This window comes from Paenibacillus barcinonensis (assembly GCF_003217495.1).
Taxonomy (GTDB): domain Bacteria; phylum Bacillota; class Bacilli; order Paenibacillales; family Paenibacillaceae; genus Paenibacillus; species Paenibacillus barcinonensis.
In genome coordinates this window covers 402,856-460,526 of sequence record NZ_QJSW01000001.1, presented here as the reverse complement: position 1 = coordinate 460,526, position 57,671 = coordinate 402,856, and the positions used below count along the sequence as shown (strand labels likewise).

Sequence of the window (57,671 nt, the reverse complement as noted above, 5' to 3'; positions counted from 1 at the left end):
CACGCTTGCGGATGTTGCCTTGTTGCTAGCTGAGAATTATAGCCGGACTACAGTTTTCTATCATACTGATATTTCAAATTATCCAGAGGCGGCATTAATTGGCCGGGTTGGTTCTGCTCCTGTTGGATCAGTGACATGGAAATTCAAATACTTGCAAGGCATTACGCCACTTGACATCACAGACACGGAGCTGCGCGAGATCCATACTGCGGGAGCTATTACGTATGTGACCAAAGCCGGGCAGAATCAAACGTCAGAGGGTAAAACCTTGTCTGGTGAATGGATCGACGTCATACACTCCAAGGATTACATCCGATTCAATATCGAATATGCCATTCAAAGGCTATTTGCCAAGACGAAAAAAGTCAGCTTTACGGATACGGGTATTGCTCAGTTGGAAAGCGAAACACGAACCGTTCTTCAGCAGGGATTCAATCAGGGCATCATTGCCGCTGACGAGAACGATCAACCGATGTACGGAACAACGTTCCAAACCCGTGCCCAAACTGATCCAGCTGATCGGGCGAAACGGATCTACAACGGCGGGTCATTTTGGTTCGATCTGGCTGGAGCGATTCACGAAACTACCATTCGCGGTCTAATCCGCAAGTAAGGAGGGATAATTCACTATGGCAGCAACAACATACGATTCCAAGGCCGTCAGCGTTATCGTTGGCGGTGTTTATCTTACCGGATTTTCGGAGGATATGGTTGAGGTTGAGAAGGACGAGGATAATTTCGAGGTTAAGGTTGGCGCTCAAGGCGATACCGTCCGGACGAAGGTGAATAATCCTCTCGGTACAGCTACCGTAACATTGCAGCAGACAAGCCCACAGGTAGCGTATTTGGATGGTCTTGCAAATAGTGGTCAGCTGGTTCCGGTGACTATCATCAATGCAGGACCACCAAAAGAGACCATCACCGTAACAGAAGCATTCATCAAAAAGCCTGCTTCTCGGACTTATGGCAATGAGGCAGAGGATCGGGAGTATGAATTTGTATTGATGGACATGTTGTTCAGCTAATTAAAAACCAAAATAGAAAAGGATGATATTTCATGGCAAACTTTGCACAAAAACAATTTACTTCTAAAGCAGGAAACGACTATACATTTCAGTTCCCAGGTGTTCGTCAGGTTACCAAAATTACAGACCGCATTAAAAACAAATTTGGCGGTGCTTCAGATGAGAAGCTTTCCGAAGAAATGTTATCTCATGTCGTAGTTGAACCTAAACAAAAGATGGATGATTTCAAGGGTCCGAGTGGTTACAAAGAGCTTGGTGAGGTTGTAGGCGCAGCATATGCATTCATTACAGGTAACGATGAGAAAGACGAATCTGAGGAAGATTCCAAAGATGCTGAGTAAATCAGAAGCACGAGAACGCGCCACAAACAATTGGCCGTTATGGCGTCTGTTGTTGTCTGACATGTCGATCACATATAGCGATTTGGACAACATGGACCCGGATGATATTGCCGAAGCCAATGCAGCACTTGATATTCATATTGAACAACAAAAGAAGAATGAAAAACGGAAATAGGCGTCCATTACGGGCGTCTTTTCTGTTTTAAGGGGGCGGTTTGAGGTGGCAGGAGGCATTATAGGCAACCTCATGTTTGCCGTTGGTTTTAAATTAAACACTCGCGGTTTAGACGAAGGCAACAAGAAAATATCCACTCTGACCAAAGGTGTTGTTGGATTGGGTGCCGCTGGCGTAGCTGCAATGGCTGGATTGGGAATTGCGGGGATAGCAGCTGCAACCGAGTTCGAAAGATCCATGTCTGACATCCAGAGCGCAACGGGTATGGCTGCTGATCAGATGGAGGCGACAAGAGACGTTGCCAAAAATTTATATTCGCAGAACTTTGGTGAGGATTGGGCCGATTTAGGCAGTGCCATTGCAACTGTTCAGCAAGTAACCGGACAGACTGGAGATGAGTTGGAGAACACAACTCAAAGTGCGTTATTACTACGGGACGCCTTCGGATATGAAATCAACGAGTCTATTAAATCAGTAGACACGATGATGAAACAGTTCGGCATTACGTCTGAACAGGCTTATGACTTGTTGGCGCAAGGTACACAAAAGGGTTTGAACAAGTCGGACGAACTCATGGACAGTGCTAACGAATACGCCAACCAATTTAAGTCTCTCGGATTCTCGGCTGAAGAAATGTTCGACGTCTTCGCAGCCGGTTCTGCAGAAGGTGTTTTCCAGCTCGATAAAGTTGGGGACGCGGTTAAGGAATTTAACATACGTTCCAAGGATGGTAGCAAGGCTTCCATAGAAGCGTTTGAAATGTTGGGACTTAATGCAGATACGATGATGCATACGTTCGCCAAAGGTGGACCTGAGGCAAAGTCGGCATTTAGCCAGATTATTCAAATGATATCTGACGTTGAAGATCCTGTTCTCAAAAACCAAATTGGTGTATCGCTTCTGGGTACTCAATTCGAGGATCTGGAGGCAGATGTAGTTGCGGGGATGGGCAGGGCCACAAGCCAGTTCAATTCCACAGGTGAAGCCATGGCTGAGCTGAACAAGATTAAGTTTGATAAGCCGGGCGAAGCCTTCCAGATGTTCGGCAGACAGATTGAAACCAGTATCCTGATTCCTATAGGTGAGAAGCTTCTTCCGTATTTCAACCAGTTCGGACAATGGATGGCGGATCACAAACCACAGATCGAGGCGGTTGGTAATGCTATCGGTGATGGATTGGGTGCGGCACTGGATTGGGCAGGGAATGCAGTTTCCTTTGTGTATGACAAGTTCAATGAATTCATCCCTAAAATTCTCGAATTCAAGGATCAGGCCGTTTCCACATTTCAGGATTTCAAAAAAACATTAGAGGATAACCAGGGCACGATTGGAGCAGTGGTCGGGATTATCACAACATTGTTGCTCCCGGCATTCGTCCAGACGGGCATACAGGCTATGGTTGCAGGTGCGAGAATGACAGGAGCGTTCTTGTTGTCAAAGGCGCAAATGGTAGCCAATGCCGCTGTAATGACTGGTCAGATGGTCCTCTCGATGGTCCGATATGTAATCCAAGGTTGGGCGGTTGTAACATCAATTACAGCGACCATTATTGCTTGGACTGCTCAAAAGGCAGTTATGATTATTTCAACTGCTGCTTCTTGGGCTATGACAGCAGCTCAATGGGCCATGAATGCGGCGTTTCTTGCGAACCCGATCACATGGGTTGTACTTGCTATCATAGCGGTAATTGTTATAGCTATTGCTGTATTCAAGAACTGGGGAGCCATTAAGGATTGGTTAGTTTCCAAATGGCAGGCACTCAAAAGCGGGACGATATCAATATTCCAATCGATTGGGAATTTCATCAAGAATATGTTCGCGGGGTTGGTCACGTCAGTAACCACCAGAGCAACAGCCATTTGGGATGGAATCAAGTCGATATGGGATCGGATCACCGGGTTCCTGTCAGGGATCAACCTGTTCGACATCGGAAAAAACATCATTGAAGGTATGATCAACGGGATCGGCAGCATGGCGAACGCTGTAGTCGATAAGGTGAAAGAAATCGGTAACGGCATCACTGATAAGATCAAGGGCATTTTGGGTATTCACTCACCATCACGTGTCATGATGGAGGTTGGTTTCTTCACGGGTGAAGGTTTGGCCCGAGGTATTGAAGGTACTCAGGATCGTGTTTCCGGCGCTTCAGCTGATGTCACGGAAGAGATTATGCCTGATATGAACGGCAAGTCTGCCATGGCTCCAGCAAGAGCGCTTGCTCCTGCAACTGCTTCAACTGCTGGCGTGGCAGCAAGTTCCAGTATGAATGTTAGCGTAAATATCGATATCCGTGCGGATGCTTCCACGGCAAACGTTGCAACCGATATCGGCGCAGAGGTTAGACGACAACTGCAATTGGCATTGGAAGAAACGTTCAGACGGATGGGGCTACAGGTTCCTGAAATGGAGGGAGCTTAATGGCAAAGATTGACGGTCATTACATCTTGGTGGAACAGGAAAGTCCGACCTTTGATGTGGATATCACCACGCAGCCTGTGGAAAAAGATATCGACATGATGGACCATGTTCAGCGCAAAGCACGGACAATGGGTATTACAGGCGTGGTGGCCGGATCGGATGCATCCAAGATACTCGCGTATCTCAAAAAAGCATCCGATTCAGGCCAGATTGTGAAATATGTCGGACGTATGGCTTTCACGGGGATCATCTCCGGTCTGGCGACAGGTCATACAAACCAGATTGCCAATGGATACTCGATATCCTTTACGATGACTGAGGTACGTATTGCCACATCGTCGTATTCAGCAAAACTACCTACGCCTGTCAAAGCGCAGACAGTCAAGATTGTTAACTCAGGAACGAAGCAGACCAAGGAGAGCAAAAAATCCAAGTCGAAGAGTTCCAAGGATAAGGATAAGTCGAAGCCGAGTAAGTCCAAAAAGACTAAGTCAAAGAAAGAAAAGGAGCCTGTGAAAAAGGTGAAGTTTAAGCCTGGTAGCCCTTGGGCGTAAGGAGGTTTTATGGACTACATCGATATTGAAAAGGATTTAATACCGTACAGGTTTGATATCTCGCTTGATGATGAGATGTTTACTTTTGAAGTGCATTACAATGAACAATTCGATTACTTTACCGTGGATCTGGAGAAGGACGAAGAAGTCCTGGTCACAGGTGAAAAATTGGTCTACGGGACGACTCTTTTCTATGACGTGGTAGACAAACGTTTCCCGAGGGTGCCGATCGTTCCATACGATCAATCCGAGACGGAACATACAGTGAACTGGCGGACGCTCTCAGAGAGCGTCTTTTTATATTTGATCGAAGGTGATGAGGATGAAGAATAACTTTGGCCGTGTGGTCGAAGTCATGACCGAGGGCATGAAATTCAGCATGGACAAGTACAACATCGAGGGCGTGATTCCATTTGATAATGACCCGTTACCAAATGAGGCAGAAATCAAGATCTGGAACCTCTCGAATACAACGTTGAATAATATCAAAGCCGGAAAAGTCTTGATGGTCAATGCCGGATACAAAGGCGATATCGGGGTTATCTTGCATGGCTATATATCTGATGTACGTACAGCTTGGTCAGGCGTGGACAAGATTACAACGATTCGTGTCCTTGACGGTGTGGATCTGTCCAAACGTGTGGTCAAGGAAATAGCATATGCGAAGAACACGCTGGGTAGTGCGATCATCAAACAAATGGCAACGTACATTGGCCTGCCTATTGCTCAAATGGATCTGAATCAGGATTACAGATACCAGGACGGATACAGCGCCAAGGGTGCGGTTACAGAGATCATATCTAAAGTGTGTAAGGATTGCGGTACAAGCTGCTATATCAACAAAGGCAAGCTGTATATCCGGAGCCTTCGTCGTGGGGCAGATGAATTGTTCAAGCTCAATTCAGACACTGGACTAATCGGTTCTCCTGCTGCTTTTGAACAGAGTGGTTCCAAAGGATACAATCTTTCGTCTCAGCTTCAGTACCGGATTACAACTGCTTCGGCTATTGATTTAAAAAGCCGTGTCTTCTCTGGCCGTCTTCATGTACGGAGCGGGTCCCATACCTTCACACGAACCGGTGATTATAAAACGGAAATGGAGGCGGTCATATGAGTAAAGTAGATCCGGCAGCGGCGATGGCGAAGTTGTTGCAATCGCTGATTGACAAGGCTATGGCGGATATCCATTGTGGCACGCCGTGTAAAGTAATCAAGTTTGATGAGGGTACATGTACAGCGGATGTACAGCCTTTGATTCGGACGACTTCGGATGATCCGGCCATGATTCTTAACGTTCAGGCGTTGGGCCATAGATACAAGGTTGATGGCGTGGAAAAGGAATATAAGCCATCTCTTCATCCGGGGGATGTTGTTATGGTGCAATTTGCTGATAATGAAATCCGGAACGCTATGACAGGTTCGGTTGCTTCTCCGGATACAGCCCGAACGCATGACCGTAATGATGCTGTTATTGTGGGGGTGTTTGGATGCAGTCTCTCAAGCTAATCGATGGGGATATCCAGTTTGATGATTTAGGCGAGTTACTGTTGGTGGAAGAAACCGAAGAGTTGGCCCAGTGCTGTGAAATATCCTTGGGAACCAGGACAGGAGAATGGTTCCTGAATCCGGACTTGGGGATTGATTTTGATCTATTCACCGGAAAAACTGTGAATGAAGAGGAAATGCGGGATGAGTTGAACCGTGCACTCCTGGATGATGATCGTATTGAGAGCGTGGAGGAAATCACGTTCAGCATTGACCTGAAGGCTAGGGTTATGACGGTTTCGTTTTTAGCTATCGGAACCAACGGCGAAGTTGTAGAGCAGGAGGGGGTGGAAATCGGTGTTGGATGAAACGGGATTTAAGCGCAAGCGCTTTGCTGATCTGTTCGAGGAAATGGAGGACAAAGCGAAGGAAGCATGGGGCGAAAAAGTGAATACGTCTGAGAAATCGCCGCTGGGTATTATCCTGCGGCTTTTTGCTTGGTTCTTATCTATCGTCCATGCCCTTGCTGAAAAAGTGTATTACAGCGGATACGTAAACACGGCTGAAGGTAACAGTTTGGACCGTCTGGGGCCATATGTGGGCGTTTCTCGGGTGCTGGACCAATACGCTACAGGTACCGTGACATTGACAGGAACGCCGGGATACACACAGACGGAAGGCTTCCTAATTGCTACAGAGGGAGATGTCCAGTTTGAGACACTTGATCCTGCTGTGTTTGACTCTACAGGCAAAGCGATTGTAGCCATTGAAGCGTTAGAGTCAGGCACAGGTAGCAACGTGGCTGCGGGACTCATTTCCGTTATCGTCAATCCCAACCCAGATGTCACGGCAGTAACCAACGTAGTGGCCACATCTGGTGGACGAGCCAAGCAAACCGACCCAGAGTTTCGGGAACTGTTCGGGCTGTCTGTTGCTGGTGGTGGATCAGCTACAGGCGATAGCATAAGAGGGGCTATCCTGCGTGTGGCTGGTGTACGTGCTGCGGCTGTCATTATTAATAGTTCCAAGGATGTTGATTCAGCCGGAAGGCCTCCGAAGTCCTATCAGTCCTATGTACTTGGCGGTGAAGATGTTGATATTGCAACGGCCATTCATGGTGTGGGATCAGCCGGAATAGAGTCCTATGGTGATACAACCGTAGTTTTAAAGGATCTGAGCGGGAACGAACAACCAGTTTCATTTTCCCGTGCTGAGGTGGTACCGATCCATATCAAGGTCCATATCTATAAAACGGCATCTTACCCGGCTGACGGTAACGCACAGGTGGTTTCGGCTCTCGCGCAGTTCATAGGCGGGACAGATTCAGACGGGACCGTGTACGCGGGGCTGAGCATGAACGATGACGTTATCTTGATGCGCCTTGTGTCAACCATTTACAAGATTGCTGGGGTCGAGGATGTATCCTTGGAACTGTCTCAGGATGGAACGACATTCACGGCGGCAAATATCCCTATCGAAGTATTCCAGGTGGCACAAACTGCAGCTGATTGGATCGAGGTGGTCACAAATGATTTCAGCAGCTGATTTAATCCGTAAATTGACCGATGTATACGTAAAAAATCCAGACAGCAACATTGGTAAGTTGCTACGGATCGTAAGTGAGCCAATCAATGATTTAAAACAGGGATTCGAAAAGATTGAGCAGTGGCGTGACATTGACCAAGCGAAGGGAACAACGCTGGATCTGATCGGTGGAAACGTGGGCCAGAAGCGAGGCGCGGCTTCAGACGATGTGTACCGGATCATGATCAAATCCAAAATAGCCCGGAACCTAAGTAAAGGTGATGTTAATACGATTATTCGAGTTATCGCCTTGGCCGTGGGTGCCAGTTACTCGGATATCAAAATTACTCAGAAGTTCCATGACCCACTTGATCCGGAACCGGCAGCAATATCCTTGATGCGTCTTCCGCTTGAGCGTTTGGCTTCTTCCGGAATAGAACTGAACCAATTCGTTCAGATCATATCCAAGACGGTAGCGGCCGGGGTTAGTGTCCAGAGCATCGAGTTACAGGGAACGTTTGAATTCGGAGGGCTTCCGGAATCCTTTGACTCGGCGGCGGGATTCGGTGATATCAACGATGATACAATTGGTGGTGGTCTTGGGGCCGTATACCAAGCAGGCACGGATACAGATCTGCCAATATAGAAAGGGGGCCACACCGTGGCATTTGAAAGGAAATTGCCCGAATGGCACGCTACTGGCGTTGAGCCATCGGAAACACAAAAGCAGACAGGTTTTCTTCCCGGTATGAAACCACCAGCCCAATGGTTCAACTGGTTTATGAACTGGATGTACCTTGCCCTGAAGGAGTTTCAAGAGAAGGCAGTAGAAAAAAGTTATGTCGATTCCATTGCCGAGGAATTGCGTGAGGAAATTGGTGAGGCGGACATACCGGATGCATCCCTTATAGTAAAAGGTAAGGTCCAACTATCAAACAAGATTGACGGAGAATCTGAAGAACTAGCGGTTACGGAAAAGGCGCTCAATGACGTAAGAAAAACAATTTCAAAACGAAACATTTGGGGGTCGATTGAATAATGACCATTAAACTTATTGAAGCGGCGTCGACTACAAGTGCAAGCTATCCTTACGAAGTTCCAACAGGAAAATATTCATTGATTAAGTCATTGGTTATTTGTAACTTGTCGGGAACCGAGAATTCGACCGTTTCAGTGCACTTAGGTGGTACTTACCTAGTGTATTCCTATGCATTGAAAGGAGGAGATTCTTTAATTATTGAAGACTTAGAATTGTTCTTGTTGGCAGGAGAGAGGATACTAATACAACATAACGGGGTTACTTCGTTTCGAATTTCAGTCACCGTAGAAGAAAAGGACTATGACGCAAGTAATTTTCCGTATAAGAAAGTTAACGGGCTTGCAACAGGCGGATCACCTTTTGTAATTCAAGATGACGGATCTGATTGGATAATCAAGGCTATGTACATTATAAACCCTAATCCAACTGACTTACTTTTTGCGTTTTATGGTCAATTCGTTTTGATTAATAATAAAAAGTTAGGACCTAGTAAATCTTTAATTATTCCTAAGTCTAATATCATGATGACAAAGGGAAGAACTTATACTTTCTCGGGAAATAAAAATTGTTATATCGGCTTGATTTTAGAAAAGGTGGTGCAATAATTTATGTTAATCGGAAGTAAGGTATATTACGCATTAAGTTCAGGCAATGTAATTCAAATCACGCCAGAATTTGCTGGTAACGTTACTGAAACGACAAAGGAACAAGATTTCGAATTGTATAAAGCGTTGGCTGAGACAATTCCTGCAAGCGTAGGCATGATCCAACTTGAATACGGGGCATTTACCTTTGATCGATTCAAAGGCGGCCAAATTGTCAGTATTGACCTTGATACAAAGGAACCATTATGGAAATATCCAGTAGAACCAGGAACGGAAACAAGCCCTCCAACGGTTTCATTGGAAAGCCAAATCAATAATTTGAATCAAAGGCTGGCAGAATCAGACGCGCGTAATGAAAAGCTGGCAGAAGAAAACACACTCAATCAAATTGCGCTGATGGAGCTGCATGCTTTATTCCTGTCAACGCTCCCGGATGAAGGCAATGCGGAATAAGTTTGCTTGGATGCTGATCCGGCTGGCAAGCAAACTTATGAAGGGGGGTGAAAATATGTTGGCTGTATACGTGGCTATGATTCATAAAGGTGTAATCACAATTGACGATGTACCTATTGCTGGCGGCAATCGTGACAAAGTGAAAGCGGCTCTCGAAGCTACTGGAATGGACCAAAACGGCAATATTGCGTAACAAGCGTTCCGGAATCGGAGCGCTATTTTTATGCCCTCTGATCAACTGGAGGGCATTATTTAATCCAGTTGAAATGTGGTGAACGCATGCCTTTACTTGATAGTTATTTATTAGACAATTACTTGATTGACGGACCTAATCCGGATAAACCTTGGGAATTGATTGCTTCGGGAACTGTTACTTCTACAACTGGTACAGGGACTCCCGTTTTTAACTTTGACACTCAAGTTCAATTTGGAACTGCTTATAGAGTGTTCGTTGTTTACTCATTTGGAAAAGTTCCAAAATCGATACTTTTGAAGCGAAACGGTAACACAGAAGGAGTGTTTTCTTCGTTTATACGTAATCCTTACGGAAGTCCATTAGTTACAATGAAGAGCACTTATTGCATTGCTACCGGGGATTGGTATGTAAGGGACTCTGGATTCCTATTACCTGTCCTCGACGCGTTCGGGTCTTATACTTGGGAAGCTTACGGATAAAAATATTATGCAGCATATTTATTTATGCCCTCTGGAGTGGTCAGGGGGCTTTTTCATATTACAGAGAGAAGAGGGAACGGCATGAACGAGGGGATAGCTAATGTCATTAAAATGGTGTCCGCAGCTTTGGGGGCTGGCGCGGGATACCTCTTTGGAGGATGGGATATTTTGATACATTTACTTTTGATTTTGGTTGTTGTGGATTGGTTAACGGGATGGGCAGCGGCTTGGATTAAACATGAGCTGCGTAGCCGGGTTGGTTTTGAAGGTATTGCAAGAAAGGCAGCTATCTTCTTGATAGTAACGATTTCCCATTATATTGATGCTGCATGGGGAAGTACCGGATACATCCAGGATGCAGTAGTGTTTTTCTATATTGCTAATGAGCTATTGTCTGTTATTGAGAATGCTGGCCGTATGGGGTTGCCTATGCCGGATGCGTTGCGAAATGCTGTGAAGATATTTGAATCGAAGTCTTCTGTGCCAGTTAATCCAAATCTACCAGATCCACCGCAGGATGATACAACAACACAAAACCCAGCAGTTTAATGAAAAATGAGAGGAATGACGACTAATGTATAAAGTGTGGATAGATGCAGGCCATGGCGGTAAAGACCCTGGAGCTGTGGCGAACGGCATTCAGGAAAAGGATATTGCACTGAAGGTATCTCTCGGTATCAAGGATCGTTTGGAAGCGGACTATGAGAATGTTCAGGTGCTATTTTCCAGATCCGCGGACGTATTCTTGGAATTGAAGGACCGGACAAGCAAAGCCAATGCTGCTGGTGCTGACATCCTGGTATCCATCCATTGCAATGCTGGCGGGGGCAAGGGCGGCTTCGAGACGTTCAGGTATACATCTGCATCCCAAGGTAGTATCAAGCTACAGGAAGCCTTACACAAGGCGATCATGGGCAAGGTGGGCGGAATCGACCGAGGTCAGAAGGCGCAGAACTTGCACATGGTCCGTGAATCCAAGATGCCTGCCGTATTGACGGAAAATCTGTTTGTTGATGTTGCGGCCGATGCGAATCGTCTCAAACAAACCAGTGTGATCAATGCAATCATTGATGGTCACGTACAGGGGATTGCTTCATACCTGGGACTGAAAAAGATAACAAAGGAGGACAAGCCAGTGACACAGGAGAGAGACATTAATCAACCAAGCAAGTGGGCTGAGTCGGCATGGACTGATTTAACATCCAAAGGATACTTCGATGGCAGCAGACCGGGAGCGCCAATTACGCGCGAGGAAATGGCGATAGTCCTGAATCGTTTGCTTAACAACATTGCTCAGAAATAATTCCCAACTTGTTGGGAAACAAATAAAGACCCTATCAGCACGCAACTGGTAGGGTCCTAAGTTATTTGAACAGCTTCTTTATAACTGAGAAGATATCGAATGTCGTTTTTCTATAAACCTTGTTATATACTGCTTTCTTCGGGTTCCGGAGCCATCCATAACCGCGAGGCATTTTCAGTCCGGATCGGTGTATGATTTGTCGTTTAATACTGGTCCTGGCTGATAGCCGCTTCTTAATGCTGGGCTTCCGGAATCCGAATTTCATTTTAGTGTACCTCCAATTATTTTCCGTTTATTGCATTGGTCATTTGTTCCTCATTTGACTTCACGCTTTCGCTATCTGGGGTTTCTGCTCCACGATAGACATACTTTGTATTCTGATAGAAATCTTGAGCATACTTTTTCATTGCCTGAGCTTCGTCTGCTTGACGCTCTACTACAACTGATTGAAAGATATTGCTTAACATATACTCAGCGTTTGTGCTGTCTTTCAAGTATTCGCCTGATGTGAACGCTTCGATAATATGAGTCTGAAAGTTCTTCAATTCCTCAGAAGAGGGTTTATATGCTCTGGCTAACACTTCCGCAGCATCTGCTTTTTCAGTTTCGGATTGATCAGTAGCCGCTAAATCCTTAATGGATGATTCCCAATTAACAGCGGGTTGTTCTGCTTTTTCCTCAGCAGAAACTTCAGTGCTGTTTTGATCGGCACTTTCAGTTCCACACGCAGTTAGGGTGGTTGCCAACAATAGCGAGGATAACAATAAAACAACTTTCTTCAAGGTGATTCCTCCAATATATGTATGATAAAACTAGTCTATCAGACCTAGGAAAATGTTGCTATATCTAATTCCATAATTTCCTGATATTTCAGTTGCTTAAAGAACACTTGTTCGCATATAATACAAACAAACATACGTTCTTATCAATTGGAGGGATATTCTATGGGTAAACGACTTGAAGGCAATGGGATCTATGAAAGTTCACGTATGATTATGCCTGAGCACAGAGAGGCAATGTTACAACAAGAGAAGGAACAACAACGTAAAGGAAAACCAATTTTGGATGAGCAAGCTATCGAAGAAATCGTTCGTACTTTAGCTGAATCTTACCATGAAAAAACGACGGTGGATCTGGTTGTGTTTAGCCCGTTTGACGACGAACATTATAGTGGAGTTGTAATTGGTATTAATCAAAGCAGAGGTAAAGTCAACCTGTTGTTAGAAGATGGCGAAAAGGAAATTACGATTGCGGAAATAATCTCTGCAAACCTCTAAATTTGTATGTTTTTGGCTATGTAATTGCCACTTCTTCCAGTATAATTAAAGTATAACTTTAATTGATCTGTGAAGGAGAAATGCACCATGTGGGAGCCAACGAGGTTCTTACTTTTTTCAACACTTGAGACAATGTCCGCTTTCGCTCTAATGCTTGCTATCTTTAGAATAAAGGTCAGAAAATACATATGGCCTGGATTATTTATGAGTCTACTCATAAACTTTCAAAGTTATTTGATGCGTGAAGAGGCTTCTATGTCCGCCTTGGCTCCTGCACTAAGCACAATCCTTTTTATACTACTTATCACTACTGTGGTAAAAGTTCCTGTAATGTGGTCTTCGATAATCGCTATCGTAGGTACATTCAGTTACACCGTAGTACAAACTGTTATTCTATTTTCATTCTTTAGAGGCGTAGATACCTCAACATTAGCTACTTCTGTTGAAGGGGCTGCTCTCCAAGCAGCAACGAGTGTTGTGGCTATAGGGGTAACGTATTTCCTGTTGAAATTCAAAATTGGATTTACAGCTGACTTCGAAAAATTCAGATTTAAATGGGAACATATCGGAGTGGCCGCATTTATTGTTTTTTCATTGATGGCTTCCACGGTCATGTTTTATCTAGATAATATGTTGCTGGTGATCGCTCATATGGCTTTGGCTGTTGGGTTGTTTCTTTACTATGCTATACGGAAAGAGAGAGATGAATATTGATAGAGGCTGCCGCTTGGCGGATCGCCAAACATATTAAGGCTGTTGTCCCGAACCACCCAGCTCCAATTGAGAATTTGAACCACTCGCTTATTATTTCAATAAACTTCTTTACCGTAATAGGACTAGCTGTACTCGGCGCATTATTTACTGGTCACGGAAAAGATGCGGCTGTAATGTTGTTGGCCTTTGCTGTGTTACGACAACTTACTGGTGGTTTGCATTTGGAATCAAGTACATGGTGTGCGGTCGCCACTGCCGGCACGGCAACATTGTTGTCCTTGGTGACTTTAGATCAATTAACTACAACTGTATTAACTGTAATCGGTCTATTATGTGTGATGGTTTTTGCCCCAGCAGGAATTGAGGATCAAACTATAATTCCTGAGCGATATTATCCGATATTAAAAGTAGTGGGGATGTTTATAATTGCTTCTAATTTCTGGGTAGGATCTTCGTTCGCAGCCATCGCTTACTTCGCTCAAGGAATTATGCTTGCAGCATATGTATTATTTAAAGGGGGTGAAAAACTAAAATGAAAACTAAAATCTACTCTGCTGTAGCAACCGCACTTTCTGCTTTGGCTGTGATCTCTGTAATGCCAGCAAGCTTGGCGTGGGTATCCAATCCGAAACCCCCAAAAAATTTGCTTAATAAATAGGAGTGGTGAAATGTTATCTGTAACAACCAGCCAGGACGGTGGGAAAATTGAAGACATCCATATCGAGAACATATTCTATATGGCATGGGAGGGAACGATTGATCGTTCAATTATTTATTCCACCGAAGGCACCTATTATCTACCAGGACCAGTGAAGTACTGGTTGAATGCAATCAACAACATGGGGTATAAATTTCTTCACGTAGACAGAGCGACTATTATTAACACGGAAAATGTGGTCTCCGTGAACTCAATATATAAAGAAGCATACTTTGAAAGTGAAATTACCAAGCGCTCAGTTCGTTGCGAAATAGTCAACCATAGATATAAAAGTTTTATGGAGGAGCTTACCGTGATGAATCCGAGAGTTGTGTTGACATAAGGGCCGCTAACGCGGTTCTTTTTTTACGACAAATGCAGGTGAAACGTGTCGAATATTGTTGAATCGTAGGACGAACTCGGAGATACCAATTATGGTTTACAAGAGGCTAATAATGGGATTTAATAGAGGTAGGGGGAGTGAGAATAACTGGATTTATAGAGAGGTTGTTGGATAATCTTTACCTAGGGTAAACTTTCTACCGGGGAGGGGCTTACGCCTCCGCCGTTCGCCTAGTCGTCCCATTCATGCAATTCCTCCATAGTACACCGGAGTATTCTTGCTGCATGGGCTGCATTTTGATACGAGAAGTACTTCTTTCCAGAAATAACCTGAGATATGAACCCTTCAGTCAGGTTCAGTTCTCTAGCAAGATCAGTCTGTTTGATCTTACGTTTGGCTAAGAGGTACGGCAAACGGCTTCTCCCCGGTACAGGGTTCATCCATTTACACCTCATATGCCTAAATTATTCCACTTGTTATTATAGGCGCTAAAATAATGAATGTACAATGGGTCACGCGAAATGTTTATTAGCTGCTCCATATTGTAAAAATAGGGATTATAACTTAAAATGAGAACATAAGTTCTTGTTCCGGACAACGAAGAGAAGGGGTGCGAAATATGTATGTGTTGAACGTGACTGCGGTTGATAAGAATACATTTAGTCTGTCAGAGGCGAGAGATAGAAAAGGGATGACTATTGCGGAAGCTTCAAACGCATTAAACATAAGTGCGGAGGAACTAGTTACATACGAACGGGACTCATCAGAAATGGGATTTAAATTGGCAATAAAAATGGGAGAGTTATACAGTCTTCCTCTACATAAAATGGACTTCTCTGAATAGTTCAATGATATTTCGCATAAAAAAAAGCAGGGAATTTCTCCTGCTTTTTTTCTTACGCAATTTCCCCACGCTTCACCCACAAAGAGGGTGATACAGCATGACACATATTGAAACACAATGATACATAAAAAAATTAAGAAACGCTGACGCATCAATAAAAATGAGACAATATGACACATTCTGAAACCGATTGCAACAGCCTATTGATTATCGCACCGATAAATATGTTTGATGTGCGAATGAACTCTCATCATGTTCACATAAACGACAAAATCCAGTATGATGATATAAGTAAATACCGATTGACAGATAATAAAACCGTATTTTGGAAACTTACGTCATTTTAAAAATGAAACGGTTTACAAAAGAGGTTAGGTGCACTTCGGCACTGATATGACTCTGAATGATTCTTGATTTCGCTTATTAAAGGAGAGATGTAATATGACAGCTACCAAAGGTCTGGAAGGCATCGTTGCAACAACCTCTTCGATCAGCTCTATTGTAGACGGTGTGCTTACGTACCGTGGATACAACATTGATGATTTGGCTGAACATGCGAGTTTTGAAGAAGTTGCTTATCTGCTGTGGTTTGGCAAATTGCCAACAGCTGATGAATTGAAGTCACTTCGTAAAAGCCTGAGCGATTACGCGCCAATTCCGAGCGAGTTAATTGCACAGATTAAATTGTATCCGAAAAACATCAGCACAATGGCAGCTCTTCGTTCTGCAGTATCTGCTCTCGCGCTCTATGATGAGCAAGCGGATGAGATGACAACGGAAGCAAACGAAAACAAAGCGGTCAAGCTGCAAGCGCAGTTGCCTACAATTGTGGCGGCAATCTCACGCATTCGTAAGGGACAAGAGCCTGTAGCGCCGAAAGAAGGCGCTTCCATTGCGGAGAATTTCTTATACATGATGACAGGGGAAGAGCCGTCAGAAACTGCGGTGAAAGCACTGGATCAGGCGCTCGTTCTGCATGCGGATCACGAGCTGAATGCTTCGACCTTTGCAGCTCGCGTTACGGTTGCAACTCTGTCTGACATCTATTCCGGCGTTACTTCTGCAATTGGTGCACTCAAAGGGCCGCTGCACGGAGGTGCGAACGAAGCGGTGATGAAAATGCTGAACGAAATCGGCACACCGGAGCGTCTGGAAGCGGCAATTCAGGAGAAGCTGAACAACCGCGAGAAAATTATGGGCTTCGGACACCGCGTCTATAAAAACGGTGACCCGCGTGCGAAACATCTCCAGAAGATGTCGAGAGAGCTCGGCGAGATGAACAACGATACACGCTTGTACGATATGTCTGTGAAGATTGAAGAAATCGTAACAGGTCAAAAGGGCTTGAAGCCTAATGTTGATTTCTATTCTGCTTCGGTCTATACCCAGTTGAAGATTGATCAGGAATTGTTCACACCAATCTTTGCAATCAGCCGTGTGTCTGGTTGGACAGCGCACATCCTTGAACAGCTTGCGGACAACCGTATCATTCGTCCGCGTGCAGAGTACACAGGCCCGACAGATCAAAAGTACGTGGCTATTGATCTTCGCTAAACGACAGCAAAAACAGTATAATCATATAGATGAGGTGAAGGGCTTGCGTGTACGAGGCGGTGAAGCCTTGTAACAACAGCCCTTCCTTCCTGCAAAAATGTGGTATGCTTCATACTGTGAAACCAAAACTTAGGAGGAATTGTAATTATGAAATTGGAAAAATTTGCACTCCCAACTGAAGGCGAAAAAATTCAAATTGATAACGGTACACTTCAAGTACCTAATAATCCAATCATTCCATTCATCGAAGGTGACGGTACAGGCCGTGACATCTGGAAAGCAGCTGTACGCGTTCTGGATGCAGCGGTTGAGAAAGCATATAACGGTACCAAAAAAATTGCTTGGTATGAAGTGTTTGCTGGTGAAAAAGCATTTAATACATACGGTGAGTGGTTGCCGAATGATACACTTGAGGCAATTCGTGAGTACATCGTAGCCATTAAAGGACCACTGACTACACCAATCGGCGGCGGAATTCGTTCCCTGAACGTGGCACTGCGTCAAGAGCTTGACCTGTACACTTGCCTGCGTCCTGTTCGTTATTTCGACGGTGTACCTTCCCCGGTTAAACGTCCTGAGCTGGTAGATATGGTTATCTTCCGTGAGAACACTGAGGACATCTATGCAGGGATCGAGTACGCTGAAGGTTCGGAAGAAGTGAAAAAAGTAATCCAGTTCCTGCAGCAGGAGATGGGTGTTAACAAAATCCGTTTCCCTGAAACATCTGGTATCGGGATCAAGCCTGTGTCTGAGGAAGGTTCGAAACGTCTGGTTCGTGCAGCGGTACAATACGCTGTTGACCACAACCGCAAGACCGTTACGCTGGTACACAAAGGTAATATCATGAAATTCACGGAAGGTGCCTTCAAAAACTGGGGTTACGAAGTAGCTGAAGCTGAATTTGGTGACAAAGTGTTCACTTGGGCACAATATGATGTTATCAAAGAAAAAGAAGGTACAGATGCAGCCAATGCAGCTCAAAAAGCAGCTGAAGATGCTGGCAAAATCATCGTAAAAGATGCGATTGCTGATATCGCTCTGCAACAAGTGTTGACTCGTCCGGGTGAGTTCGATGTCATTGCAACGCTGAACCTGAATGGTGACTACTTGTCCGACGCGCTTGCAGCACAGGTTGGCGGAATTGGTATCGCACCAGGGGCGAACATCAACTACGTAACTGGACATGCCATCTTCGAAGCAACACACGGTACTGCACCGAAATATGCGGATAAAGACGTCGTGAACCCTGGTTCCGTTATTCTGTCCGGCGTAATGTTGCTTGAGCACCTGGGCTGGCAAGAAGCGGCTAACCTGATCTACAAAGGGATGGAAACATCCATCAACAATAAAACAGTAACTTATGACTTTGCTCGTCTGATGGATGGCGCAACTGAAGTGAAATGTTCCGAATTCGCTAACCAAATCATTAACAACCTGTAACAATACCTTAAGGGGAGATGTGAATCGTGACTATTCAGCGCAAAAAAATCACAGTTGTCGGTGCCGGTTTTACCGGTGCTACGACTGCACTGATGCTTGCCCAAAAGGAGCTTGGGGACGTTGTACTGGTTGATATTCCTCAACTGGAGAACCCGACCAAAGGCAAAGCGCTCGATATGATGGAGGCCAGCCCAGTGCAAGGTTTCGACAGCCATATCGTGGGAACTTCCAACTATGAAGATACAGCTGGTTCGGAGATTGTCATTATCACCGCTGGAATTGCCCGCAAGCCGGGTATGAGCCGTGATGATCTGGTGAATACGAACGCAGGCATTGTGAAGTCCGTGTGTGAAAATGTGAAAAAATATTGCCCTGATTCCATTGTCATTATTCTGAGCAACCCCGTAGATGCAATGACGTATGCGGCATACCAGACACTCGGTTTTCCGAAAAATCGCGTGATTGGGCAGTCGGGTGTTCTCGACACCGCGCGTTACTGCACGTTCATTGCGCAGGAGTTGAATGTATCGGTAGAGGACGTTCGCGGTTTTGTGCTTGGCGGTCATGGTGACGATATGGTACCACTCGTTCGTTATTCGAGCGTGGGTGGCATCCCGATTGATACCCTGATCCCGGCAGATCGCATTGAGGCGATTGTGCAACGCACCCGTGTAGGTGGTGGTGAGATTGTAAACCTGCTGGGCAACGGCAGTGCTTACTACGCTCCGGCAGCTTCACTGGTTCAGATGACCGAAGCCATTTTGAAGGATAAAAAACGCATTATTCCAGTCATCGCTTATCTTGAAGGTGAGTATGGGTATAATGATCTGTTCCTCGGTGTGCCAACTATTTTGGGTGGTAACGGCATTGAGAAAATCTTTGAACTGGAGCTGACTGCGGAAGAAAAAGCAGCGCTTGATACATCTGCCAATTCAGTACGCAATGTCATTTCCATTGTTAATCTTTAAGTTTGAAGACTTTTTGAACAGAGAAAATGAGAAAACCTCCGTAAACGCGGAGGTTTTCTTTTCATTGGATAAGTTCCCCAGTATAATAAGATGTGATATACAGCACACCGAAAATGTTGAGGAGGATGAAAATTTTGACAATGATTATGTATCTGCTCCATATCGTCGGAGCGCTGGCTATGGGATTCTATCTGATCCTGCCATTTGCGGTTGGTAAAATTCGCACATTAAGTGCGGCAGCGCAGGAGGGAGCATTTGCGTCACTTCGTACGTTGAACAAAATTGCACAATATGCACTCGTTATTCAGCTTCTGACAGGCGGTTATCTGATGACTAAAGGGAATTACTCTCATATGTGGATGGCTGTTGTTGTTGTACTGCTTCTCGCTATTGCAGCGATTGGTGGAATTATGGGGAAACCGTTGCGTCTGGCAGCAGAGGGTGCCAAAAACAATCAGGATGTTGCGCCACATCAAGGCAAAATTCGCATGTTCAGCACCTTACTCGCTATATTCCTGTTGATTATGGTGTATCTGATGGTGGAAAGAACTATCTTTTAATTAAGCTTTGAAGTGATTATAAAGCGTTTGCAACTGGGCTGAATGATCCGCATGCTCGCCATCCTGCAGACCAGTATAAACAAAACAGACAGCCGATATGGCTGTCTGTTTTGCGTACGGGACTAGGGGCTACACGGCATTAACAGCGTAAACGCTTACCGCATTGCGACCCTGCCGTTTCGCCTCATACAAGGCATGATCTGCGTCACGCAGCAAGGATTCGAGGGTATCCGAGTTGCTGCCCGACTGGGCGATACCGAAGCTGGACGTCAGGATCACGGGCTGGCCTTCTACATCAAGAGGTTCGCCTAACAGTGAGGTTCGTAGTTGTTCTGCCTGAGCATGTGCTTCATGAAGTGTCATATTCGGCAGGGCAATCACAAACTCCTCCCCCCCGTAACGGGCAAATAACATTTCGCTGCTCAAGTAACGATTACATACAGATACGACGTGAATAATGGCCTGATCCCCGATATCATGTCCATATGTATCATTAATGCGTTTAAAATGGTCAATATCAAACAAGATAAAGGAGATCGGCTGCTGATTGAGCTGAGCCTCGTTCAGTAGCTCTCTGCCTTTGTACAGGAATTGAGTACGATTGTATATCTTGGTCAGCCCGTCAAAATAAGCGAGCTGCTTCAGCTGCTCTTCCAGGAAGCGTTGCTCCGTGATGTTGATCAGCATAATGAGTATGCCTACAGCCTCAGGGCTTTTATTGAAAACATACGATGTCCTGACCTGGTAACAGACGGTTTCATCATTTAATTGCCAATATAGGTCCGTTTGCAGTCCTTCTCTGCCATATTCAACGGGAAAGGTTTCTCCTGCCAGCTCAAGCCATATGTCATTCAAAGGTCGTCCAACCATCGTGGTTTGAATCTCAGGCAGCAGATGCTGCAGCGATCGGTTGAAATCAACGAGACGGTAGGAACTGTCCAGCACGATAACGCCTTCACGCATGCTTTCAAAAATACTTTCTTTCGCAATTGGAACAATGGTCAACAGACGAGAGGACAGAATGGCCCAGATATACATCGCAGATGTGACACACATTAGCACAGGAACAGGGTCTAGACCAAACGGGGTCAGGCCGAGCAAGTACACAAATGCGGCAATCATCGGAATAACTTGGGAAGCTATTAGTGTAAGCAGCTGCCGACGATACATTTTCTTCGTGTGGCGCCATTGGCTCATTAAGATAAGACCAGCAAACAATAAACAAGAGAAGGTAAACGCACCGTGCACAACGTACCATTGACCAAAATCTATGGCCATAATTGGGACTTTGCTGTCCTCAAGTAACCAAACTCTTTTGTAATAAAGGTGATGCCAATCATTCGTAGTGACCATAAATACGGTAATGGAAGGAATGATGAACAAGGCAGATGTCAGCCCTTTGGATAACTTTTTGCCAGTGTACCGGATCATCAGAAGCAGACCGAGTGGAGCAGAGACAGGCATGCCAATATACTGGATAATATTCCAGAATTTCATCTGTTCCAACGTATTGCTGGCCAAGCCAATCGCGTATCCAAAGGTGTAGACGGACAGGGAAGCGGTGTACAGAATAAAAAGGCGGGCGCTTGGAAAATGAGCTCTTCTGAAAAAAGTATACATACACAGAAACAAATTCAGCACTGCTGACGTGGTTACGAGTGTAATGTATGAATTGATATGCGATTCCATATTCAGGTCTCCATGTCCAATAAATTAGTATCATCCTTGAGATGAATGCATTAGCACTCTAGCCGTATGACTGAATCATCATCTGGGAACAAACCGTATATTCTACATTGTACATCAGCCCCACCTGCTTAGGAATACACTTTGAATCATGAAAAAGGTGGAATTGCAAAATTAAAATATAGACAGTGGTCTGACAGGCTCATGACCTTCCGTCTTTTTGCTCTCTTTTTACAAACAGGAAAGCAATAGAGGGACAGGCAAAACGTGCATGGTGAAGTATGGTTTACAAAAATCTGCATCCGCATTGATATATCTATGATATTTTAATGTGATATGATAGACCGGACAAGTTGTAGGGAGGCGTTCATATGAAGATTAGCAAACAGGAGGCAGCACACTATATATGGGGAACACAATGTGATGGCTGGCATCTGGTTCAAGGTGAAACGCTGAGCGTAATTCATGAACGAATGCCTTCGGGCACAACTGAAACAAGACATGTGCATAACAAGAGCCGCCAGTTCTTTTTTGTACTTAGTGGTGAGGCCTGCATGGAGCTGGACGGGAAAACCTTTGTGTTGGAAGCACACGAAGGCATTGAAATTCCACCGGGAGCACCGCATCAAATGCAAAATCAAAGCAACGCAGACGTTGAATTTCTTGTTATTTCGCATCCAACGACACGCGGTGACCGTACTGAACTAAGCGGATCAAATAACAGCAGAAGGAAGAGATAAATGAGACCGTTTCGCATTCGCTTGGCCCTGATTATGATGTTACTGATTGGTTTATCCGTCATAGTAGCTGGATATACAATGGGCAGAGTTTTTAAGACAACCCATATCAATGCACTGGAGCAAACGATGGTGCGTGAGATTAATTTGCTGAAAGCAACTTTCCCGTTTCACGATGCATCTGATCCGACAGCGACAGAGACTCGCAAATATTACTCGGATCGAGCATTGGAGCTGGATCGTCTAACCGATTCACGGGTAACCTTTATCAATAAAGATGGTATCGTAATCGGAGACTCAGAGAGTGACCCGGCAACGATGGATAACCACCTGAATCGTGAAGAGATTCAGACCGCTGTAGGCGGCAAATATGGACGGTCCATTCGTTACAGTGAAACGTTGGGACAGGACATGCTGTATGTTGCTTTGCCCGTTAATTCCGATCAAAGTGACATGATTGAGATGCCGAGCGGCAAATTTGACGGTTACATTCGTTTATCTATGAGCTTGCATGCCGTGGATCAGGGGCTTCAGCGCGGCTGGATAATTATGTTTGGCGCGCTGGGATTGCTGTTCCTGATTGTGGCATTTGTCAGCTATCGGGTGGCCCGCGGTTTAACCTCACCGATTGAGCATATCACCAAGGTGGCCCATCGGATCACCAAGCTGGAATATGATGCTCGTGTGAAGGTTACGCGCAGAGACGAGATCGGTCAGCTGGGCCTGGCTATTAATGGAATGGCAGATAGTTTGCAATCACAGCTCAAGACGATTCGAGATAATGAAGCGTTGCTGCAAAGCGTCCTTGCGAATATGACGGGGGGGATTGTGCTGATTGATGCAGCTCAATCCATTGCACTGGTCAATCGTGAAGCAGAGCGAATGCTCTCGATTCAGGCAGTGAAAGTAACAGGCAAGCCGTATACGGAACTCAAGCGTCATTATGAGCTGACCCGTACCATTGAAGAGAGTGTTGCTCTCCAGGAACGCATGCATGAGGAAGTGAGTGTGTTTAATCCGGAGGAACGCTTGATCCGCATGGATGGAGTGCCGATGTATGAGGAGCATGGCGGTTATCGTGGTATGTTATTTCTGTTGCAGGATGTCACAGCGATTCGGCGCCTGGAGTCGATGCGCAGCGAGTTTGTTGCCAATGTATCTCATGAACTCAAAACACCTGTCGCAGCGGTGAAAGGCTTCGCTGAAACCTTGCTGAGCGGTGGGGTACAGGATAAGGAAACGGAGCGTTCCTTCCTGAAGATTATCTATGACGAAGGTGACAGACTTAATCGCTTAATCGGAGATATTCTGGAATTATCGAAGATTGAGTCCAAGCGTGCACCGTTGGAATGTTCACCAGTGCATGTACACTCCTTTTTCGAGATGGTCATGGGAACCTTATCCAAGGTGGCGGAGAAAAAGCAGATTCGTCTGGAGATGAATGTGCCTGAGGAGCTATATATCGAAGCAGATGAGGATAAAATGAAGCAGATTTTCATTAATCTGTTATCGAATGGAATCAACTACACACCGGAGGGTGGCAGAGTCAAGCTTCAGGTGAAGATGGATCAGGCAAGTGAGGCTGAGCAGGTTGTTTTTGCCGTGTCAGATACCGGAATTGGCATACCGAAAAAAGATTTGCCACGCATCTTTGAACGTTTTTACAGAGTGGACAAGGGCAGATCACGGAACTCGGGCGGCACGGGACTGGGGCTTTCTATCGTGAAACATCTGGTGGAGCTGCATCATGGCAAGCTTTCCGTGGAGAGTGAATTGGGCTTGGGTAGCACATTCCGTGTAACTTTGCCTTTAATTCAGGAAGAAGAGAACTAACTCGTGTCTTGGAACGGAAATTCAGCAAAATGTGCTTCCTTCGGCGTTTTCACATACGTCCCAGTTTACTTCAAGCAAAAAGTTATAGGTATCAGGAAGTAAAATGTAAAATGAATATGTATCTTTACACAGCGTTAACAAATAAGTGCTATGATAAAAAAAGTGTTGTGGCAACAGACAACCTATGAAGAGAGAAGGGGTATCATGGCGCAGCGTTTGCTGGTTATTGAAGACGAACCGACATTATCGAGATTACTTACGTACAACCTGACACAGGAAGGGTATGACGTAACGGCAGAGGATCATGGTTCAGCAGGTTATGACCGTGCCTTGTCACAGGATTTCGATTTGATTTTACTGGATCTGATGCTTCCGGGCATGAATGGTCTGGATATTCTGAACAAGCTGCGGATTCAAGGCGTGAGCACACCTGTTATCATTCTTACAGCCAAGAACGGTGAAGCCGAGGTAGTACAAGGACTGAAATCGGGTGCTGATGATTACATTACCAAACCTTTTGGAGTATCCGAGCTGCTGGCAAGGGTAGACGCCGTGCTCAGACGTTATTCCAATGGGGATGAGTTGCCCCAGCCCGAGGACAAGGACGGCTCACGCATCATTTTGGGTGAGCTTGAGATTTACCCGTTAAAGTATGAAGTGACTTTAGGGGGACAATCCATTAGCCTTCGTCCAAAGGAGTTTGAAGTGCTTTTATATCTCGCGAAGAAACCTGGAGTTGTACTGACTCGTGATGATTTGATGAATGCAGTATGGGGCTTCGATTATATCGGAGGCCAGCGAACTGTGGATGTACACGTCAGCTCATTACGTAAAAAGCTGGAGCTTGATCCCGAATCCGTTCATATTGATTCGATTCGTGGTGTAGGCTACAAATTGGTTGTCAAAAGAAAAACTCCCCATCATTCTAGCTAGATGATTGGGGAGTTTTATTTTACGTTTCTTTTACAAAAAGGAAGAGTTTTCTTTATTAATAAGGAGTAGGATGAAGTCATCCAAGTGATACTTTGTACCTATTATTATATCTTAGGGCGGAGTTAACACGAAAGGGAGATACGCAATTATGCCCACACTTTTTGAAGAAAGACCTAAAGTTCTGGAGGATGCACGTCAAGATAAGGAACAAAAAGTGAATGTACAAAAAGAAAATCAACAAAATGAACTTCAACAAAATCATAACGAACCTAATCGTAACGAACATAAACGTGTTACACCTGAAGTTAAAGCGGTGTTGCACAGTGAGGAAAAGCCACTTGTTCTATCTGAGATAAAAATGGAGCAGCAAATTGCACCTCTCCTTCAGCATGAGAATGAAGTTCCCTTCGAAGTAAGCAGGCAATCTGTAGAAGAGAACAAGATATCTATATATGAATATTGTCGTCAGGTGCCCACCGCTCAGGAGAGCACGACATGTGGAGAAGCAGCCACGATGCTGAATGATGGCCAAGAACATCCATGTATTGTGTTGTGTGATGAGCAGATGAAGCCAACAGGCTTGATGATGCGGGAGAACTTGTATCGTTTGCTGAATGGTCGATTTGCAGCAGATTTATTCTATCGCAAACCGATAATTAATACAGCCAATACTTCACCGGTTATTGTAGATATACATATGGAGCCTGCCGCCATTATAGATGCTGCATTACGACGTGATGAGGAGCATTTTTATGATTGTCTGCTTGTAACCGAGCATGGCCGGCTGCTTGGTGTGCTCACGATGCGAGATGTGATGCTGCTATCCCGCAAGCTGCAACAAGCAGCGTCGGCAGACCGCATACGCACGGTGATGGAGAGCGGACGGGAGATTGCCCGAATTCATGAGGCGGTAACGAAGCTGGTGCAAGCAGCAAATCAGACTGTACAGGAAGCAGGGCAGATTATTGCTTTGTCCAACGAAGGAGAAGGCCGCCTGCGACAGGTCGAAACTTCGTATAGTCAGGTTCATGAGCATATGGGCATGCAGGGTAACCATGCCAGTCAGATGCTTGAGTCGATCGAGGCTAGTGCAGGCATGGCGCGTTCCATTCGTACACTGGCTGATCAGAGCGGGCTGCTGGCATTGAATGCGTCTATTGAGGCTGCGCATGCCGGGGAGTATGGACGAGGATTCCAGATTGTTGCAGGGGAGATCAGAGCTCTTGCCAAGCAAACCAGGGAAGTTGCTGAGAAGATGTCCTCCTTGCTTATGGGAATCGAGAGCTTGACCGAGCAGACGGTATCACTTATTCAGGCCAATGGAGCCGAGATTGATGGAAGTGCGGTGTATGTTCAGGAAGGAGCAGCTGCGTTTGGTAAATTAAATGCTGCTGTACATGCGCTATCCTGCATCGTAGAAAATATCGCTAATGAGGGTGGACAAGCGGGACAAGTTGCAGAGCATATTCAAACGAAGCTGAAGAGCATGCTCGCAGACCATGCGGAGCTGTGAAGGAAATCTTCTCCTGAGAGATGAAAGGGCCTATGGCGAACAGCAGCCTGGGTCTCTTTTAGCTGTTTTTACATTGCGTTAACATGAAGGTGGTACTGTTTTTACAATGTTAAGTTAGGATATTAAAGATGACCGAGCCGATTCATAAACAACATGAACGCGGGTCTCAACGTAAAGGGCTGACGACCATCCCTGGAGCGAAGGAGAAGTGAACACATTCATGAAAGACCTCATTCACATTGATGGACTTAATTTATACTATGACACGCATCATGCGCTTAAAAATATATCTATGGACTTGCCGGAGAAAACGGTCACAGCGTTTATCGGGCCATCAGGTTGCGGCAAATCCACCCTGCTCCGCACATTAAACCGGATGAATGACATGATTCCGGGTGTTCGTGTGGAAGGACAAGTTATGCTGAACGGTTCGGATATATACAGTAATGAGATCGAAGTGGAGACGCTGCGCAAGCGGGTAGGGATGGTATTTCAGCAGCCGAATCCTTTTCCAAAGTCGATCTATGATAACGTAGCCTACGGACCACGTCTGCACGGTGTAACTCACAAGAAGGAACTGGATGAGCTTGTCGAGCAAAGTCTGGTGCATGCAGCACTGTGGGATGAAGTGAAGGATGTGCTCAAGAAATCAGCGATGAGTTTGTCTGGAGGTCAGCAGCAGCGTCTGTGTATTGCCCGTGCACTGGCTGTGCAGCCGGATGTGCTGCTGATGGACGAGGCAACATCGGCACTGGACCCGATCTCCACCCTGAAAATCGAGGAATTGGTCAAAGAGCTGCATCATAAATATACGATTGTTATGGTTACACATAATATGCACCAAGCAGCGCGAGTATCGGGAAAAACGGTGTTTTTTCTGAATGGTGAAGTGGTGGAGGCAGCTGATACGGAGACGTTATTCTCCACACCGCAAGATTCCCGTACCGAGGATTATATATCCGGCCGGTTCGGTTAAGGCGAGCTGATTATGAATAATCCCGGTCTACCCGGAGATGATCGAGAAGGAGGACAGGAAACCTATGATTCGCAGAAAAGAATTTGATCAGGAGCTGGAAGAGCTGCGCAACCTGCTTCAACAAATGGGTGACCATGTAGCAAAGGCACTGGATGGTGCAATTGAAAGTTTACAAACGATGGATGCGGAGAAAGCTCAGGTCATCATTAAAAATGACGCGAATCTGAATGCCCTTGAGGACAAAATTATGGAGCTGGGCTCCAAGCTGATTATTACGCAGCAGCCTGTAGCGAAAGATCTGAGACGCATTATTGTGGCGTTCAAAATCTCCAGCGACCTGGAGCGGATGGGTGATCTGGCCCTTGACGTGGCGAAGGTGACTCTTCGCATGGAAGGTCAGAAGTTGATCAAACCGCTGGTCGATATTCCACGTATGGCTGAAGTCGTGAAGTCAATGGTAGACGAGTCGATTGAGTCGTATCTGAAGGAGAATACGGATCTGGCCTATAAAATGGCTCAAACGGATGATCAGGTGGATCAGTTGTACAGCAACATGATTCGAGAGCTCTACACGTTAATGACCGATTATCCGACTCAGGCCTCACAGGCGATGCTGCTGCTTATGGTTGGACGTTACATTGAACGGATTGGCGACCACGCGACTAACATTGGCGAGAGCACCGTGTATCTGGTTACGGGTCAACGCCCTGATTTGAATCAGTAATCTGAATGGGGCAGCGCTCTGCTGCACCACTCATAATGAACATCATAGATCGAGATCATGATCGAAATGAAAGGAACTTTCTTCCGGCTGGCCTGTGTACAGGCTGATTGGGAAGAAGGTTCTTTTTTTGCACAAAAATGTTGTTCGAGGGGGTATAACTTTTTTTGATGTGTGTGGCAGGTATGGTATCATGAAGGAAGGTTGGTAAGAAAGGCTCGATGAATACAAAATATAAATAAGAAGTTTCAATAAAAAGGTTTGACCATATGATACGTGAGGTGCTGGAATGGACAAGTTGATTCTTATAGATGGCAATAGCATTATTTACCGGGCATTTTTTGCAATGCCTCCCCTGACAAATTCGAAAGGTCTGCATACCAATGCGGTCTATGGCTTCACAACGATGCTGTTAAGGCTGCTGGAGGAGCATAAGCCGACACATCTGATGGTGGCGTTTGATGCGGGCAAAGTGACATTCCGTCATGAAGGGTATCAGGAATATAAGGGTGGACGGGAGAAAACACCGCCAGAGCTGTCAGAGCAGTTTCCATTGCTCAAGGAGCTGCTGCAGGGACTCGGAATTGCACAGTTTGAGCTGGCTGGTTATGAAGCCGATGATATCATCGGTACACTCACCAAACGTGCAGATGATGCAGGCAGACAGGTGCTGGTGGTGTCGGGTGACAAAGATATGCTGCAGCTCGCTTCCGACCATGTACATATCGGGCTGACGCGTAAAGGGGTCACCGAGATTGAGCTGTATGATCCCGCTCAAATTAAGGAGCGTTACGGATTAACGCCTCTGCAAATTATTGATCTTAAAGGTTTGATGGGAGATGCCTCTGATAACATTCCAGGTATTCCAGGCGTCGGAGAGAAAACAGCGCTCAAGCTGCTGCATCAGTTCGGGTCGGTGGAAGAGGTGCTGAACGGCACAGGTGAGCTGAAGGGCAAGATGAAGGAAAAGATCGAAGCTCACGCCGAGGACGCTCGTATGAGCAAACAGCTTGCGACCATTCATCGTGAGGTTCCGCTGGAGCAGACGTGGGAGGATATGCAGTTTGATGGACTAAAGGAAGCCAGTGCAGGGCCCGCCTTGGCCAAGCTGGAGTTCAAATCGTTGCTGGAGCGCTTGTCTTTCAGCGGTAGTATCCGTTCCGAGCAAGAAGCTGTTCCCGCCGCTGAGGTAGAATCCACCATTGCTACAGAAGATAACCTGGCGGAATGGATGAACGTGCTGGATTCTATCGACGTGCTTCATGTAGAAACGCATGGAGATAACCCCCATCAGGCCAAGCTGGTCGGCCTTGCTGTGGGTGCAGGGGAGAAGTACATATATTTTTCTCCTGAGCTGCTTCAGTCGGATGTGGCGGCACCTGTACGGGAATGGCTTGCGAATGCGGATTGTCCGAAACGCGGATATGATCTGCACCGTGTTGATCTGGCGCTGCATGCGCACGGAATAACGTTTGCTGGTGCGGCATTTGATGTGCAGCTGGCTGCCTATTTGCTAGATCCAACGGAGTCAAATCAGACGATCAGCGGTTTGACGTCCAAGTACGGATTGCCTTCGCTGGTTGAAGATGATAGCGTCATGGGCAAAGGGGCCAAGTACAAGGTGCCGGATGCGGATGTGCTAAGCGATTTCCTCTGCCGGAAAGCGGCTGCGCTGGCTGCCATTATCCCGCTGCAGGAGCAGGTACTGGAGAGCGATGAGATGAATTCACTGTTCCATGAGCTTGAAATGCCGTTATCCCGTATTCTGGCGGATATGGAGAAGCAGGGGATCAAAGCCAATACAGCGGACCTTCAGACACTCGGCAGTGAATTTGAAGAACAGATCGGCAGGCTGATGTCTGAGATTTACAAGCTGTCCGGTACGGAATTTAATCTGAATTCACCGAGACAGCTGGGTGAGATCTTGTTTGATAAGCTTGGGCTGCCTGTTGTGAAAAAAACAAAGACCGGCTACTCGACAGATGCCGAGGTGCTTGAGAAGCTGGCCCCGTATAATGACGTGGTTCAGCATATTTTGCAGTATCGTCAGCTGGCCAAGCTACAATCCACGTATGTTGAAGGCTTGCTGAAGGAGATATCGGACCGCGATGGTAAGGTGCATACGTTCTATCGTCAGACGATTGCAGCGACAGGACGTTTGAGCAGTCAGTTCCCGAACCTGCAGAATATTCCGATTCGCATGGAGGAAGGACGCAAAATTCGGAAGGTATTTGTACCGTCCGAGCCGGGCTGGTCCATACTGGCCGCAGATTATTCGCAGATTGAGCTGCGTGTGCTGGCTCACATTTCGGATGATGAGCGGCTGAAGGAAGCTTTTGTACATGATATGGATATTCATACGAAGACGGCTTCTGATGTGTTCGGTGTCAAGCCGGAGGATGTAGACAGCGATATGCGCCGTTCCGCCAAGGCGGTTAACTTCGGCATCGTATACGGCATCAGCGATTACGGGCTTTCCCAGAATCTGAACATTACGCGTAAAGAAGCGGCGCAGTTCATTGATCAGTATTTCGAAATATTCCAGGGTGTACGCCGATATATGGATGACATTGTGAAGGATGCGCGCCGGGACGGGTATGTTAAAACGATGCTGGAACGCCGCCGTTATCTGCCGGAAATCAATGCCAGCAACTTCAATCTGCGTTCCTTCGCCGAGCGTACGGCGATGAATACACCGATTCAAGGTACGGCTGCTGATATTATCAAGCTGGCGATGGTGCAGATGGATGAGGCGCTCCGCGAACGCAAGCTTCAGAGCCGTATGCTGCTTCAGGTACACGATGAGCTTGTATTTGAAGTGCCACCAGAGGAAATGGAGCTCATGAAGGAGCTTGTTCCTGCGGTGATGGAAAAAGCGCTGAAGCTATCGGTTCCGCTAAAAGCTGAGGTTAGTTATGGACAGAACTGGTACGAGGCAAAATAGATAAGAAAGGGTCCCGCTGAGCCTCATCTTCCGTTATAATATAAGGGAGGTGAGAACATCATGCCGGAATTGCCGGAAGTCGAAACAGTCAGAAGAACTTTAAATCAGCTCATTGTGGGCAAAACCATTGATCACGTTACCGTTAGCCTGCCGCGAATTATTCAGCGGCCGGACGATATAGATGCATTTGCACTGGAACTGGCGGGCCACACGGTTATTGGCGTAGAACGTCGGGGCAAATTTTTGCGGATTTTGCTGGACGGACTTGTGCTTGTCTCCCATCTGCGCATGGAGGGACGGTACGGTGTGTACAATCAGCACGAAGAGGTGGAGAAGCATACCCATGTGATCTTTCACTTCAACGATGGTACGGAATTGCGTTACAAGGATGTGCGTCAGTTTGGAACGATGCATCTGTTTAATACAGGTGAAGAACTGGTATCCAAACCACTGATGAAGCTGGGACTTGAGCCGCTTGATGAAGCTTTTACAGTTGATGCGTTCCGTGAGGCCGTTGGGAAACGTACAACCAAAATCAAAGCGGTTCTGCTCAATCAGGCATATGTTGTAGGCATCGGGAATATTTATGTGGACGAGGCTCTCTTCCGCGCAGGTATTCATCCCGAGACAATTGCGAGGACATTAACCGAAGCTCAGTTAAAGATTCTGCATGAAGCGATTGTGGCTACTTTACAAGATGCTGTGAATGCTGGAGGCTCATCCATCAAATCTTATGTAAACGGACAAGGCGAGATGGGCATGTTCCAGCATCAGCTGAAAATTTACGGGCGTAAAGCGGAGCCTTGTGTGACTTGCGGCACGTTGATAGAAAAAAGTGTGGTTGGCGGTCGGGGAACGCATTTTTGCCCCAATTGTCAGCCGTTACCGCTCTCTGATCCATCGCTGGCCTGAACTGAATGAACGAAATGATGAAATCATAGCACCCTTGGATTCCTCCCTCCATATACTGATATGGCAGAAATAAGCGGGCATATACCCATACTGGCATCTTCAGTTGGCACGTACCGCACAGGGGAGGAATCTGGGGTGCTGCATCATTTTATTTCATTACTGGCGCTTGCTTTTGCGGTTAGTTTAGATGGTTTTGGAGTTGGGATTACATATGGACTTCGGAGGACCAAGATTCCGCTCTTATCCATTGCTATTATTTCGCTTTGTTCGGGACTGGTTATTGCATTGTCTATGCAGGTTGGGGTGTTATTATCTCGTGTTGTATCACCCGGTGTGGCATCCATTGTGGGAGCTGTCATACTCATTGTGATCGGAGCCTGGTCGCTCCTGCAACTGATTCGTCGTCGTGGCAAGGAAAACGAGGAAGCAGACAATGTGGCGTTGATTCATTCAACACGGGTTCAAAGCCCAACATCAGCGCAAGCAGAAGTACATCAGGAAACGAATTTACCAGGGATGGGCACAACAGATTTAGACCCGCCATCGTCATCCAAAGGCAAAAATCAGTTGATGGCACTGGAGATACAGCCTTCACCAACCGATGGAGTGGTAGAACGAATGGTATTTACGCTGGAGCTGCGCAAGCTTGGGGTGGTCATTCAGATTTTGCGCAGTCCGTCCAAGGCGGACATGGATAATTCAGGTAGCATCTCGACGCAGGAAGCGATGTGGCTGGGCATTGCCTTGTCACTGGATGCATTCGGAGCAGGTCTTGGTGCGGCGCTGCTTGGGTTTCCTACGCTGTGGACTGCACTGGTCATTGCGGTATTCAGCGGAGCATTACTGTCGCTAGGCATGAAGGTCGGACTGCGGTTTGCAGCGCAGCGCTGGATGCAAAAGCTTGCGATCCTGCCAGCTCTGCTGTTAATGATTATGGGTGTAATAAAGCTGTTATAAGGATGATAATGAAGCTGTTATGAGGTGAAACGATGAATATAGGCTTAACTGGCGGAATCGCAACAGGCAAAAGCAGTGTTTCCGCGTATCTCGCCAGTAAGGGAGCGCTGCTCATTGATGCAGACGTTATTGCCCGGGAAGTGATGATGCCCGGGCATCCCGTTTTGGCTGCCGCTGTTCAGCGGTTTGGACAAGCCATACTGAACGAGGACGGCACACTGGATCGGAAAAAGCTGGGCAGTATTGTTTTTCAGCACCCTGAGGAACGAAAAGCACTTGAGGCTATCACACATCCGGCTATACGGAAGGAGATGCGTGAGAGAGCAGCTGCATATGAAATGCAGCATCCGGACAAGCTGGTGGTGTCGGATATTCCTTTGCTGTACGAATCTGGTCTGGAGGACGGCTTTGAGGAAATCCTTGTGGTCTACGTGCCAAGAGAGGTACAGCTGGAACGTTTGATGAGCCGTGACCAGATGACTCAGGCTGACGCGGAAGCACGTATTGCGGCACAGATGGATATTGAACGCAAAAAAGAGCGAGCGAACATCGTTATTGATAACAGCGGTTCATGGGCTCAGACGGAGAAGCAGCTTCAAGCATTTTTAAACCGTAAGGGTCTGTTATGAAGATATTACGTAAAAAACGTGTGCTGCTGATCATGTTCATTTCCTTTGTACTTGTCTTGTTTCTCAACACGAACTGGATGGCGTGGTTCTACCCGATCCAGTATAAGGAGGAGATTCGGGCACAATCCCAGAGTTATGAGGTGGACCCGTTTCTGATCGCTTCCATTATTAAGGTGGAGACGAATTTCAAAACCAGCAAAGAATCCAAACGCGGCGCGATCGGATTGATGCAGCTCATGCCGGATACGGCCAACTGGATTCTGGAGCAAGCCAACATTCCGAATACGTCGCTGGAGGAGCTTAAGCATGAGCCAGAACGTAATATTCAGCTTGGCACATGGTACTTGCGTAATCTGTCCGACCAGTTTCACGGCAACGAAATCGTGATGATTGCGGCCTATAATGCCGGGCCGGGTAAAGTCAGCAGCTGGTTGAAAAATGGTGTATGGGATGGCAAACTTGAAACGGTAAAGGATATTCCTTTTGGCGAGACACGCCACTATGTACAACGGGTTATTTACTATTATAATCAGTATGTGAAGATCTACGATACGTTCTGATGTGTTGCTCGGAAAGAGATAAGCAGAAGCACGGAGCAGACCGGTATTCTACCGGTCGCCCCATGCTCCTCTGTGTAACGTATTACGATGCAGATATTATTGGTATTGACCTGCCAATTGCTGTTCTGCAATTGTTACCAGACGCTTCGTGATGTATCCACCGATCGAACCGTTCTCGTAAGAAGTCATGTTACCTTGGTATCCATCTTGTGGAATGCTGATTCCGAGTTCTTGAGCAACTTCGTATTTCATTTGCTCCAGAGCTGCGGAAGCTTTAGTTACTACCAAGTTGTTGCTGCTGTTGGTTTGTGCCATTGCTGTTCACCTCCTCGCGGTTGGTAAAAGTATTATGTGTCGCCAATACGATTTTCATAACAAAACAGGATCAGGGAATATGTGGTAAAAAGTAAAACGTGGGAAGTGATCTGATTTGAAGTGTCCTTATTGCGGTTATATGGGTACCAAAGTGCTTGATTCGCGTCCGGCCAACGAAGCAAAATCCATTCGTCGTCGCCGTGAGTGTGAGCAGTGTGCCCGAAGATTTACAACGTTTGAGATGATTGAAGAGACTCCACTGATTGTTATTAAAAAAGATGGCAGCCGGGAAGAGTTCAGCCGTGACAAAATTCTACGTGGCCTGATTCGTGCCTGTGAGAAACGTCCTGTCTCGGTGGAGACGCTGGAGATGATGGTATCGGAAGTGGAGAAGTCACTGCGTAATACAGCAGAAGCTGAAGTCGAGAGTCGCCAGATTGGCGAGCTGTTAATGGAGCAGCTGTTTCCTGTGGATGAAGTGGCTTACGTACGCTTTGCGTCCGTGTACCGTCAATTCAAGGACATCAACATGTTTATGAAAGAGCTGAAATCACTGCTGTCCAAAGAAGAGCTGGAGGACTAGTTTCGTGGGGGAAAGGAGAAGAGCAATCCGGGGCTACACTTGATCAGTGCCCGCAGAATGAATGTTCTTCTCCATATGATCTCGGTGCATGAAAAGGGTATTGACAGTCCAGAGGGGATTTTATATGATATAGGAGTCGCCTGCAAAAATGATTTTGAATTAAGCAGGACAAGCTTGAATTACATATCCCGGGGCCTTAGCTCAGCTGGGAGAGCGCATCGCTGGCAGCGATGAGGTCAGGGGTTCGATCCCCCTAGGCTCCATAAGAGTTTGACAAAAGAACGGCAGAGATGCCGTTCTTTTGTTTTTAGTGAAAATCAATCGCACGGTGAAATTCCAAATAAGGTGAGTTGGAGGAGGGCTGTTATATGCCAAAACAGGATAATATGTTAACCATTCTATGGATGTTGAATTCGGGAGAGAAGTGGACTGCAAAACAAATATCCGAAAAGTTAGAAGTAAATATAAGAACCGTTTACCGGTATATTGATGCACTATGTTCTAGTGGAGTGCCGATCATATCCGACGCGGGTCATCATGGTGGCTACAGTCTACTGAATCATTTTATTAGAGCGCCTCTGCTATTTGATATGGAAGAAAAAAAGACACTTCTTCATGCTGCTGTTTTTGCAAAAGAAGCTGGGTACCCATTGACTGAGACATTAGAGAATGCGACAGCCAAGTTGAAAATGTATTCGAATGAGCAACAAGAGAGCACACTAAACCAACAATTATCTGGATTTGAAGTAATAAACCGCATGGTCAGCCCTTCGAGTCAGCTCGTATTAGCGGATTTGGAGCATGCTGTAGAAAAGGAAATCTCTGTAGAGATGCTTTATCGTACAAGCCGGGAAGAGAAGCCAAAGAGCAGGATAATAGATCCTTATGGAATTGTCTACTGGAACAATAAATGGTATACGGTTGCATTTTGCCAACTAAGAAATGAAATACGGAGTTTTCGGGTAGATCGGATTTTACGAATCAAGCGTACTCAACTCATTTTTAAGCGTCCTGAAGCTTTTTCTAGCCGTAAATTTTTTATGAAAAACCTGTTACCTGATCTTGTGGGTAAGGAAGGGTTAGTTTCTTTAAAGATTGAAGGCAGGCCAGAGGCATTAGACGAGCTAAGCATGCATTGGTTTTTAGGGCATCATCTGAAAGAGCGAACATCTAATCAAGCCATCTTTTTATTCGAGGAAAAATCCATTCATACTTCTGTCCCTTATTTTCTCCTATCCTATGGTAAATCCATTCGAATAATCGAGCCACAGAGCGTGAAAGACAGACTTGCTGCTATTGCATCAGAGTTAATGCAATATTATCAACACTCATAGCTTCACTGACAGCGGATGTCAGTGAAGCTATTTTATAATGAGATAGTCAGTGATTATCCGATGGATTGTAGTCCTTCATAGATAGAAAAAGGGAGAAATTCAAAATGAAAAGTACAGTATATGTTTATGTTTTTGACAGCATGTCCGATTGGGAAATCGGTTATTTAACGGCCGAGCTGAATTCAGGAAGATACTTTAAAAAGGGGCTGGCTCCAGCACAAATAGTCACCGTTGGGATCGAAAAGTCTCCAGTAACTACAATGGGCGGATTGAAAATAACACCTGACATTAAAGTGGATGAGTGCAGCATTACAAGCATAGATGCACTGATTTTACCAGGCGGAAATACATGGACAGATGTTATTCACAGGCCCATATTAAAAATCTCCGAGATATGTCTAGAGGAAGGGATCGTGGTTGGAGCCATTTGCGGTGCTTCCATAGGACTTGCTCAAGCAGGGTTGTTAGACTCCCGCTCGCATACAAGCAATGATCTGGCGTACCTTAAAATGATTTGTCCGTCTTACACGGGCGAAGAATATTACAAAATGGACGTTGCTGTTACGGATGGAAAGCTGATCACCGCTTCCGGAGTAGCTCCATTAGAATTTTCTGTTCATGTTTTACGAGCGCTAGATGTATTTTCTCCAGAAACATTAGACGCTTGGTATCAACTTAATAAAACTCATGAATCTCAATATTTCTACAAGTTAATGAGTTCAATTCAATGACAGCTCCATTCAAAGATAAACGCCATCACTTAAATGTGATGACGTTTTTTTGATGGATTGACTGGTAGGTCACTCTGCTCACTGGGCGTTGTAAAGTAAGGAGGTTCTCGGAAAGGGTCCTTACAATGGGAAGACTTTAGGTTGTATTGTTTAGCAGGAAGGGGCCGCTTTGTCCTGTATGCGCTCTCACTTAGCGAGGCGTTCGACAAACCTTACAAAGATAGTAGCTACTTCGGCGCGGGTAGCAGTGGCTATAGGAGCAAAAAGATTATCCGGCTTGCCTAATACAATACCGATCTCCCGCAGCGCTTGAACGGCTTCCAACGCCCATGAGCTGATCTCACTTTCGTCTGCGAAGGACTTAGAGTGGCTTTCAGGTATTTCATAGCCCTTGTATTCCATGTAGTTGTAAAGGATCACTAACATCTGCTCGCGTGTCATCGGAGAATGGGGGTCAAACTGGTCTGGGCTTACACCGTTGACTATGCCTTTTTCTGCCGCCCACTCGACTGCCGCCGTGTACCACGGTCCGTCTGATACGTCCCTAAAGCGGGAACCCGTGTAGTCTGCGTGGTTTATGTTCTCCAGATTGGCCAATACCTGCACGAACATTGCACGCGTCATTGCGGTACCCGGTGCGAACGTCGTAGACGTTGTGCCGTTGAAAAGGTCGTATGTGTAGGCGCAATTTACATAGCTGTAAAACCAGTCGTCCATCGTGGTATCCATGAATGGATTGCCTGATACCACGAGGAAGCCGAGTGGGATGGCGTCATTGAAGGCCAGCTCCGCATCCCCACGGATGTTCAGTGACATGTCGTTCTTTAAGCCAAATCTTGCTCCGTCTGGCCCGACCATAACCGTCCCGTCGCTCCGTATCCTCGATCCTTCATGGAGATGCATTTGATTGCCATTTGGCAGGTTTATGTGCGCTTCTTTGCCGCCTACTCTTACCGTTCCGTCGCTCGCAATAATCGAGCCACCAGGAATGGTCACTGTGCTTTTGCTTCTCGGGAGTGTCACTTGGGCGCTCTTGTCCGCCGGAATGGTCGCCTTACCGTTTGAGTCTATTGATGTGCCTTCAGGTACCGTGATATTCGTCCCGCCCTTGGTCACAAGCTTGCCGCCGCCGGGCAGGGTGGTGTTGCCATTTTTGTCTGTGACAGCGGGTTTATCCTTCGGTGTATTTACTGTGTAGGTCAACTTCGACATTCCAGCGTTTGTCCCGGTGCCTGTATTGCTGGTGTTGGGTGTGTTACCTATGTTGCTTGAATTACTGATGTTGCCCGTATTGCCACCAGAATCAGGCAGGGTAGGAGTTGTCGCCGCCGTCGGCATGGTCGTCACACGGATCTCCGCACCGTCGCCCTTGGCGTTCACCGCGATAATCTTGAAGCTGTAGCTTCGGCCGTTTGTCAGCTCCTTGAAGGTATATTGGGTCTCCGCAGCATCCAATATGACTGGTGCTGCGTTGTCATACCACACCTTGTAGCCCAATATTACGCTTCCCCCGTCATCAACAGGAGCAGTCCAGCTCAGTGTGACCCGTCTGTCACCCGCAGTTGCCTTGAAGCCGCTCGGCGTACCGGGCACAACCGCTTTTCTTTGCGCGAACATCCAATCAAAGACATCTGTGTAGTTATTGTTCCAAGCCGGTAAGTTAGAGGACTGCGCGGTGGGAGCCATACTCCAACTTCCCATCGTTATTTGGTTGTAGAGAACCGCTGCTTCAACTTCATGCGCTATATAATCAGCGAGAACAGGTGTGTTATCGGGATTAGGCCTCAGGTTTGGCTGATCAAATTGATTGTAGGGCCACGTAAGCGCCTCATTACTCTCAAAGCGCGAAGCCCTTGCATTGATCATCTTTGGCATATTGGTATTGATGTAGTTATTGAGGTTAGTCTGGTAGCCTCCAACATTATGAGCATTTAAAAACATCCAATAGGCCAGGGTGTTGTGAGCGTTGTTAGTGTTGGCGTTCGGTGAACCGCTTACCGGGGCCATCGGTGCGGCGGCAGCGAAGAAGCCAGGGTGGCTGTTAACTAAGTTATTCGTATACTGTCCGCCCCAGGAGAAGCCTGCTGCGTAAACACGATTAGGATCTACTTCGCCGCTGGCAATCAGGGCGTCTATGACCTTCTTCACATGTTCTGTTGATGGAACTGATACGCCATTATAGGAAATATTCAATATATGGCTGGCGTATTTCTCGGGCTTCTGTGCCATCTTTTTCATTAGAGCGACGGAGCCGTTGGCTGATTTCATGGCCGCTTTTTGGTCTACCCCTGCGTTTGTTCCGCCGCGTGACATGCCATGGGTATAAACGTACAGCGGCAATCCTTTCATCACGTTACCGTTTTCATCTTTGTGAAGGTAGAGCGAACGATTGACTGAATTGTCCGTGAATGTTGCAAATTGATCGAGGATTGGATTCACAACTTTTTCTTGTTCAAAAACGACGTTGTGAAGCGGATTTCCTTCTGTCAATACGATTTCGCCTTTTTGGACAATGGTGTAAACCTGCTTTGTCGAGTTACTGCTGCCATCCAGCGTTGTAGTGCCTCCGCTCTCTGAATAAAACTCAGACTCAACCACGATGTAACGACCGCTCTCCAGTCCGTCCTGATAATCTGGCGAATTGCTTATCGGCCCCAGGTAGCCGCGTACCTTCGGTTCGTCATTAGCGTACACCCTAGTGATCTTGCGTGTTCCTTCGAAGGTAACCGCTTCACCGTTCAGGGTTGTATTCCTAGCCGACAAGGCAAACAAGCGGGGATTAAGCTCGGAGCCTAACGCTGCCTTCCCTTCGCCTAAGTCGATAATGACGGCTGTTGTATACTCGCCACTGGCGAAGTTGTCATTCCATACGATAAAGGGAAGGATCTCCGCGTTCAGATCGTTTTTGAATGTTACATGAATGGTATGATCAGCCTCAATATTTGAAAAGGTATAAGTGCCATCAGATAGATTCACGATCTCGCCGTCTACCGTTGCGGTATCGACAACTTTACCGGAATCGGGGGTAAACGTTATTTCTTTGTTAGAGCCTCGATCTACTCTCAGCACATCGCCGGGTGGGTTCGACATGATTGAGCCGCCCGGTCCGACAGTGGCGGTAATGGATAATCTGGTGTCTAATTCATTGGCTGGGATAAGCTGCAGGCTGTCTGTAAATGAAGCTGAGCTGGTATAAGCTGCGTCTGGAACTCCAAAAGAGGAAACGACTTCATAGCGGTCACCGCCTTGTTCTGTCGAGTTATTGATATAGACCTCAAAGGTAAGCTTTCCCTCCTGTAAGATCAGATTTCTTTTGGGTATTCTCATTTCCACGATATATCCGGTTTCCGTGATCTGGGTCCATGCAGCTCTGCCTGGAGCGGCCTGCCCTGAAAACACCCCCGTGGCGCTGACACGCCATTGGTTTGAGCCCCCGCTTCCATTACCAACATAAAACTCCAGGCTGTCGTACCGGTGATCACCCCCAGCTCCCTGATATAGATTACTGTCATTCACAGCTACGCGGGCATACAGGTAGTCATGATCCCAGAGGATTCTGGCTGTGCCTGTGGCATGGGGTCTTGTGTCGGTGGGCACAGTGCTTTTGTTGATGTGATGCTCCATGGTTTGGCTCCAGAGAGGGTCATTAGACCCGAGTTCGGGAGTTCCAAAAATAGCGGTCGGTGTTTCATTCGCTACGGTTGCGTTCCCGATGTTGTCATTGCCGGCAGCATAGCTCGTAGGCATCAACGAGGCGGCCATAACCAAGCAGCAGATGAGTGCAAGCATTCTGGTAAAACGTGTTGGCATAAATGAAATCCTCCTTATTTTTCGATCCGGTGCGCCATGACTTCACCCGCATCGTATTCGGACACGTTATCGACTGACAAGCGCCCAACTATATATACTATGTCGTGTAAGGATTTCAATACTTGAATTATCAATAGAATTAGATTCGTTCATATGAATGGTGTTGCTGTCTGCACCAATTGCAAAATGAAATAAAAAAATCACTTTATTAACCTGATAGTACATTGAATAGAAATCGTTGATGACGTAATATGAGAAGTTATGTAAGCGTATTTATTTCAGAAGGGGGCGCTAGCGCCTTGAGTTAGGTCGCCTTGCTTTCAAGTTGTGCTATGGGTTGTATGTTTCTGAATATTAAACGAGGGCTCTATATGATCCTATAGGATCAACATATGAAGTTTTTATCTCAGGAAGCAACAGAGGGCAGGACTTTCATGTGTACACTCTGGCGGGAACGGGAGGTCCGACCAAGCATTGGGAGGGCTGGGCATCAATCCAGCGTATACGATCCATAAGTGTCCTGATCCCGATATAGTAGTGATCCCTGGAGGTTGGGGCTCAAGGTACATGACTATCCTGCCGCAACCAGGGATTTCCTTCCTGTCAACGTACCTGCATCATTCCTTTCTTCCATAAATCGTATCGTCATTTCACGTTGTGATGGGATGGATCTTGCCCTTGAGACTTTCGGTGTAGGCCAGGTTTCCATCCTTAGTAATGACGGCAGCTCCGATCTGTTCCATGGCGTTCACCTTGTGAATAATGGAGGCGGCATCTAACCCGAACAATTCTGTCGTATAGATGTCACAATCCAGCGACTTGTCCGCGATAATGGTTAACGAAGCGATGTTGCTTTCCATCGGATAGCCAGTTGTACTGTTGAAGATATGATGGTACTGCTGGCCTTCTTTTTTCAGAACGCGCTCGTATATACCTGAGGTAACGACGGACTGCTCTCGGATGCTAACATAGGCTGCTGCATTTCCCCGGGGCAAAAAGGGATTTTGTATTCCGACCTTCCAGTGACTGAAGCCAGAGGGGGAGTCCCCATGAACAAGCACATTCCCGCCCATATCGACCATAGCGGAGACAGCTCCGTTTTTCTTGAAAAATGCCATCACTTGATCGGCAAAATATCCTTTAGCAATCGCTCCAAGGTCGATCTCCATACCTTTTTTACATAAGTGGACCGTTTGCTGCTCATCGTCAAGCTGTATATGCTGCGGATTCAACAGCTCAAGCACTGCTTTAATATCTGTATCCTGCGGCACACGTGCCTCACGGAATCCAATTCTCCACAATTTGATCAACGGACCAATCGCAATGTTTAGGAAGGAATTGTCATGCAGACTGTGTTCTTTGCCTATCTTGATAAGATCATACAGTTCACTGTCTACCTTGAGCGGAAGAGATGCGGCTTCTTTTTTTAGCATTGCAAGCTGCGAGTGCTCACTGTTGGCACTAAACACTTGCTCATAACGCATTAGCATTTGCGCTGCTTCCTCGGCAAGCTCTTCAGCATCTGCCCCTTTGATATAGAGAGAGATGTTAGTTCCCATGAGCGGAATCGTTCTTGTAAAAGGTTTCATGATAGCCTCCTATATCGCACATTGCTGTCCGTGATTGAGAAAAGTATGGATGAGGTCATGATCTACGCTATTCAGCTTTTTTTCTCCATGATGGGCTATAAAATAATCCAGACACATCTTCTCTACAGGGATGGGATAGATATTATATTCCGAAGGGCACTCGTCAATCCGAATGCTCTCGGGCACAATCGTCAGACCAAGGTTATGCTTGGCAAGCTTCAGCACGGTGTAGATTTCCTTGCTCTCCATGACGATATTGGGCTGCACCTTGTAGACGCTGAGTAACTGATCAATCTGTTTACGGATGGCCGAGCCTTTCGAGGTTAGAATAAGTCGTTGACTCAAAATGGTGCTGATCTCAATCGTGCCCTCCGGGATGACTGCAGCATTTTCTTGATATAATTCGCAGCAACGCGGAATAATGGCCCGGTAACTGTGCCGCCCCCAGCTAAACGAGTTCAGGTTAGGGGAGATGCTGCTTGAATTTTGCCCGATCCAGAAGTCGAGCTCGTTATTCTGGAGGCGCTTCTCATTTTTTTCAGGTAAATCCTCTACAAGATTAATTGTATAGCCCGGATGAAGCTCAAGAAACCTCGGTAGAAAAAGGGGAGTTAAGTAGGAACCAAGGCTTGGCAGAATGCCGATTCGAAACACTTTATTGTCGATATCCGATAAATAAGAGATTTCCCTGATTAGCTTGGCATAGCTGTGTTCAAGTGACGTTAGATACTGATAATAGATTTTCCCCTGCTCGGTCAATCGGTAAGGCAGTTTGTTGCGAGTGATTAATTCACAGCCTAATTGACCTTCAATTTTTTTGATCACCTTGGTCAGGTAGGGCTGAGAGATGTAAAGCGATTGAGCAGCTTTGCTATAATTGCTGTATTTTAGAAGGCTGTCGATGTAACATAAAATATCCTGCGATTCTAATTTAGACATGTCCCTCACCCTTTGTGAAAAAAGTAACAAACTTAGGATTTGAGCTGATTATAACAAATTAGTTATCAAACTGCAATGAATAACTATTAGATTATTGGAGCTTTGATATGTTAGAGTTATGCCGAAAAGATCGAGTCTGACATTTACGAACATCATCTCGAATGACAGAAGGGGGATTACGATGAATTATTTAGCTATCGTAGGCACGAATTCGGATGTCTCCACGAACCGGACACTGCTTCAATTTATGCAAAAGCATTTTGCAAGTGAGGTCAAGATTGACTTGTTTGAAATTAAGGATTTGCCTGCCTTTATTGAAAAAGATGAATTAGAGGATGCTGAAGTTGATATTCCTGTGAAGGTGCAAGACTTGTTGGATCAAATTGCTAAAGCAGAAGGCATCATTATCGCTACTCCTGAGTACGATCATGCGATTCCTGCTGTGTTGAAAAGTGCGCTGGAATGGATCAGCTACACGACTCAAACCTTGAAAAACAAGCCTGTTCTGATCGTGGGTGCTTCCCATGGTTCACTTGGCTCTTCCAGAGCGCAGGCACATCTCAGACAGATTCTGGATTCACCTGAGCTTGGTGCAAGAATGATGCCTAGCAGTGAGTTTCTATTGGGAAAATCACAGAGTGCATTTGATAACAGCGGTAACCTGATCAGTGCTGAGAAGGTAGCGGAGCTTGAGGAAATTTTCAGAGAGTTTGTTTTGTTTACGGAGATCACGACAGAGCTGCTGTCAAAACGGACGTTGAAGAAAAAAACGAAAAAATTTTCCTGGCAAGAGTAGGGGGCTAACTACAATGAAAATCATAGCGATCGTTGGCACAAATGCAAAGAAATCATATAATCGCAGGCTGCTACAGTTCATGCAGAAGCATTTTGAATCCAGAGCAGCCATTGAAATTCTTGATATTACCGATGTTCCGATGTTTAATCAATCCGATAATCAAACGAACAGTGCAATTATACAATCGTTTAACGAAAAGATTATAGCGAGTGATGGCGTTATTATTGCGACTCCAGAATATAACCATTCCATCCCCTCATCTCTCAAAAGTCTGCTGGAGTGGTTGAGCTTTGAGATCCATCCGCTTGCTGGCAAGCCGGTTATGATTATTGGTGCGTCACAGGGAACGCAAGGCTCCTCGCGTGCGCAGCTGCATCTTCGTCAAATCCTGGATGCACCGGGTGTTGAAGCAAACGTGATGCCAGGGTATGAATTTTTGTTAGGCAGTGCCCATAAAGCATTTGACGAATCAGGCAACCTGAACAATGAAGGAACGATTGATTTCCTGGAAGTCTGCTTCCTGCGGTTCCTTCGCTTTGCCAAAATTTCCAATCAGCTCAATCAGGAAGAAGAGTTCACTTATAAACCGGGTGTGTATGAGGTCAATGCGATCGGTCACAGCGGAAATCTGCCGATGAAGGTATCCTTTAGTGAAAATCGGATCGAAAGCATTGATATTGATTCCCAAGGGGAGACCGAAGGCATTGCCGATGTCGTTTTTGTAAGAATCCCGAATAAAATTATCGAAGGACAGACGCTGAATGTAGATGCTCTATCCGGGGCTTCCGAGACAAGTAACGCTGTCATCAACGGTGTCGCCAAAGCGGTCAAGCTCGCCGGAGTGAACCCGGACATTCTGAAAAGACGTCCAAAACCTGCCAGCAGCCAGATGAAGGCTGATGAGGAATATACTTGTGATGTGGTTGTTGTAGGGGGAGGCGGCGCCGGACTCAGTGCGGCTGCTACAGCTTTACAGCAGGGCGCAAGTGCGATTGTGCTTGAGAAATATCCTGCTGTTGGGGGTAACACGATCCGTTCAGGGGGACCTGTTAACGCGGCAGATCCTGTATGGCAACAAAAGTTTAGTGAGAATCCAGGGGAAAGACAAACGATTGAGAACTTGTTAAGTACCGATGAAAGCCTGATTCACCCGGAATATATAGATGATTTCCATGCTCTGAAGGAAGAATTTACTGCTTATCAGGAAAAGTTCGGTACTGAAAAAGCTTATTTATTTGACTCCCCGCTTCTGCACAGAATGCAGACGTATTTTGGTGGCAAACGAACCGACCTGAATGGCACCACGATCTATGGACAGTATGATCTGGTTAAGGTGCTTACCGATCGTGCCCTGGAAAGTGTACAGTGGCTTGAGGATATTGGTGTTGAATATGATAAAAGCATCGTGTTTGCTCCGGTAGGTGCCCTGTGGCGCCGTGGTCACAAGCCTGTCAAAAGCTATGGATCTGCATTTATCATTGCACTTAGCAAATATGTAGAAGACAATGGCGGACAGATTATTACAGACACCCCGGTAAAACAATTGATTATTGAAGATGGAAAAATTGCAGGAGTTATTGCAACAGGGGTTAATGGACAGAAAATCACGGTTCATGCGAAAGCGGTTGTGCTTGCCAGTGGCGGTTTTGGTGCAAATACGCAGATGCTCAAGGAATATAACACATACTGGAGCCATATTGACGATGATATCAAAACAACCAATTCCTATGCAATGACTGGTGATGGCATAGCGCTCGGTAAGAGTGCAGGAGCAGCATTGACAGGCATGGGCTTCACTCAAATGATGCCGGTAGCCGATCCGGAAACAGGTGAGCTTTTCAGTGGACTACAGGTACCGCCAGAAAATTTTGTTATTGTTAACAAAAAGGGAGAACGTTTCGTTAATGAATTCTCTGGACGAGATGTTTTAACCAAAGCGGCGATTGAGCAGGGAAGTTTATTTTATCTGATTGCCGATGACGAGATCAAGAAAACCGCTGCGAATACAAGTCAGGAAAAGATCGACCGTCAAGTGGAAGCGGGCACCCTGTTCAGAGCCGATACAATTGAAGAGCTGGCGCTACAAATCAACATGGACCCTCAGGTTCTCAGAACAACGATTGATAAGTATAACTCTTATGTGGAAGCGGGCTTTGATCCAGAGTTCCATAAGGATACGTTTAGCTTAAAAGTCGAGCAGGCTCCGTTCTACGCTACGCCAAGAAAGCCTGCCGTTCACCATACGATGGGCGGAATCAAGATCGACACCCAAACTCGCGTATTGGATGAAAACGGTCAGCCGATTGCACATCTGTATGCCGCCGGGGAAGTTGCAGGAGGTATTCATGCCGGTAACCGTTTGGGGGGCAATGCCCTGACAGACATCTTTACTTTTGGACGAATCGCAGGTAAAACGGCTGTAGATGAGATCAAATAATGTAGAGAGAGGGTGAAAAGAAGTAAATCCCTCCTTATATAAAATATAATACTAGGTCTCATATCTAAATAACCCGCTATACACAAGGATTTCCGAGTGTAGCGGGTTTTTTCGATGTGAATTTACGTGGCTGTATTTCTTTATTTGCTGTTCCCTCCATTGGAATAGAATAAATTATCCGATTCGGGAAAATATATACTCACATTGAAATTGTGTAACTACTCCACATAACTAAGGAGCATTCAGATGGTCGACGTTATAGATTACCGTGATATGCCCTTCAGCACCGAGCTTGCCGGAAATATAGACATTATTCAAACGATATATAACCATTCTACAGATATCAAAACTAGAACGTTTCCGTTGGCTGGCAGCAAAGAAGCATTTCTCCTGTTTATTGACGGCATGGTTAATGAAGCGCTGCTTGATCTGCATGTGCTGGCCCCGCTCCTGCAAGCTCGCACGGATACTTCACATATTGACTTTGCATACATATGCTCCATCGTTACGACAAGCCAGCTCACCATCGTGACCAGCTTCGAGGATTTGTTAAAGCACATTGCAAACGGATGTGTCGCCTTGCTTGTGGATCAGCTGCCCTTTGGCATTGCAGTCGGTGTAGCTGGGTGGCAGCAACGGGGGATTGAGGAACCCGCGGCAGAATCAATTATCCGGGGACCTCGGGAAGGATTTACGGAAACGCTCAGTGTCAACACTTCGATGCTGCGGCGCAAAATCAAAGACCCTTCACTAAAGTTAAAACCGCTTCAAGTCGGGCGATATACAAAGACGTCTGTCATTATCGCTCATATTGACGGAATCGCTAATCATGCTTTGGTGGAAGAGGTCAGAAGCCGAATTGAGAAGATTGATATCGACGGTGTGCTCGAAAGTGGTTATATCGAGGGCTTGATCGAGGATCACCCGTATTCACCCTTCCCGCAGATTCAAGTCACGGAACGTCCCGATGTAGTTAGTGCCTCCCTGCTGGAAGGGAAAATCGGCATTATGGTCGACGGCACCCCATTTTGTCTCATTGCACCAACGACCTTTTTTGCGATGCTGCAGTCACCGGAAGACTATTATCAGCGCTATATCATTAGCAGTTTTATCCGTTGGCTGAGATTTCTGTTTCTGATTATTTCGTTGCTGCTGCCCTCGCTTTATGTGGCGGTGCTGACGTTCCATCAGGAGATGGTGCCCACGTCGTTGCTGCTTAGCATTGCGAAGTCGCGGGAAGATATTCCGTTCCCCGCACTTGTCGAGGCACTGCTTATGGAAGTTTCTTTTGAGGCGCTGCGTGAAGCCGGCGTACGACTGCCCAAACAGGTAGGTTCTGCAGTCAGTATCGTTGGTGCGCTTGTCATAGGACAGGCTGCTACCTCAGCCGGACTTGTCTCATCACCCATGGTTATGGTTGTTGCCATTACGGGGATCGCTTCTTTTCTATTGCCACAATATAGTGCAGGCATTGCCATTCGCCTATTACGTTTTCCGATCATGTTTTTGTCGGGTATGTTTGGTCTCCTTGGTCTGATGCTTGGTGTCATTGCCATCATTATTCATCTATGCTCGCTGCGCTCGCTTGGTGTTCCTTACCTGCAGCCTCTTGCACCGATGAAATGGAGCGAAATGTTAGACAGCTTCATGCGTGCACCGATCTGGAACAATCGCAAACGGCCAAGCCTGACAGGACGAAAAAAATCAATTCGGCAGTCCTCCTTTAAGCGTTCTGATCATGGGGAAGAAGGGGCTTCCTCATGAACCGCCTGCAGCGTTTTGTTTCATTATTCGTGGGTTCACTGTTACTCTGCCTGCTGCTGGGGGGATGCTGGGATCGCAAGGAAGTGAATGATCTGGCGCTGGTTACCGGTGTCGCTATCGACCAACTGAATGATAAATTTATTGAAGTCAGTGTCCAAATATATATTCCCCAAGGCTCAGGACAGGGGAGTGAGGCAGTTGGACAGGCAACGGGCGGAACAGGAACGACTTTTGTGCAATCTGCTTATGGTGTGAATATTGCGGACGCATTCTCTCAGCTTCAGATGAAATTTTCACGGAAGATTTTCTGGGGGCATGCGGAGGTCTATTTATTCGGTGCTGCAAAGGTTGAGCGGGGGTTAAAGGAAGACATGGATTTCTTCATGCGGGATTCAGAGCCACGCGAACGCGCATATATCTTTGTCAGCAAAGGAAAAGCGAAAACGATATTGGAGAAACACTCCATTTTGGAGCGTAATACATCTGAAGTTTTGCGTGAGATGGCTGTTAACAAAACGAGCATCAATTCGTCGATGGCACATTTAATGGAGATGCTGGAGGATGAGAGTAATACGGCCCTGCTGCCTTGGGTAGAACTGATTCAAGCACCCGGCGAGAAAGATCCAACCAAAGGTGTAGGTTACATTAATGGAACAGCCATTTTACATGACGGTAAACTGATTGGCATAGCCAACGATCGGGTGACCAGAGGTATCATGTGGGCCATAAATGAGATGAATAATACGATCATTACGATACATCCAGAAGATTTGCAGGGCACCATGTCGGTTCAGCTTCTGCGGAATCGTTCAAGAATTGTACCCGTTTATAAAAACGGGGAGTGGTCCGTTACAATCCATGTGCATAGCAAAAATCAGATGATTCAGAATACAACGGAGATTGACATTGATCAGAGCAGTGGAAGCCTGCGCAAGGCGGAGAAACAGCTTGCAGAAAATATCGAACAGCGTATTCACCTGGCAATGGATGAAGCCAAGAGTAAATATAAAGCGGATATTTTCAATTTTGCAGGAGCTTTTCACCGTAAATATCCTCGTTTATGGAAAAAACATGAGAAGGAATGGCATACTATTTTTCCGCAAATTAAGGTGACGGTAAAAGCAAAAGCGGATATTTTACGCCCCGGCATGTTTAATACTCAACAATTTAAATAGAGGGGGCAGGTTTGAATGAGCAAGGAGAAAATAAGTGGCAACCAAATCTTTTGGATGATTTCCACGATGCAGATTGGCATGACCATTTTGCTCACTATAAATCCGTCCATTGCTGCTGCCAAGCAGGATGCCTGGATATCTATTTTGTTCTCCAGCATGTTCTCAGTGGGGCTGGCCTATGTGTTGACACGCATTAGCATTATGTATCCGAATGAATCGCTAATCACCTACGCCCCTAAAATAATGGGTAAGTTTCTGGGGCATGTGATCATTCTGGTGTATGTGCTCTATTGGTTCACCGTGCTGTCAATTATTTTGAGACAATATGGCGATTTTATGATTGGTACGATTCTTCAGCTTACACCGGTCGTTATCCCTATTGCTGGCATGCTCGTTGTAGCGGCTTATGTATCGTATGCCGGCATTGAAGTGCTGGCAAGATGCAGCGAGGTTCTGGGACCTCTCATCCTGCTTGGCATAATGGTGCCTCTGTTACTTAATATTTCAGATATCCAGGTTCACAACCTGCTGCCAGTGATGTCTGACAATAGCCTGTTGGTGCTGCTGCAGGGAGCACTGCCAACCGCTTCTTTTTTGGGTGATAATATTTTGCTCATGATGATTCTTCCTTTTGTTGCTGATCCACGTAAAGGTGTAAAGGGAGCTTTGCTCGGCTCCGTTATAGCGGGTCTTTTCACACTGTTTTCCGCGATGGAGTGTATTGCCATCTTCGGTGATTCGACGGCAGGCAGACAAACGTACCCGTTTCTCAATTTAGTCCGCTTTATCTCCTTTGGTTTTCTGCAAAATCTTGATGCGATCGTTATTGCGATCTGGATTATGGGCATTTTTATCAAAGTGTCGTTATATCTGTTCGCAGCCTCTTATGGGACTGCACAGTGGTTTGGAGTCAAACGCTGGCGTATCCTCATCTTTATCGTTGCTCCCGTTGCTATTGTGCTCTCCATGCTGCCACGGAACTTTGTGGATAGCTCAATCCTTTTTCCCAAGCTTGTAGCGGTACCGATTATTCTGCCCTTCAACTTTATTTTACTGCCGCTGCTGTTGTGGATTGTGGGAACGATTCGTAACCGAAAAAGGAATAGCGGGAAGAAGAAGGCGGCTGTCAATTGACTAAGAAAAGGTTCTGTTTCTTAAACAGTTACGTATAGGTGTAGAGGGGGGGCAGGTACTGGTCCGGGCTGTATCTGCTTTTTGGATAATTGATTATGGGGAATGCATTACATTTGCAAAAAAAAAATATGTAAACGCTTTATTTTTTGTAGACAATAGGACGTATCTGATGATATATTGTTTCTGCAAGAAATTATATTATTTTTAATAAATATTATAGTAAAGGTGTTCATGTAGGGCTTGAAGGAAAGGATATCTCGGGAGCTCGGACTTGCACACTACAAAAAGGACGGGATAAAGATGACTAAAAGTGAGACAACGATTCAATCCTTTGACGGTACGCAGCTTTATTTTAGCAAGGATATAGTAGAGAATGCCAAGGCGGCTGTAGTCATCGTACATGGTTTGGCCGAGCACGCCAGCCGCTATGATTATGTGACGGAGAAGCTAAACAATCGTGGATTTAACGTGTATCGTTTTGATCATCGAGGTCATGCCAGATCCGAGGGACCACGAACATTTTACAGTGACTTTCATCATCTGATTGACGATGTAAATGTTATCGTTGAGGCAGCATTGCAAGAGAGTGGTGACACTCCACTGTTTGTCATTGGACATAGCATGGGGGGCTTCGCTACCTCCTCGTTTGCAACGAAATATCCGGGCAAAGTGAAAGGCATCGTTTTATCCGGAGCACTTACCCGTTACAATACCAAGGTGGCTGGGGAATTGCCGATGGATTTGCCCGCAGGCACCTATTTCCCGAATGAACTTGGCAGCGGCGTATGCGGTGACCCTGAAGTTGTATCCGCTTACGCGAATGACCCGCTCGTAGAAAAGCAGATTTCGGTAGATTTGTTTAACAGTCTGGGATACGGCATGGAGTGGCTCAAACAACATGCGGAGCAATTTGTTGAACCGGTGCTGCTGCTGCATGGTGCGAATGATGGACTGGTGAGCGAGAAGGATTCTCGTGACTTCTTCGGAGATATCGCTTCCACAGATAAAACGCTGAAAATTTATGCGAATCTCATGCATGAAATCTTTAATGAGAAGGCTAAGGATGAAGTCATCGAGGAAGCTATTGCATGGATTGAAAAACGAATCTGATTTCAGTAGAGTAATAGAGAGAGAATTTGAAGATGAAAGGGATTACGCATGAAATTAGATTGGATGGGTGGGCATCGGGATCTTGTCGAGAAGATCATCAAGTATGGGAATGCTTATTCCAACACCTACAAATTGCAGCGAAGCTACGGCACGGATATGACCTTCTCTGCTTCCCAGATCCAAACGCTGGAATACATCCTTGAAGCAGAGGATCAGGAAGAGAAGATGTCCGAGATGGCCGCACGATTGGGTGTGAGCCGCAGTACCTTTTCGAAAAATGTGAAAAATCTGACGGAAAAAGGCCTGCTTGAAAAATATCATTTAAGCGGCAATCGCAAAGATATTTACGTCAAGCCTTCGGACAAGGGCCGCGAAGTGTACACCAAGTACACTACATTTGTTCGTGAGCTTTGTTTCGATGACATTTTTAGATTGGCAGATCAGATTACGGAGGCAGACAAAAAAAGCTTTATTCGTATCATGGATCTGTTTGCAGATGTGCTCGTCTGGTATGGTGAGAAGGAGCAAGAGCCGCGCAAGCTCATCAGGATTGAGCCGGGCAACGAGTAAGCAACTGCGAAATGTAAGAAGAGGCTTAAAGTGAGCGATCACACTTCATCTGGAGATGTTAGCGAACTAAATTGATTCCCTCAAGGCTGTTATTGGCTTTGAGGGAATTTTTAATGAGGATAGGGAAGCTCTGCGCCCATGCCCTCCGCGTATGTCCGTCATACAGTATAGAATGCCTAATGCAGAAGAGCTGTATAACGATCTATAACGTAGGGAGTGGGATGTGTGAAAACAAACAGCAAAACAAAATTAACCGGGCGTGTCATTTTTCGAGGAGACCCCGGATATGAGGCCGCACGCAAAAATTGGGACCCTCATACCGACAGGTACCCTAAAGTATTTGTTTTTGCCCAAAAAACGAAAGATGTCTCCAATGCGATCCGATGGGCTCGTGAGAACAACGTACCAATCCGGCCGCGGAGCGGAAGACACGCGCTTGAGGTTAATCTTTCCCAAGTGAATGGTGGTATCGTCATTGATGTTAGTGACCTCAATACCATCAAGCTGGACAAAAAAAGTGGAACGGTTGTTGTCGGAACAGGTAATCGAGTGGGACGAATTGCAAATACGCTCGCCAAGCAAGGATTCATCGCTCCTTTTGGTGACAGTCCTACCGTTGGAATCGGGGGGATTACTTTAGGTGGGGGAATTGGACCACTGCAGCGAACTATAGGTCTCATCAGCGATAACCTGCTTGAGGTGGAGATGGTGGATGCGAACGGAAAAGTGATTCTGGCCAACAAAAACCGCAATGCAGATCTCTTCTGGGCCTCACGGGGAGGCGGCGGTGGCAACTTTGGAGTGTACACCCGCTACAAATTCAAAGTCCGGCGTGCTCCAGCGAAGGCTACTGTATATAAAATCACCTGGCCGTGGGCTCAATTCGAAAAGGTACTCAAAGTATGGCAGAAGTGGGCACCCTCGGTGAATACAAGATTGGGCAGCGAGTTGTCCATCGGACCGAAAAAGGGTGGCAATGTCATAATGGAAGGGCTGTTCTTAGGGTCTAAAACAGAGGCTCTCCGTCTATTGCAGCCAATGACGAGTGTGGGCACACCAACCAGCTCGATTGTACGGTTATTACCGTACCCGGAAGTTGTGAAGTTCCTGTTGCTCCCTGATCCAATTGAGACTCAACGGTTCAGTAATCAATTCTCGTCCGGCTTTGGACGAAAACCCTTCCCCGATAAAGCGATTAAATCAATGCGAGCATTTTTGGAGAAGCTGGAAGAGGGTCCAGGCGGATTTTATTTCCTTAACTGGGGAGGCGCCGTAAGTCGTAAATCTCCTAGATCAACAGCGTTTTTCTGGCGTAAAGAGAAGTTCTACGTGGAATGGAACAGTACATGGATCAAGCCATCTCATGCTGCTAAAAATATCGCGCTCGTTCGTCAAACACGCAAAAAATTACAGCCGTACATCGTAGGTTCATACATTAACGTTCCAGACCAGGGCATCCAAAATTCAGGGCCGGTATACTACGGGGGCAACTACGCGAGATTACGCCGGGTGAAGGCCAAATATGATCCGAAAAATGTGTTCAACAATCCGCAAAGCATCCCCCCGGCACGTGGCTTGAAGTGATGTAAACTGCGAGCATCCCTGCGGGATGGATTAGCGGGATGGATTAGAAGGAGCCGATTATGCGGCTCCTTCCAGATATTTTTTAACATAACCTCTCAGCGTGCCTGGGTTCATCAGGTCATCCTTACTTCTTTTGATTAGCCAGCCATTCCATAAGCGATACGGCCTTGCCTTTTATTTTGACAGGCTTGCCATTGAAGTCCCTGGAGATATCATTGTTCAACACAGGAATCCATGACCAATGTCCATTGTACTCATATGGCGCATCGTTGCCATTGCCCTTTTTATACAATCCGCTCGTATCTAACACGTTATCAAAATAAGAATAATGAACATGCTTGGCGCCTGCTGCAATCAAACGCTTGTAGGTAGCCGTTGAAGTCTTGGATGTATCGACGGTCTGATCCGCGCCTGCAGCGGTAAACCAGATCGGAATGTTTTTCAGTGTGGCGATATCCTTTTTACTCAATAGGGCATCATCATAGGCTTCTGCCGAGGGATAAGCTGCTGCAAAATAATCCGGGTTAGCCAGCAGCATATTCAGAGTCATGAATCCGCCGTTGGAACATCCGCCAATGTAGATGCGATCTGTATCAATATCCGCAGCATGCTGCTTCACATACTGTTTAATCAGGGCTGTTAAGGATCGGGTGTACATACTCTTTCCGTCTTTCGTATATTGTCCGGTTCCATCATTCATCCAGAACGTAGGGGTCTGAGGCACGAGTACAGCAGCATCACCGAAATATTTCTGAATGGATTCATCAGCTAATGCAGTGACCTTGTTACCGAGCAGGGCGATTCTTGGATCGGTTCCACCTTCACCCGCACCGTGCAGCCAGATGATCAGCGGTTTTTTGCTTTTCTGTTCCGGCATGTATGAAGCATATGTCAGATTAATCTGACCATACTTGGAATCTTTATAATTGAATTTACCTGATGTATCAAAACGCTCGACACCTTGCTCGATCATCATATGTGGTGTTCCCGGTCTGGTAGTCAGATGCTCAACGGGGTTTCCCGCCTGGTCCTGAAGGGATTTTTGCTGAATAATAGTATATTGAAGGTCTACATATTGATTGGTGAAGGACTGCAGATCAAAATGAAACGGGCTGGCTGTTCCGAGGTCAGGGTGAACTTTCATCTCAATCGTAATATATTGTGCAGTGGGCAGGCTGGTTTTGTTTCCATTCTCGTCTGAAAGGTACGTTCGCTCGATCGTCCTGCTATTGCTGTCTGCTCCGTCATACTTTTGCTGGGTTTCAAAATTAATCATCGGATACTTTCGCTCGGCAAGAACCTTGAACGTATCTTTGGTGAGAGATTTCCCTTCCACAGGTACACCTGTATTCAGAACAACTTTGTAGACAGCAGGTCCCCAATCATACCCTTTGGTAACTAGAGTATAAGAGAGGGGGGAGTTCGTTTCGCTTGAATTGTTTGCGCTTACATTAGTAGAGACGAGAAGAGTAGAAGTTAGGGCCAGAGCGAGCATACCCGAAAGCAATCCTTTTTTCATGTTCATCATGAATACCTCCCAGTCATTTTTTATGTATACAACGTTATTGTATCACTTCAATCCACGAGTGGGAAATATGACTTCCATTTCCTGTATCAGCAAAGCATGAAAAAGCCGCCCGACATCTTGCCCCGAGCGGCCCTTGTATCATACTGTACGGATTGTGATTGGGTTCGTTAGCATCCTTGGTAGCTTAGTGTTTCACTGCTTCGCCTGCAAATACTTCTACGTTCATTGGTGCAGCCATAAATGCTGCAGCTTGTTGAACAAAAGCCTGGAAGTGAGCACTTGTATTGTGAGCTGCTGTTGCAGCTTCATCTTTCCAAAGCTCGATCATGGTGTAGCTTTGTTCACGTTCTGTGCTTTTCACCAGATCATAGCTAATGTTGCCTTCTTCTTGACGTGTAGCTGCGATCAGCTCTTTGGCAGCGTCCAGAAAAGCTTGCTCTTGAGCGGCTTGTACTTGCAGATGTGCGTGAATGATAATCATTGTGAAAACCTCCAATTAGTTATAGTAAGTGAGTCGAAATGTGTTTCTAAACTTATGCCCAAGTTGTAATTGTGTCTACTGGCAGACGGTAAGAAGGGTGTCCCTCTTTGGCCGATTTACCAATCGAGATCAACATTACCGGCTGATAGCGCTCTTTGTCCATGCCAAACGTTTCAGCGATTTGAGCTTTTTCGTAACCACCGATCGGGTTGGTGTCGTAACCGTGAGCACGCGCAGCGAGCATCAATTGCATGGAAACCAGACCAGAATCAATCAGGTTCACATCACGCAGATCGGAAGCAGGGATATTTTCATAATAAGGTTTAACCACTTTTAACTGCTGATCTGCAACTTCTTTAGGCATATATCCGTGCTCCACTGCTTTACCAAAAATTTCTTCCAAATATTCGGCATTGTTCATATCCATAAACACACCAATCACTGCAGCAGAAGTCAGCACTTGATTTTGGTTAAAGCGGGCAAGAGGGGCAAGCTTTTCTTTACCTTCAGGTGTATCTACAACAAGAAAACGCCAAGGCTGCATGTTGATGGAAGATGGAGCGCGGGAAGCCTCTGCCAAAATTTCAGTCATTTCTTCACGGCTGATCTTCACTTCAGGATCATACAATTTAACGGAACGGCGACCGTAAGTAATTTCGTTAAAATCATTTGTTTTTTGAACTTTGTTTTGTGTTGTATTCATGGAAATCTCTCCTCTATATATAGCGTTTAAAAGTTATTTTGCATACGTTCCAGGAAATCAGCCAGTGCATGAATCTCTTCCTCGCTGAAACCATTCAGAATCTGATGGATATAATTTGTTTTCTCTGTTTTATATCCTTCAATCTGCTTGCGCCCATGGTCCGTCAGACGAACAAAAGTTACCCTATTATCCTCAGGGTTCTTCCGTCTCGTAACCATCAGGTCAGCTTCAAGCTGTTTCAGGTGGCGTGTAATGGCAGCACTGTCGATATTAATGATTTTCTGGAGCATGGACTGGTTAATCTCATCCACCTGATCCAGTTCATGCAAAATTTCGAAGCGTGAGGAACTAATCCCGGTGCAGCGTTCAAACTTGGGACTGATTTTATTCCCCAGCACATTCAGCAGATTAATGACTTGCTCTTCTTTGGAAACCATACGTGTCATGATTAGACCTCCCGGGTGAATCTGAATCAACAACGGCGTATGTTAACAAATGTTTAAAGTTGCCAGTATACAATGCCATTGCCTGATGATTCTGTGGCTGTTACCAATCGTTGATGGATCAATAGTTGATACCTCAATCATTGATGCCTCAATCAATATAACATGTGATTTATCATTTTGCAACAGCTGTTTCTATAGAAAAATTTGCTTCATAACGTTGAATTACAGGAAGGATTGTTTATGGAGA

The 57,671-nt window shown here is 46.0% G+C and carries 59 protein-coding genes and 1 tRNA gene (1 of these 60 running past the window's edge); 49 read left to right on the top strand and 11 right to left on the bottom strand.

Annotated features, from left to right (window positions below; genetic code table 11):
- From DFQ00_RS02165 to DFQ00_RS02075, 18 genes are all read left to right on the top strand, one after another.
- A protein-coding gene (locus tag DFQ00_RS02165) for a DUF3383 family protein (RefSeq protein WP_110893666.1) crosses the window boundary here: on the top strand, positions 1 to 613 show its 3' portion. 392 nt of this gene lie to the left of the window's left edge; the window shows 613 of its 1,005 coding nt (coding positions 393-1,005); the start codon falls outside the window, past its left edge; the stop codon is at positions 611 to 613.
- Between the two features lie 16 nt (positions 614 to 629).
- Entirely contained in the window at positions 630 to 1,025 is a 396-nt protein-coding gene (locus DFQ00_RS02160; protein WP_076326872.1) for a phage structural protein, read from the top strand.
- Between the two features lie 32 nt (positions 1,026 to 1,057).
- A complete protein-coding gene (locus DFQ00_RS02155) occupies positions 1,058 to 1,366 on the top strand; it encodes a hypothetical protein (RefSeq protein WP_110893664.1) in 309 nt (102 codons plus the stop codon).
- On the top strand, positions 1,356 to 1,541 hold the full coding sequence (locus DFQ00_RS02150; RefSeq protein WP_110893660.1) for a hypothetical protein: 186 nt from the start codon (positions 1,356 to 1,358) through the stop codon (positions 1,539 to 1,541). Before DFQ00_RS02155 ends, DFQ00_RS02150 begins: the two co-directional genes overlap by 11 nt.
- A gap of 45 nt (positions 1,542 to 1,586) precedes the next feature.
- A complete protein-coding gene (locus DFQ00_RS02145; protein WP_110893658.1) occupies positions 1,587 to 3,959 on the top strand; it encodes a phage tail tape measure protein in 2,373 nt (790 codons plus the stop codon).
- Entirely contained in the window at positions 3,959 to 4,513 is a 555-nt protein-coding gene (locus DFQ00_RS02140) for a phage baseplate protein (protein ID WP_110893656.1), read from the top strand. The genes DFQ00_RS02145 and DFQ00_RS02140 overlap by 1 nt, the downstream gene beginning before the upstream one ends.
- A 9-nt stretch (positions 4,514 to 4,522) precedes the next feature.
- Entirely contained in the window at positions 4,523 to 4,846 is a 324-nt protein-coding gene (locus tag DFQ00_RS02135; RefSeq protein WP_110893655.1) for a phage baseplate plug family protein, read from the top strand.
- A complete protein-coding gene (locus tag DFQ00_RS02130; RefSeq protein ID WP_110893653.1) occupies positions 4,836 to 5,627 on the top strand; it encodes a phage protein in 792 nt (263 codons plus the stop codon). Before DFQ00_RS02135 ends, DFQ00_RS02130 begins: the two co-directional genes overlap by 11 nt.
- Complete coding sequence (locus DFQ00_RS02125) at positions 5,624 to 6,019, top strand: Gp138 family membrane-puncturing spike protein (RefSeq protein WP_110893651.1); 396 nt, start codon at positions 5,624 to 5,626, stop codon at positions 6,017 to 6,019. Before DFQ00_RS02130 ends, DFQ00_RS02125 begins: the two co-directional genes overlap by 4 nt.
- Entirely contained in the window at positions 6,001 to 6,366 is a 366-nt protein-coding gene (locus tag DFQ00_RS02120) for a contractile injection system sheath initiator (protein WP_110893649.1), read from the top strand. Before DFQ00_RS02125 ends, DFQ00_RS02120 begins: the two co-directional genes overlap by 19 nt.
- A complete protein-coding gene (locus DFQ00_RS02115; protein WP_110893647.1) occupies positions 6,356 to 7,543 on the top strand; it encodes a baseplate J/gp47 family protein in 1,188 nt (395 codons plus the stop codon). The genes DFQ00_RS02120 and DFQ00_RS02115 overlap by 11 nt, the downstream gene beginning before the upstream one ends.
- The gene (locus DFQ00_RS02110) at positions 7,527 to 8,168 is read left to right on the top strand and encodes a hypothetical protein (RefSeq protein ID WP_110893645.1); all 642 of its coding nucleotides are present in this window, start codon (positions 7,527 to 7,529) and stop codon (positions 8,166 to 8,168) included. The genes DFQ00_RS02115 and DFQ00_RS02110 overlap by 17 nt, the downstream gene beginning before the upstream one ends.
- A 15-nt stretch (positions 8,169 to 8,183) precedes the next feature.
- Positions 8,184 to 8,561, top strand: coding sequence for a tail fiber protein (locus tag DFQ00_RS02105; RefSeq protein WP_110893643.1), 378 nt, complete (start codon positions 8,184 to 8,186; stop codon positions 8,559 to 8,561).
- A complete protein-coding gene (locus DFQ00_RS02100; protein WP_110893641.1) occupies positions 8,561 to 9,166 on the top strand; it encodes a hypothetical protein in 606 nt (201 codons plus the stop codon). Before DFQ00_RS02105 ends, DFQ00_RS02100 begins: the two co-directional genes overlap by 1 nt.
- A 3-nt stretch (positions 9,167 to 9,169) precedes the next feature.
- Complete coding sequence (locus DFQ00_RS02095; RefSeq protein ID WP_110893639.1) at positions 9,170 to 9,619, top strand: hypothetical protein; 450 nt, start codon at positions 9,170 to 9,172, stop codon at positions 9,617 to 9,619.
- 55 nt (positions 9,620 to 9,674) lie between these two features.
- Positions 9,675 to 9,812 carry a hypothetical protein gene (locus tag DFQ00_RS28955; protein WP_167433570.1) on the top strand — a complete coding sequence of 46 codons (138 nt, stop codon included), beginning with the start codon at positions 9,675 to 9,677 and terminating at the stop codon, positions 9,810 to 9,812.
- A 563-nt stretch (positions 9,813 to 10,375) separates the two neighbouring features.
- Entirely contained in the window at positions 10,376 to 10,843 is a 468-nt protein-coding gene (locus DFQ00_RS02080; RefSeq protein ID WP_110893633.1) for a phage holin family protein, read from the top strand.
- A 25-nt stretch (positions 10,844 to 10,868) separates the two neighbouring features.
- Positions 10,869 to 11,597, top strand: coding sequence for an N-acetylmuramoyl-L-alanine amidase (locus DFQ00_RS02075; protein WP_110893630.1), 729 nt, complete (start codon positions 10,869 to 10,871; stop codon positions 11,595 to 11,597).
- A 281-nt stretch (positions 11,598 to 11,878) separates the two neighbouring features.
- Here DFQ00_RS02075 and DFQ00_RS02065 read toward each other — a convergent pair whose 3' ends face one another.
- The gene (locus DFQ00_RS02065; RefSeq protein WP_110893628.1) at positions 11,879 to 12,379 is read right to left on the bottom strand and encodes a hypothetical protein; all 501 of its coding nucleotides are present in this window, start codon (positions 12,377 to 12,379) and stop codon (positions 11,879 to 11,881) included.
- Positions 12,380 to 12,541: 162 nt separating this feature from the next.
- On the opposite strand from DFQ00_RS02065, the gene DFQ00_RS02060 reads away from it, so the two are divergent.
- From DFQ00_RS02060 to DFQ00_RS02040, 4 genes are all read left to right on the top strand, one after another.
- Positions 12,542 to 12,874, top strand: a complete 333-nt coding sequence (locus DFQ00_RS02060; RefSeq protein ID WP_110893626.1) for a YolD-like family protein — start codon at positions 12,542 to 12,544, stop codon at positions 12,872 to 12,874.
- Positions 12,875 to 12,961: 87 nt separating this feature from the next.
- Positions 12,962 to 13,588, top strand: a complete 627-nt coding sequence (locus tag DFQ00_RS02055) for a hypothetical protein (protein WP_174812266.1) — start codon at positions 12,962 to 12,964, stop codon at positions 13,586 to 13,588.
- Positions 13,585 to 14,124, top strand: a complete 540-nt coding sequence (locus DFQ00_RS02050) for an accessory gene regulator B family protein (RefSeq protein ID WP_167433569.1) — start codon at positions 13,585 to 13,587, stop codon at positions 14,122 to 14,124. The genes DFQ00_RS02055 and DFQ00_RS02050 overlap by 4 nt, the downstream gene beginning before the upstream one ends.
- 132 nt (positions 14,125 to 14,256) lie before the next feature.
- Positions 14,257 to 14,628, top strand: coding sequence for a hypothetical protein (locus tag DFQ00_RS02040; RefSeq protein ID WP_110893619.1), 372 nt, complete (start codon positions 14,257 to 14,259; stop codon positions 14,626 to 14,628).
- A 230-nt stretch (positions 14,629 to 14,858) separates the two neighbouring features.
- Here DFQ00_RS02040 and DFQ00_RS30290 read toward each other — a convergent pair whose 3' ends face one another.
- Complete coding sequence (locus DFQ00_RS30290) at positions 14,859 to 15,068, bottom strand: helix-turn-helix domain-containing protein (protein ID WP_167433568.1); 210 nt, start codon at positions 15,066 to 15,068, stop codon at positions 14,859 to 14,861.
- Between the two features lie 845 nt (positions 15,069 to 15,913).
- Between DFQ00_RS30290 and citZ the strand changes: the two genes are divergently transcribed.
- From citZ to DFQ00_RS02010, 4 genes are all read left to right on the top strand, one after another.
- Positions 15,914 to 17,026 (top strand): citrate synthase, encoded by a 1,113-nt coding sequence (gene citZ, locus DFQ00_RS02025; RefSeq protein ID WP_110893613.1) that lies wholly within the window; start codon positions 15,914 to 15,916, stop codon positions 17,024 to 17,026.
- A 147-nt stretch (positions 17,027 to 17,173) separates the two neighbouring features.
- Positions 17,174 to 18,466 (top strand): NADP-dependent isocitrate dehydrogenase, encoded by a 1,293-nt coding sequence (gene icd / locus DFQ00_RS02020; protein WP_110893612.1) that lies wholly within the window; start codon positions 17,174 to 17,176, stop codon positions 18,464 to 18,466.
- 26 nt (positions 18,467 to 18,492) lie between these two features.
- The gene (mdh, locus tag DFQ00_RS02015) at positions 18,493 to 19,434 is read left to right on the top strand and encodes a malate dehydrogenase (protein WP_110893610.1); all 942 of its coding nucleotides are present in this window, start codon (positions 18,493 to 18,495) and stop codon (positions 19,432 to 19,434) included.
- A 134-nt stretch (positions 19,435 to 19,568) separates the two neighbouring features.
- Positions 19,569 to 19,994: a hypothetical protein gene (locus DFQ00_RS02010; protein ID WP_110893608.1), complete on the top strand. Its 426-nt coding sequence runs from the start codon at positions 19,569 to 19,571 to the stop codon at positions 19,992 to 19,994.
- Between the two features lie 129 nt (positions 19,995 to 20,123).
- On the opposite strand, the gene DFQ00_RS02005 is transcribed toward DFQ00_RS02010, so the two are convergent.
- Complete coding sequence (locus DFQ00_RS02005; protein ID WP_110893606.1) at positions 20,124 to 21,683, bottom strand: histidine kinase N-terminal 7TM domain-containing diguanylate cyclase; 1,560 nt, start codon at positions 21,681 to 21,683, stop codon at positions 20,124 to 20,126.
- A 368-nt stretch (positions 21,684 to 22,051) separates the two neighbouring features.
- Here DFQ00_RS02005 and DFQ00_RS02000 point away from each other — a divergent pair, with 368 nt between their 5' ends.
- From DFQ00_RS02000 to DFQ00_RS01950, 11 genes are all read left to right on the top strand, one after another.
- Positions 22,052 to 22,420: a cupin domain-containing protein gene (locus DFQ00_RS02000; RefSeq protein WP_110893604.1), complete on the top strand. Its 369-nt coding sequence runs from the start codon at positions 22,052 to 22,054 to the stop codon at positions 22,418 to 22,420.
- Complete coding sequence (gene pnpS / locus DFQ00_RS01995) at positions 22,421 to 24,250, top strand: two-component system histidine kinase PnpS (protein WP_110893602.1); 1,830 nt, start codon at positions 22,421 to 22,423, stop codon at positions 24,248 to 24,250. It abuts the gene before it with no gap.
- Between the two features lie 204 nt (positions 24,251 to 24,454).
- Positions 24,455 to 25,183 (top strand): response regulator transcription factor, encoded by a 729-nt coding sequence (locus DFQ00_RS01990; RefSeq protein ID WP_110893600.1) that lies wholly within the window; start codon positions 24,455 to 24,457, stop codon positions 25,181 to 25,183.
- Between the two features lie 148 nt (positions 25,184 to 25,331).
- Entirely contained in the window at positions 25,332 to 26,696 is a 1,365-nt protein-coding gene (locus tag DFQ00_RS01985; RefSeq protein ID WP_110893598.1) for a methyl-accepting chemotaxis protein, read from the top strand.
- 220 nt (positions 26,697 to 26,916) lie between these two features.
- Positions 26,917 to 27,672 (top strand): phosphate ABC transporter ATP-binding protein PstB, encoded by a 756-nt coding sequence (gene pstB / locus DFQ00_RS01980; protein WP_110893596.1) that lies wholly within the window; start codon positions 26,917 to 26,919, stop codon positions 27,670 to 27,672.
- A gap of 64 nt (positions 27,673 to 27,736) precedes the next feature.
- On the top strand, positions 27,737 to 28,396 hold the full coding sequence (phoU, locus tag DFQ00_RS01975; RefSeq protein ID WP_110893594.1) for a phosphate signaling complex protein PhoU: 660 nt from the start codon (positions 27,737 to 27,739) through the stop codon (positions 28,394 to 28,396).
- Between the two features lie 286 nt (positions 28,397 to 28,682).
- Complete coding sequence (polA, locus tag DFQ00_RS01970; RefSeq protein WP_110893592.1) at positions 28,683 to 31,337, top strand: DNA polymerase I; 2,655 nt, start codon at positions 28,683 to 28,685, stop codon at positions 31,335 to 31,337.
- Positions 31,338 to 31,397: 60 nt separating this feature from the next.
- Positions 31,398 to 32,249, top strand: coding sequence for a DNA-formamidopyrimidine glycosylase (mutM, locus tag DFQ00_RS01965; protein ID WP_110893590.1), 852 nt, complete (start codon positions 31,398 to 31,400; stop codon positions 32,247 to 32,249).
- 135 nt (positions 32,250 to 32,384) lie between these two features.
- Complete coding sequence (locus tag DFQ00_RS01960; protein ID WP_174812279.1) at positions 32,385 to 33,206, top strand: MntP/YtaF family protein; 822 nt, start codon at positions 32,385 to 32,387, stop codon at positions 33,204 to 33,206.
- Between the two features lie 32 nt (positions 33,207 to 33,238).
- A complete protein-coding gene (coaE, locus tag DFQ00_RS01955) occupies positions 33,239 to 33,835 on the top strand; it encodes a dephospho-CoA kinase (RefSeq protein ID WP_110893588.1) in 597 nt (198 codons plus the stop codon).
- Positions 33,832 to 34,395: a lytic transglycosylase domain-containing protein gene (locus DFQ00_RS01950; RefSeq protein ID WP_110893587.1), complete on the top strand. Its 564-nt coding sequence runs from the start codon at positions 33,832 to 33,834 to the stop codon at positions 34,393 to 34,395. Before coaE ends, DFQ00_RS01950 begins: the two co-directional genes overlap by 4 nt.
- A gap of 96 nt (positions 34,396 to 34,491) precedes the next feature.
- Here the strand turns inward: DFQ00_RS01950 and DFQ00_RS01945 are convergent, their stop codons facing one another.
- Positions 34,492 to 34,710: an alpha/beta-type small acid-soluble spore protein gene (locus DFQ00_RS01945; protein WP_110893586.1), complete on the bottom strand. Its 219-nt coding sequence runs from the start codon at positions 34,708 to 34,710 to the stop codon at positions 34,492 to 34,494.
- A 115-nt stretch (positions 34,711 to 34,825) separates the two neighbouring features.
- On the opposite strand from DFQ00_RS01945, the gene nrdR reads away from it, so the two are divergent.
- The 4 genes from nrdR to DFQ00_RS01925 all read left to right on the top strand — a co-directional run bounded on the left by nrdR (position 34,826) and on the right by DFQ00_RS01925 (position 37,358).
- The gene (nrdR, locus tag DFQ00_RS01940; RefSeq protein ID WP_110893585.1) at positions 34,826 to 35,293 is read left to right on the top strand and encodes a transcriptional regulator NrdR; all 468 of its coding nucleotides are present in this window, start codon (positions 34,826 to 34,828) and stop codon (positions 35,291 to 35,293) included.
- Between the two features lie 190 nt (positions 35,294 to 35,483).
- Positions 35,484 to 35,556 (top strand) — tRNA-Ala (locus DFQ00_RS01935).
- Between the two features lie 105 nt (positions 35,557 to 35,661).
- Positions 35,662 to 36,627 carry a helix-turn-helix transcriptional regulator gene (locus DFQ00_RS01930; protein WP_110893584.1) on the top strand — a complete coding sequence of 322 codons (966 nt, stop codon included), beginning with the start codon at positions 35,662 to 35,664 and terminating at the stop codon, positions 36,625 to 36,627.
- Between the two features lie 104 nt (positions 36,628 to 36,731).
- The gene (locus tag DFQ00_RS01925) at positions 36,732 to 37,358 is read left to right on the top strand and encodes a type 1 glutamine amidotransferase family protein (protein WP_110893581.1); all 627 of its coding nucleotides are present in this window, start codon (positions 36,732 to 36,734) and stop codon (positions 37,356 to 37,358) included.
- A gap of 186 nt (positions 37,359 to 37,544) precedes the next feature.
- On the opposite strand, the gene DFQ00_RS01920 is transcribed toward DFQ00_RS01925, so the two are convergent.
- From DFQ00_RS01920 to DFQ00_RS01905, 3 genes are all read right to left on the bottom strand, one after another.
- A complete protein-coding gene (locus DFQ00_RS01920) occupies positions 37,545 to 41,168 on the bottom strand; it encodes an S-layer homology domain-containing protein (protein WP_110893579.1) in 3,624 nt (1,207 codons plus the stop codon).
- Between the two features lie 650 nt (positions 41,169 to 41,818).
- Entirely contained in the window at positions 41,819 to 42,757 is a 939-nt protein-coding gene (locus DFQ00_RS01910) for an FAD:protein FMN transferase (protein WP_110893577.1), read from the bottom strand.
- 9 nt (positions 42,758 to 42,766) lie between these two features.
- Positions 42,767 to 43,696 (bottom strand): LysR family transcriptional regulator, encoded by a 930-nt coding sequence (locus DFQ00_RS01905; protein WP_110893575.1) that lies wholly within the window; start codon positions 43,694 to 43,696, stop codon positions 42,767 to 42,769.
- Positions 43,697 to 43,877: 181 nt separating this feature from the next.
- Here DFQ00_RS01905 and DFQ00_RS01900 point away from each other — a divergent pair, with 181 nt between their 5' ends.
- The 8 genes from DFQ00_RS01900 to DFQ00_RS01865 all read left to right on the top strand — a co-directional run bounded on the left by DFQ00_RS01900 (position 43,878) and on the right by DFQ00_RS01865 (position 54,266).
- On the top strand, positions 43,878 to 44,492 hold the full coding sequence (locus DFQ00_RS01900) for an NADPH-dependent FMN reductase (RefSeq protein ID WP_110893573.1): 615 nt from the start codon (positions 43,878 to 43,880) through the stop codon (positions 44,490 to 44,492).
- A gap of 13 nt (positions 44,493 to 44,505) precedes the next feature.
- A complete protein-coding gene (locus tag DFQ00_RS01895) occupies positions 44,506 to 46,929 on the top strand; it encodes a flavocytochrome c (protein WP_110893570.1) in 2,424 nt (807 codons plus the stop codon).
- Positions 46,930 to 47,175: 246 nt separating this feature from the next.
- Positions 47,176 to 48,693 (top strand): spore germination protein, encoded by a 1,518-nt coding sequence (locus DFQ00_RS01890; RefSeq protein ID WP_110893568.1) that lies wholly within the window; start codon positions 47,176 to 47,178, stop codon positions 48,691 to 48,693.
- Entirely contained in the window at positions 48,690 to 49,868 is a 1,179-nt protein-coding gene (locus DFQ00_RS01885; RefSeq protein ID WP_110893566.1) for a Ger(x)C family spore germination protein, read from the top strand. The genes DFQ00_RS01890 and DFQ00_RS01885 overlap by 4 nt, the downstream gene beginning before the upstream one ends.
- A 15-nt stretch (positions 49,869 to 49,883) precedes the next feature.
- Positions 49,884 to 51,002: a GerAB/ArcD/ProY family transporter gene (locus DFQ00_RS01880; protein ID WP_110893563.1), complete on the top strand. Its 1,119-nt coding sequence runs from the start codon at positions 49,884 to 49,886 to the stop codon at positions 51,000 to 51,002.
- A 300-nt stretch (positions 51,003 to 51,302) separates the two neighbouring features.
- Positions 51,303 to 52,112, top strand: a complete 810-nt coding sequence (locus DFQ00_RS01875; protein ID WP_110893561.1) for an alpha/beta hydrolase — start codon at positions 51,303 to 51,305, stop codon at positions 52,110 to 52,112.
- Positions 52,113 to 52,160: 48 nt separating this feature from the next.
- Complete coding sequence (locus tag DFQ00_RS01870) at positions 52,161 to 52,682, top strand: MarR family winged helix-turn-helix transcriptional regulator (protein WP_110893559.1); 522 nt, start codon at positions 52,161 to 52,163, stop codon at positions 52,680 to 52,682.
- A gap of 225 nt (positions 52,683 to 52,907) precedes the next feature.
- Entirely contained in the window at positions 52,908 to 54,266 is a 1,359-nt protein-coding gene (locus DFQ00_RS01865) for an FAD-binding oxidoreductase (RefSeq protein WP_110893557.1), read from the top strand.
- A gap of 124 nt (positions 54,267 to 54,390) precedes the next feature.
- Here the strand turns inward: DFQ00_RS01865 and DFQ00_RS01860 are convergent, their stop codons facing one another.
- The 4 genes from DFQ00_RS01860 to DFQ00_RS01845 form a co-directional block, all read right to left on the bottom strand.
- Positions 54,391 to 55,791 carry a prolyl oligopeptidase family serine peptidase gene (locus DFQ00_RS01860; RefSeq protein ID WP_208643738.1) on the bottom strand — a complete coding sequence of 467 codons (1,401 nt, stop codon included), beginning with the start codon at positions 55,789 to 55,791 and terminating at the stop codon, positions 54,391 to 54,393.
- Between the two features lie 187 nt (positions 55,792 to 55,978).
- A complete protein-coding gene (locus DFQ00_RS01855) occupies positions 55,979 to 56,275 on the bottom strand; it encodes a putative quinol monooxygenase (protein WP_110893553.1) in 297 nt (98 codons plus the stop codon).
- A 52-nt stretch (positions 56,276 to 56,327) separates the two neighbouring features.
- A complete protein-coding gene (locus tag DFQ00_RS01850; RefSeq protein WP_110893551.1) occupies positions 56,328 to 56,978 on the bottom strand; it encodes a nitroreductase family protein in 651 nt (216 codons plus the stop codon).
- Between the two features lie 26 nt (positions 56,979 to 57,004).
- Complete coding sequence (locus DFQ00_RS01845; protein ID WP_110893549.1) at positions 57,005 to 57,424, bottom strand: MarR family winged helix-turn-helix transcriptional regulator; 420 nt, start codon at positions 57,422 to 57,424, stop codon at positions 57,005 to 57,007.
- Positions 57,425 to 57,671 lie beyond the last annotated feature (247 nt).

What these genes read in the sequence shown, in the direction of transcription:
- DFQ00_RS02160 (WP_076326872.1), top strand. Translation starts at nt 630, where the DNA reads ATGGCAGCAACAACATACGATTCCAAGGCCGTCAGCGTTATCGTTGGC.
- DFQ00_RS02155 (WP_110893664.1), top strand. Translation starts at nt 1,058, where the DNA reads ATGGCAAACTTTGCACAAAAACAATTTACTTCTAAAGCAGGAAACGAC.
- DFQ00_RS02150 (WP_110893660.1), top strand. Translation starts at nt 1,356, where the DNA reads ATGCTGAGTAAATCAGAAGCACGAGAACGCGCCACAAACAATTGGCCG.
- DFQ00_RS02140 (WP_110893656.1), top strand. Translation starts at nt 3,959, where the DNA reads ATGGCAAAGATTGACGGTCATTACATCTTGGTGGAACAGGAAAGTCCG.
- DFQ00_RS02135 (WP_110893655.1), top strand. Translation starts at nt 4,523, where the DNA reads ATGGACTACATCGATATTGAAAAGGATTTAATACCGTACAGGTTTGAT.
- DFQ00_RS02130 (WP_110893653.1), top strand. Translation starts at nt 4,836, where the DNA reads ATGAAGAATAACTTTGGCCGTGTGGTCGAAGTCATGACCGAGGGCATG.
- DFQ00_RS02125 (WP_110893651.1), top strand. Translation starts at nt 5,624, where the DNA reads ATGAGTAAAGTAGATCCGGCAGCGGCGATGGCGAAGTTGTTGCAATCG.
- DFQ00_RS02120 (WP_110893649.1), top strand. Translation starts at nt 6,001, where the DNA reads ATGCAGTCTCTCAAGCTAATCGATGGGGATATCCAGTTTGATGATTTA.
- DFQ00_RS02110 (WP_110893645.1), top strand. Translation starts at nt 7,527, where the DNA reads ATGATTTCAGCAGCTGATTTAATCCGTAAATTGACCGATGTATACGTA.
- DFQ00_RS02100 (WP_110893641.1), top strand. Translation starts at nt 8,561, where the DNA reads ATGACCATTAAACTTATTGAAGCGGCGTCGACTACAAGTGCAAGCTAT.
- DFQ00_RS02095 (WP_110893639.1), top strand. Translation starts at nt 9,170, where the DNA reads ATGTTAATCGGAAGTAAGGTATATTACGCATTAAGTTCAGGCAATGTA.
- DFQ00_RS28955 (WP_167433570.1), top strand. Translation starts at nt 9,675, where the DNA reads ATGTTGGCTGTATACGTGGCTATGATTCATAAAGGTGTAATCACAATT.
- DFQ00_RS02080 (WP_110893633.1), top strand. Translation starts at nt 10,376, where the DNA reads ATGAACGAGGGGATAGCTAATGTCATTAAAATGGTGTCCGCAGCTTTG.
- DFQ00_RS02075 (WP_110893630.1), top strand. Translation starts at nt 10,869, where the DNA reads ATGTATAAAGTGTGGATAGATGCAGGCCATGGCGGTAAAGACCCTGGA.
- DFQ00_RS02060 (WP_110893626.1), top strand. Translation starts at nt 12,542, where the DNA reads ATGGGTAAACGACTTGAAGGCAATGGGATCTATGAAAGTTCACGTATG.
- DFQ00_RS02055 (WP_174812266.1), top strand. Translation starts at nt 12,962, where the DNA reads ATGTGGGAGCCAACGAGGTTCTTACTTTTTTCAACACTTGAGACAATG.
- DFQ00_RS02040 (WP_110893619.1), top strand. Translation starts at nt 14,257, where the DNA reads ATGTTATCTGTAACAACCAGCCAGGACGGTGGGAAAATTGAAGACATC.
- DFQ00_RS30290 (WP_167433568.1), bottom strand. Translation starts at nt 15,068, where the DNA reads ATGAACCCTGTACCGGGGAGAAGCCGTTTGCCGTACCTCTTAGCCAAA.
- citZ (WP_110893613.1), top strand. Translation starts at nt 15,914, where the DNA reads ATGACAGCTACCAAAGGTCTGGAAGGCATCGTTGCAACAACCTCTTCG.
- icd (WP_110893612.1), top strand. Translation starts at nt 17,174, where the DNA reads ATGAAATTGGAAAAATTTGCACTCCCAACTGAAGGCGAAAAAATTCAA.
- DFQ00_RS02005 (WP_110893606.1), bottom strand. Translation starts at nt 21,683, where the DNA reads ATGGAATCGCATATCAATTCATACATTACACTCGTAACCACGTCAGCA.
- DFQ00_RS02000 (WP_110893604.1), top strand. Translation starts at nt 22,052, where the DNA reads ATGAAGATTAGCAAACAGGAGGCAGCACACTATATATGGGGAACACAA.
- pnpS (WP_110893602.1), top strand. Translation starts at nt 22,421, where the DNA reads ATGAGACCGTTTCGCATTCGCTTGGCCCTGATTATGATGTTACTGATT.
- DFQ00_RS01990 (WP_110893600.1), top strand. Translation starts at nt 24,455, where the DNA reads ATGGCGCAGCGTTTGCTGGTTATTGAAGACGAACCGACATTATCGAGA.
- DFQ00_RS01985 (WP_110893598.1), top strand. Translation starts at nt 25,332, where the DNA reads ATGCCCACACTTTTTGAAGAAAGACCTAAAGTTCTGGAGGATGCACGT.
- pstB (WP_110893596.1), top strand. Translation starts at nt 26,917, where the DNA reads ATGAAAGACCTCATTCACATTGATGGACTTAATTTATACTATGACACG.
- phoU (WP_110893594.1), top strand. Translation starts at nt 27,737, where the DNA reads ATGATTCGCAGAAAAGAATTTGATCAGGAGCTGGAAGAGCTGCGCAAC.
- polA (WP_110893592.1), top strand. Translation starts at nt 28,683, where the DNA reads ATGGACAAGTTGATTCTTATAGATGGCAATAGCATTATTTACCGGGCA.
- mutM (WP_110893590.1), top strand. Translation starts at nt 31,398, where the DNA reads ATGCCGGAATTGCCGGAAGTCGAAACAGTCAGAAGAACTTTAAATCAG.
- coaE (WP_110893588.1), top strand. Translation starts at nt 33,239, where the DNA reads ATGAATATAGGCTTAACTGGCGGAATCGCAACAGGCAAAAGCAGTGTT.
- DFQ00_RS01950 (WP_110893587.1), top strand. Translation starts at nt 33,832, where the DNA reads ATGAAGATATTACGTAAAAAACGTGTGCTGCTGATCATGTTCATTTCC.
- DFQ00_RS01945 (WP_110893586.1), bottom strand. Translation starts at nt 34,710, where the DNA reads ATGGCACAAACCAACAGCAGCAACAACTTGGTAGTAACTAAAGCTTCC.
- DFQ00_RS01930 (WP_110893584.1), top strand. Translation starts at nt 35,662, where the DNA reads ATGCCAAAACAGGATAATATGTTAACCATTCTATGGATGTTGAATTCG.
- DFQ00_RS01925 (WP_110893581.1), top strand. Translation starts at nt 36,732, where the DNA reads ATGAAAAGTACAGTATATGTTTATGTTTTTGACAGCATGTCCGATTGG.
- DFQ00_RS01920 (WP_110893579.1), bottom strand. Translation starts at nt 41,168, where the DNA reads ATGCCAACACGTTTTACCAGAATGCTTGCACTCATCTGCTGCTTGGTT.
- DFQ00_RS01910 (WP_110893577.1), bottom strand. Translation starts at nt 42,757, where the DNA reads ATGAAACCTTTTACAAGAACGATTCCGCTCATGGGAACTAACATCTCT.
- DFQ00_RS01905 (WP_110893575.1), bottom strand. Translation starts at nt 43,696, where the DNA reads ATGTCTAAATTAGAATCGCAGGATATTTTATGTTACATCGACAGCCTT.
- DFQ00_RS01900 (WP_110893573.1), top strand. Translation starts at nt 43,878, where the DNA reads ATGAATTATTTAGCTATCGTAGGCACGAATTCGGATGTCTCCACGAAC.
- DFQ00_RS01895 (WP_110893570.1), top strand. Translation starts at nt 44,506, where the DNA reads ATGAAAATCATAGCGATCGTTGGCACAAATGCAAAGAAATCATATAAT.
- DFQ00_RS01890 (WP_110893568.1), top strand. Translation starts at nt 47,176, where the DNA reads ATGGTCGACGTTATAGATTACCGTGATATGCCCTTCAGCACCGAGCTT.
- DFQ00_RS01885 (WP_110893566.1), top strand. Translation starts at nt 48,690, where the DNA reads ATGAACCGCCTGCAGCGTTTTGTTTCATTATTCGTGGGTTCACTGTTA.
- DFQ00_RS01880 (WP_110893563.1), top strand. Translation starts at nt 49,884, where the DNA reads ATGAGCAAGGAGAAAATAAGTGGCAACCAAATCTTTTGGATGATTTCC.
- DFQ00_RS01875 (WP_110893561.1), top strand. Translation starts at nt 51,303, where the DNA reads ATGACTAAAAGTGAGACAACGATTCAATCCTTTGACGGTACGCAGCTT.
- DFQ00_RS01870 (WP_110893559.1), top strand. Translation starts at nt 52,161, where the DNA reads ATGAAATTAGATTGGATGGGTGGGCATCGGGATCTTGTCGAGAAGATC.
- DFQ00_RS01860 (WP_208643738.1), bottom strand. Translation starts at nt 55,791, where the DNA reads ATGAACATGAAAAAAGGATTGCTTTCGGGTATGCTCGCTCTGGCCCTA.
- DFQ00_RS01855 (WP_110893553.1), bottom strand. Translation starts at nt 56,275, where the DNA reads ATGATTATCATTCACGCACATCTGCAAGTACAAGCCGCTCAAGAGCAA.
- DFQ00_RS01850 (WP_110893551.1), bottom strand. Translation starts at nt 56,978, where the DNA reads ATGAATACAACACAAAACAAAGTTCAAAAAACAAATGATTTTAACGAA.
- DFQ00_RS01845 (WP_110893549.1), bottom strand. Translation starts at nt 57,424, where the DNA reads ATGACACGTATGGTTTCCAAAGAAGAGCAAGTCATTAATCTGCTGAAT.